Consider the following 48,948-nt stretch of genomic DNA (forward strand, 5'->3'; position numbering starts at 1 on the left):
GGTGATACACCGATCAAAACGCCCATCACGTTCATTCTCAAGGGCCCGACCCTCGTTACGGTGCGATACACAGAGCCGAAGCCCTTCGACATGTTCCTGTCACGGGCCCTGCGCGGAAATGGCGGCGGCGTCTCCTGTGCGAATGGTGAGATACTGATGACCGGCTTGATCGAGGCGCTGATCGACCGGATGGCCGATGCTCTTGAGCGTCTTGGCAACGAGATCGATGGGATTTCACGGGAAGTCTTCCGCAGCAAGATCGACAAGGCCACCAAGAAGACCCGAAATCTGCAGTCGCTCATCGAGCAGATCGGCCGGAAAGGCGACTTCCTGACCGTGGTTCGGGAGAGCCTCGTCAGCATTTCCCGCCTCGTTGCCTACCATGTCGCCGTTGAGAGTGGAGACCGCAAGCTGTTGAAGGAGACACGCCAGCGCATCAAGCTGATCCAACGAGACGCTGCATCGCTTGGCGAACACGCCTCCTTCATGGCCAACAAGATCAACTTTCTGCTCGATGCCACTCTCGGCCTGATCAATCTCGAACAGAACCAGATCATCAAGATATTCTCGGTTGCTGCGGTCGTGTTCCTGCCTCCGACCCTTGTCGCTTCCATCTACGGCATGAACTTCGACTACATGCCCGAACTGCAGCTCACGCTGGGCTACCCGCTGGCGATTGTCCTGATGGTGCTCTCGGCGATTTTGCCGTTCTTTTACTTCAAGAGGCGTGGGTGGCTGTAGCCGCTTGGCGGCAGGACGAATGTTCGACACTGCGGCAAGAAATCAAAGCTCTGACCCGTCGGACGCAGAATCCATCAACCGGTTAATCGCGGCCCTGTCCTGCACATCACGCAGCCCTTGATACGACGCCTTCGTCAAGGGTCAAGCAGTTTTACTTTCGTCGAAAATGCCGCGCCTCTTGAGTAAGCTGATGGCTCCAGTAAGCATGCCGACGACAGCCATCGATGCGACTAAGAGAGACGGATAACCGGTATATTGCGTTGGATCTGGTGTGGCGGTGAGATATTCGCAAGCTTCTACAGCGATCATCGCCAAGAGAGCCGCGGAAACGGTTGAATAATCCTTGGCGATGACGCGTTTGAAATTGAATTCCATGCCTTCGGTGGACTCAGCAAACTTACTGAAGTGGGGGATCCAGCGCGGTACATCCCGACAATAGGCGCGATAGCCTTCGCCAAACTTGTTCTCAAGAAAGGCCTCTTCCGCGTAAATTATGCACTGATAGATGAAGGCGAATAACGCAACACCGGAAGCGATCACCCAAGGGCTGCCATGTTTCAGGAATATGCCGCTGTAGATCAGCATGTTGCCGACATACAGGGGATTGCGGCAGATGCCGAACATCCCTCCTGTTACCAGATCCTTGGCATAGACCTTCTTGTTAAGGCCGCCCCGCCGGATATAGGCATAACCGATGACGGTGGCGCGCAAGGCTAGACCGGAAAGCACCATAAGCAGGGCAACAATATCTGTCGCCTGTTCAGCCAATCTGCTTCCAAATATCTCGGAGGGCGGCAACATTGTAAGCAGCAATCCCACGATCATCACGGGGAATGCCTGATTGCGGAACCGGAAGAAAAAATTCCCGATGCTTATCATCGTCTTCTTCATTTGATGATCCATGCCTATTTGACCGCGATAATTCCGCAGAAATTGTACCAGCGGAAAAAGACCTCGATCTGGCGAAATCCTGTCTCTCTGAGCAGTTGGACATTTTCTTCCAGGCGGTAGGGGATCAGCACATTCTCCAAGGCTTCGCGCTTTTTCGATATCTCGATTTCCGAATAGCCGTTCCGGCGCTTGAAATCGTAATAGTGGTCGATGAAAAGCCGATTGAACATGGTGTCCTCGCTCGTGAGCTTCTCAATGAGAAGCAGACAGCCCTGCTCATTCAATCCGGAGTAGATCTGCTTGATCACGCGCTCACGATAAAGCGGGCGGACGAATTGCAGCGTCAGCAGCATGGTGACGACGCTGGCATCCGTCATCGCAAGGCCCTGGTGAAGATCGCCGACCCTCAGATCAATCTGCCTGCTGGTTTCTGCCTGCTGGATTTTTACTTTGGCTTTCTCCAGCATCTCCGGTGCGTTGTCGATGCCGATGAACTTGACGCCGTCGTCCAAAAAGGCATCGAGCATCAGCAGCGTGGTCGCCGTCGAGCAGCCGATATCATAAAGATTGGTGCCGGGCCGTGCGAAATCCCGCGCCAACTCGCAGACCATGCGCTGCATTTCTTCATAGAAGGGCACTGACCGGCTCACCATGTCATCAAAAACACCGGCAACCGTGGCGTCGAAGGCAAAGTCACCGACCGGCTGGTCCTCCCGGAACACCTCGTCCTTGCGTTCGATGTGAAGCACTTTGCTCAGGTTGTTCTCCGCCATTCTGTTTGATCCTCGATTTAGGTCTACCAACGCTTTCGGGCTTCGGCACCTGGCCCCGCCAACCGCGCGAAATGCGACGGCTACTAGGCGAAGCTGACAGCAACCTGAATGGGTTATCATTCACAGCAGTGATCACCGAATTGCTGGTTTGCGCCTCGTTAGCGGCTGTCGACGGTGACGCGGTCAAGTGCCTGCCGAGCATCCAGAATATGCGATTGCTGGGAGAAGGTGTTGCGTTCGTTTCGGCCATTGATACAACCGGAGATCGGATCGCACGCGAAGGCATCAAGGAACGGAAGCTGGCTTAATCGTGAAGGGAGGGCTGAAAAACTTTTGACTGAAAATTGCTTGCGGATCGAATGGAGCGGCGTGATGGACGCAACACCTTCTCACCGGCCGCTGGTTAATATCTTCCGGGCCAATGGTGAAGAAATCGGCAAGACGCTGCTTAAGGAAGGCTTCGTTAGAGAGTGGCGGCCACGACTGCGAAATAGCTGGTGCGCTTGATCGAGCCTCCAGTTGTTGATCAGGTGGCTTGGGTCGCGGGGCGAGTTTTCATGCCGATGAAGGTTGCGCGTCGGCCATCGTGATAGCGGCTCTCAAGCCCGCTGGCCTTTGGTTTGAGACGTACGATATTGGTGAACCCGGCATATTCCAGAAGGCTTGCGACGGCGGCGGCATTAGGGGAAAACTGACAGAAGTCCGCTGGGCGCCAGCGCGATGTTGTGATGTTCGTTGCATTGGGACCCGGATTAGACACCCGGCGCATATGCCACAAAGGCCAGCGATCCAGAACGCGATTGATGATCGGAACCTTCATGAGCGAAGTGTCGACCACGATGACTTTTCGGGTGACAGCCGAAATGCGCTTTACGGCCAGCACCGGATTTTCCAGGTGGTAGAGAATGCCAAAACATAAAACGAGATCGAACGTGCCGTGTTGTTCCGAATCGAGCTCCATGAGATCGAGTCGTTCAAACCTTAGGTTATCCAGAGATAAGGCGTCTTTTACAAAGTTCGCCTGTTCGATGTAGTGAGGTTCAGTGTCAATCCCGAGGACATGGTCAGCTCCTGCTCTTGCTGCCTGCACAGCAAATCCGCCGCAGTTGCAGGCTATGTCGAGCACACGTTTGCCCTCCAATGTCCCTCCGCACGCTTCCAAGGTGCTTGCCCATGCATGATCAAGAAGCGTTTGCATTCGCGTCCGTTCTCGATCTTGACGAGAAGCAGTCGGTACGAAGGTGCTCAACCCGTAAGGCAAGTCGATGGCGTGGTGGAACGGTGCAAGGCGCTCGATGGACGCTTGAAGCGCCTCTTTGCTCATTCTGGTCCGCTGCTCCATGACATCACCTGTCGTTAAGCTGCTCATAATTCGGGAAAGGATGAGCGTCGCCGAGTTGGTGGCTATAGTGAGGATTATCTAAAACCAGCCCGCGCCCGTAATGTTCCGCATTTGGGCTCCGGGGCGAGGAAGTCAAGCCATATGCTCGACGAGCCTCCCACGAAGGAAACAGCAGCACCACGTCATCTTCGCTTTGCGATTCAACAACTTCCGGTGGAACGCCCGCTCCGGTTCACTGACTCCACAATCCGAAGGGTCTAAACAGCATGAGAACGCCACTATGACGTGGACGATGTTCAGCGCATTGGAGACTCTCAGCGCATCTTCGATCAAATGACAAACGAAATCATCCTGCGTACGGTAGAAGCAGGCTGGCGCGAAATCGAGGCCTCGATAGCGTTCGCAGACGCTGAAGAGCGCTATGTAATGCATGGTCGCAGCCGTGCGGCGCGTCCGTCATGCTGCGAATGGCAACGTGACGCGGGAGACATGATTACTGGGCCCGCTATGGCGATCGCTCGCTCGGCCGGCGCTCCTGTTGGTCGTAGAAGTACCCTTGAAAATTGGCGCGGTGTTCGCCATGCAGAACAGGCAGCTGCAAATGGCGTTTCCTATTTAAGGAGGCCAACTGAGGCTGCTCTTCCGCGTTGTCCGAAGTGGGATGAGAATGATTGTTGCCGAGGGCCATCGCAATATCGGGCTCAGAGAATGCAATCTTCACAACACAATCTCAGCGGCAATACTGAAAATAAAACGAACCTTGTTGTGCGACTTCTACTGCAATAGAAAAATTTCCGCACTCTAATGAAGGACTCGTCCAAGGAGGTTCTCGCGATAGTGGGCGATCCGGCGAGCCTCGGCCCCCAAAAGGGCCGAGGCGTTTGCCTCACTGCTGGGGCAGTAGTATTTTGTTCTGGGTCGTGCTCCTTACGGGCTTTTCACCGGGTACATGCGACATCGACCGGGTGTTGCTTTCCAATTCATCGCCCTTGACGCGGGTTTTCGTTTGGGACTTACTGAATGTTCCCTGATCCATCGCCTGAGCCTTGGACTGAGCTTTAAGCTGGTTCGGATTTTCGTTTACTTTCGTTCGGCTTTGAGCTTTGCCATCGACGGTCGCCCCGCTTCCACCTGAGCCAATGGAGGAGGTGGTACCGTCGTCGGTCGCGCAGGCTCCTGCGGTTCCAAGCGTACTCGCGGAAGTGCCGCCGGCGGCGGCGCTACCTCCGGAACCAACCGTGCCCGTTGCATTGCAGGCTTGCGCCATCGCAGACGTACAGCCGATGGACGCAATGAGCGCAATGGATGCGAGTGTGATTTTCGCTCTCATTATCGGCTCCTCACTTTTTTGGTTTGATGATATCGCACGTACCGTCCGATCGGCGCGTGATGACAGTGCCATCCGGCCGGGTCACGCTCGCAGTCGAGAATGCCTGGCTGCCCGCGGTTCCAGTGGTGACGGACGAACCTGCACTAGACGAGGCGGAGCCGCCACCGGACTGCAAAGTGGTACTCTTGCCGTCTATCGTCGTGGATGACGAGACGGTCCCACCGCCGGCGGTCACTGACGATGAAGTGTCGCTTCCGCCGGAGTTCGTGCTCTCAATGACTGTGCAGGTAGTGCCATCGTCTAGCTTGATCGTTTCGGCTGACAGTGCTGCACCAGCAATACAGACAGCCATGATCGGCGGGAGAGCGAAAGTCGTTTTAAGAATCGATGATATCGGGGTCATGGCCTTTGCTCCTTATGAAAGGCGCTTAGGGGCGCCGGACACGCCCCCGAGCGCCGGTGAGTGGCCTCAGCACTTGCCGCCGCTCTTCTTGGATTGTCCCGGAGGACACTTTTTGTTGCTGACGCCGTCTTGAGCGGCCCCGGCTGCACTGCCGCCTGTTCCAACCGAACTACTCGACTGACCATTGCCGGCAGAGGTTCCACCGGTACCAAGCGTGGAGAAGCCGCTGCCCGAACCCGCAGCGGAACCACCGGTCCCGACAGAGCTGCTCGACTGACCATCGCCAGCTGACGTTCCGCCGGTGCCTAGCGTCGAGGCTGAACCCGAGCCACTACCGGACCCCGCCGCCGACCCGCCCGTGCCGACTGAACTGCTCGAGGTGCCGCCGCCGGCAGACGATCCGCCTGTGCCGAGTGTGGAAGCAGAGCCGGAGCCGCAATTAGTTCCAGGCGCACAATTCGTGCCGCCCGCGGAGCTTCCACCGGTGCCGTTGGTGCTGCTCGAAGTGCCACCCCCAGCACTTGTGCCGCCCGTTCCAACGGTGCTGCTGGATTGGGCGTAGGCAGACAACGTCGTCCCAGCGAGAAGAGCTGCTGCGAGCGCCGCTTGTTTTACGATGTTCATATGTATCTCCTTGGTTTTCCTCATCGCTGCGACATTGTTCGGTTGTCGAAGCTGACGGATTAACAGGTGGAGATTGCGCCGTGTTCCGAGATTGGGCTTCAGTCGGATCATGCATCCGACCTAAGGCTGACGGTAGCGGACCTATGCTTTTTGTCAGACGATTCAGCAGCGTGCCCCCAAAGGCCACTCCATGAGGCGGGCTTCTCTTTCAAACACCCAAAAAATGAACCGTTCAAACTTCTACACGGCGCTTCGCGGCTCCGGCGTCGCGGAGACCCGGCAGAAAGTCCGGGGTGCTACCGGGTCTCCTTTTGCCGCAGGGAGGATGTGCGGCGCGACAAGGTAGATCGGCACACGCAGATTGGAGCCATCGCAATGAACCGGTAGGGATAACAGCCCGTGAATATCCACCGGACGCGTCTCTGTCCGGAACACTCCCAAGGACACGACCATGAATTTTATCCCCGACTTCCGCCGGGTGCTATCGCGTGCCCAAGCGTGTTCACCTTGCGTTAATCGGGCCCGGTCCATCGTCCCGCCCCGATAATAGTGAAGGAAATAAAAATGAATGTAGTGAAAGCATTTTGCACCGGGATCGTCGCGATTTGCCTCGGCGCCACTTCTCTGACGTCTGTCTCTGCCGCTCCATTGCCGTCTATTCGTCCTGCAATCGTTGAAAATGTCGGTGTGGTTCAGGTCCGCGACGACCATCACCGGCGGCCACATCAGGGCTACGTTAGTCGCGATCAGCGTGACCGCTACGCTCACCATGAACACGTTCGCCGCGGCTACTACCACGGATATCGCGGTTATCACGAACACCGCCATGGCTACCGACGCCACAGCGATGGGCTTTGGTACCCAGTAGCAGCTTTCGCGCTCGGCGCAGTTATCGGTGGGGCGATTAACCACCGCTAGGCTGGCTATCTCACGAATAGCATATCTGCTGCCTTGGTTTTATAAGGCTCCCTCGCGGGGCGTTTTTCTTACCCAAAAGGAACCAGACTTGAACCGCCAAAACTTCTACGCGGCTCCGTAAAGGAGACCCCGGCATAGGGTTGGCTGTGGGCTGTTTGCCGGGTCTCCTAGGTGCCGTGTAGGGGTTCGCGGGTCCTTACAAATTGATGGGCGAATGTCGATCGAGCAATAGCAATGAACCGGCAAGGATAGCCTCCGGTAAATATCGACCGGATGTGTTCCCGTCCGAGACGTGCCGGCGTGAAGCTGCCCGCTAAATAAAAGGGCCGCATCACCCCAGCTGCGGCCCCGTCTCTTCAACAATGCGGCGACTGAATACTATAACTGCCGCGCTAGCACGCTAGCATAAGCAATAGCTAAATCTTACTACTTCTTTTGGGGTGATTTTACAATTGGAGCATTCTAATGCAGGTCGTTAACCGAGCAAACGAATTCACACGTTCTCTCGCCAGAGTCCTGACCCAGGAAGGCGGCTATTCCAACAACGCGAAGGACCGGGCGGCTCGACATTGAAGGGCGTCACGCAGCGCGTCTATGACGAGTATCAGCCAAGCTTTCCCTCCAGCCGGAGCCGGCCCTCGATACTTCCGCGTCGGCGAAGCCGATGCAGCCGCCGCCAAGCCTGGACACCGCGGTCTCAAATCTCAGGGGGTACGCGTGCTCGGCTGGAAAAACAGTGTCGCCACGAGCCTGCCGTTCAGTCGTCCTATCAAACTCAGCCTTTCGCGATGCTGCGTCGACCATATGCGAAGCGCAAGAGAGACGAGTTGCAGGATGCCCTCGATCTGAAGGTGGCGGTCAATGCTCAAGCTGCTGCCTGAATGGCTCAAGATCGGCGCGGGAGCGGCGTTGGGCACTCTCGTCGCGGTCTACCCTGCAATCCTCGGCGGGCGCTCTGAGGGACGCCAGCAGGCCGCGACCGTCGCGCTGGAAGCCGCGGTGAAGCGCTTGGCCGAAAAAGGAAAGATCAATGGTCAAGTCTCTTCTCTTGATGCTGCCGCTCTGTGCAATGATTTCGGGCTGCCAGACAGCGACAAAGCCGATTGCATGCGCCGGGTTCGAGAAGCTTCAGCCAAGCCTTGAAACGTCGGTTTTCATCCTCAAGACCGATTAGGTGGCATCACACAATCGCTTCGGCGGCTCGCAGGGCTGCTGGTAGCAAGGGCCTGGCCCCCTCCTTTCGTCTTGTCCTTGGACTCGTCGCCTGCCTTGATCACGATGAAGAGAGGCGCACGCATGTCCCGGTAGCCCGTCGCCCAGGGGCGGCATGCGTTGACAACGGGATCAAAGTAGTTCGGTCAGGTGCGATCAACGACGCCTTTGACTGCGTCCTTAGTTTTGCCCTTGGCGACCTGGGCCTTGCCCTTGCCTTCCTGCGCCGCGCCCTTAGCCTGCATTTCCTTGTTGTCCACGGCTTTGCCAGCAACCTGGCGTGCCTTGCCCGCCAGTTCGTTGGTCTTGCCCGATGCCTTGTCAGATGTGCTTCTCACGTAACTTCTCCTGAACAGCGCCAAACATGATTGTTTGCGTGCCAGTTAACTGCGGGGCAGTCGTTTCGTTCCCTGCACGGTGTCATCTCGGTTTAGGCGATCATCGCAAGGAGCGGCTCGACTACCGGACCATCCGATACCACCGAGATACCTGTCGAAGTTGTCGTCCGAGCGGACATGGAAGTAGAATCGCAGTCCTGGTCGTCGTCTGAATTAGCTTGATCGGACGATGTTGTGGTCAACACCTGAGGATACACCGCAAAGAGTGACGATCTCGCTCTATGCGGCGTTGCGGGGTAATAACGCACCCCTTCGCCGTTGAGTAAATGCTTGCAATTCTGGTCGTATCTGATCAGGTAAAGGGGCACCGGGATTCTCTTCGGAACTTCCCCGACTGTGTTCTGTTCGAACATCGCACTCAGGGGCAGATCGCCATGCTGCGCTTTCTCGTGATTTCCAGTCGTACCACCCCATCGAATGTTTCGAACGCTTGGAGATCATTCGACATTGTTCTCGCAGGCCCGGTGGCGGCAAATGCTCTTTCATCTTTTGACCTTGGCGGCCACGATGGCGCGATCATCGATCTCGAATACGAGGGTGACGAGATGATTGCGTGCGTGGAAATCCTCGAGGTCCGCCAGATCCCTTTCGTGTTCGCCGCCTTTGTTTCGAGTTCATTAAAGCCGCCTGGATGCTTCGTTCTGAGTGAAGCGAAAGGAGACATCTTGACGATTCATCGTCGCCTCTGGGAAATCTTTCGGACGAATTAGGATTCGCTTGAACTCGTCAAACAAAGGGGTGAGGCGGCCGCCGGACGTTTGAGTTCCTTGGAGAGCATGCTCGGGGTGGAGTGCACCTGAATTGCCCGCTTTGGCGGGTTTTTTCTACCGGGTTGCAGCTTCGCTGAAACGGGCCTCATCCAAGGCCACCATCAATGCCCTCCGCGCGCGGCCGACCCGGCTCTTGATGGTACCGATTTCGCACCCGCAATCCTTTGCGGCATCGGCGTACGAGCGCCCGGACACGACGAGCATCAGCGCCTGTCGCATGTGTTTGGGAAGACGGTCGATTGCCTCGGAAACATCTTTCAGCCGCAACGGCCAATCCTGATCCGATGGCACGGAGATTTCGAAGGAGGCTTCGGAAATGTCGGAGGCCAAACGGTAACGCTTCGACCGCTTGTACTGACTACAGTACTGGTTCCGGAGGATGGTGAACATCCAGCTTTTGAGGCTGGTTCCGGGCGTGAAATGATCCAGATGGCGGAGGGCCTTCAAGACGGTTTCCTGTGCCAGATCCTCGGCGTCGGCATCCGATCTGGTAAATCGATGAGCGAAGGCCTGCATTACAGGACGTAGGGCGACGATTTCATTTTCAAGGGAAGGGGAGTGCGGCATGGCGGTTCCTCCGAGCACCAACCGGAATGGATACGCGCCCTAATGGTTCCCGCTCTTTCACCCATCGTCCGCTATCGAACCAAAAAGGTTTCAATCGAGTTTGATGACATCGCTCACGTGAACGACGTCGAAGATCTAGCCATTCTTCGTCGGTGATCTCAAAGCGAAGGCGATCTATTCCTTCGTTCTGAAGAACCCGCTCGGTTACCACGTCGCGGAATGCCTTGTTAGTCGTTCGTGTCACGCTGCGACGACGACGGTCAGATCATGATCTCTCCACCGGTGACCGGAATGACCGCGCCCGTCATGTAGCTGCCAAGATGCGACGCGAGGAGAACATAAGCCCCCGCCAATTCGGCAGGCTGCCCCGCCCGTCCGATCAACGTGTTCTCTCCGAACTTGGCCGCCTTCTCGGCCGGCATCGTCGACGGGATGAGGGGTGTCCAGATCGGCCCGGGCGCGACTGCGTTCACGCGGATCCCTTTCTCCGCCAGCATCTCGGCGAGCCCCGCCGTGAAGTTCGAGATTGCTCCCTTCGTCGACGCGTAGGCAAGAAGCTGTGGCGATGGCTGTCGGGACTGGATCGACGTCGTATTGATGATCGCGCTGCCGGGCTTCATGTGCGGGACGGCTGCCTTGGCTAGGAAGAACGGCGCGTAAATGTTTGTCCGGAAGGTCTCGTCCCATTCCTCGGCGGAGATGTCCGTGACATCGGCATAGGTGCGCTGGAATGCGGCGTTGTTCACCAGGATGTCGATGCCGCCAAGTTCGTCGACGGTGCGCTCAACCAGACCCTGGCAATGCTCCTCCGACTTGATATCGCCAGGGACGACGACAGCCTTGCGTCCTGCTTCTTCCACCCACTTGGCGGTGTCCTTGGCGTCCTCGTCTTCGTTCAGGTAGGAGATGAGGATGTCCGCTCCCTCTCGCGCGAACGCGATCGCCACGGCCTTGCCGATCCCGGAATCCGCGCCCGTTATCAATGCGACCTTGCGTTCCAGCTTGCCATTACCCTTGTAGGAGTGTTCCCCATGATCCGGAACCGGCAGCATCGATGCGGTCTTGCCTGGCGGTTCCTGATGCTGGGCGGGATAGGGCGGCGTCGGTCGGCGAGTGTCATCGGACATGTCGTTCTCTCCAAGGTGGGTTTGTGGACAACTAAACACGCCCGACACGCAACAGTTCCGCGACTCCTTCGCGCAAAGCCTCGTCAGCGCTTCGCGCCGAAGACGAAGATGAAGGGGAGGGCGGCGATGACCGCGGCGAAAGGCTGCTGCCGGATCTTGTCTTCGAGTTCGCGAACGAAGCTCCGAGCCGCCGCCTTCGCGACCCATACCGTTCCCGATGGCGTTGGTGCACGGATCGTTCAGCGGTCTTGATGTAGGCGAACGGCGATCTCAATAGCCGGTCTGTCTCAGTCATGCCTTTCAAACACAATTCCGCCCGCCGTCATCTGATCGGGAAGATGAAATTCAAGGTGACGAACTGGCCGGAATATGAGGCGGGCCTCCGCCGACGTGGCAGCTTGACCCTGTGGCTGGCGCCGGAGGCGGTTGCCATGTGGGTTGCTCCACGACGAACAACGCGTGGTGGCCAGCCTCGCTATTCTGATCTTGCCATCGAGACAGCCTTGTCCCTCGGCATGGTGTCCGGACTGCGGCTACGCCAAGCCGAAGGCTTCCTGGAATCGGTGTTGCAATTGATGGGGTTGGCACTCTCCGTCCCCGATCATACCACGCTCAGCCGTCGGGCACGGACATGGCAATCGCCCAGCAAACGGCGGGATCCTCAGTTCCTCTGGACGGACGGGTGCATGTTCTTGTCGATAGTACAGGCCTTCAAATCTATGGCGCGGGCCAGTGGCTGAAGGAGAAACATGGCGCCAAATCCCGTCGCGGTTGGCGCAAACTGCATCTGGCGCTGGATGCTGATAGCGGCGAGATCATCGCCCACCACAATGACCGACCAGGACACAGGCGATGCCTCGCAGGTGGGGCCACTTCTCAATCAGATCGACGGTCCAATCGGACGGTTAACCGCCGATGGTGCCTATGATGGAAAGCCCATCTACGACGCGATCATCAACCACAGTGCCGATGTTGCCATCATCATTCCGCCACGGGTCAATGCAGTCGAACCGGCCAGGAATCGATCTCCCGGCCAAAGGGATCAGCATATCGCCGCGATAAGCATAGACGGGCGGATGAACTGGCAAGCTTCCACCGGCTACGGCAAGCGTGCGCGGGTCGAGACTGCCATCGGACGATACAAATCCATCATCGGACCGCGTCTGCGGGCTCGGTCGTTTCATGCTCAGCAGACGGAAGTCGCCATCGGCTGCGCCGTCCTCAACCGCATGCTTGCCTGGCGCCCGCCCGAAATCCGCTCGCCGCAAGGCAAAGGTAGCCTAGCCAACGTCATCAAAGATCGAGATCCGTCATGCTCCAGATCCGTGCACCAAGGCCCCCCCCCGCGACAGATGCGCGTCTCAAGCAAACGCCATTCAGTCACGCGGTTTAAGGTGGCCGATATCCGTGAAAATACTTTAAATGCAGGCGTACGTTGGCCATCTTTTGAGAATGCGTCGTGTGGTCCCTCAACGTGTTAAACCGCAAGACGTGTATGTGGCGATTGACAAGCTGTAAGAGGATTGCGCTTGTCCTCCACGAGCCGGCAACAAATGCCGCCAAATATGGAGTTCTCGGGATGAGCGAGGGCCGACGTGTAACATCTTGGGACGTTTCCGACGCTCTTCAAAGTACCTGGTAGGAGTCTGGCGGGACCGGCATCGCCGAGCCCACTCGAACCGGCTTCGGATCAAGGCTGACCAGGCGGACGGTTGAAGGCCAATCCCCTTGGGTGGATAGGGGGGTGCGAAAGAAGGCGGTGGCAGACGAGGTCGATCTGCAAGATTTGCGTGGACTTTATACCCAAGAGCGACGCAACACCGCGGCTACTTTATCGCTGGCTCGAGCGGGCTAGAACATTGGAGGTCCGTCGAAGGCCACCAGCGACCCCGGCGCGCCAATGCTCTTTTACTCCTTGTATAGCAGCATTGTGGCGGCTTCGCGTCTGGAGCTCTCGACGATGCGAACTCCTACGCCATCAAAATTTTGTTTTCCTTCTGACTGCGTCAGTCACGGCGATCGGGAACTATCGCTACACGTCGTTGTTCCCGAAAGCCCGCTGCGTCGCCTGGGGCAGTTACCGATGATGGATGGATGGATGGTATGAACCTTGCAAAAATTGACTGCATCATCATCGGAGGTGGTCCTGCGGGATTGACGGCTGCGATTTATCTGGCGCGCTATCACCTGTCTGTAACAGTCTTTGACGACGGAACTAGCAGGGCAGCCAGCATCCCCATCTCCCATAACCACGCGGGCTTTCCCGGCGGCATCAACGGCGCGGAGCTGCTTACCCGGATGCGCGCTCAGGCCACCATGTATGGCGCGGTGATTCGTGATCAACGCGTGACGGCATTGGGCAGGGCCGCTGAGGACTTCGTTGTTTCCTTCGACGATGGCACCATGTCGGCCCGAACCATTCTCGTCGCCACCGGCGTAATGAACCGGATGCCGTTGATGCCAAAGGACAAGCACGATGAGGCACTGAGACGAGGTCTCATCCGCTACTGTCCGGTTTGCGATGGTTTCGAAGTCACGGACAAGAGCGTGGCGATTATCGGGCATGGCTCGAAAGCGTTCAAGGAGGCACTGTTTCTCAGGAGCTACAGCCAGGATATCACTTTGTTGTCGCCCTCAGGCGAGCATCAACTCGAGCCAAGCGAAGAGGCGCGACTGCACGAACTGGGGATGTTGGTGAAGCCCGGCCCGTTTGAAATTGATGTCGAACAAGACGCAATTGTGATCCGCACAAGCGCCGGCACGCATCGGTTCGACTCCATCTACCCCGCGTTGGGATCGGACATCAGATCGGAGCTCGCCTTGGGGGTCGGCGCGACAGTGTCTGAGGAAGGATGCATTTGCGTCGACAGTCACCAGCGCACGAACGTGCGAGGCCTATATGCCGCTGGAGACGTGGTGATCGGCCTGGATCAGATCAGCCATGCGATGGGACAGGCCGGTGTCGCTGCAACGACAATCAGGAATGATCTGTGCGAGATAACAGCGTTGATCAGATGAGATGAGCAGCCGACGAAAAAGTTCAATCGTTTAGCGACATCGCATTGATGAGAAACAAAGCCGGGAAACCAGCGACGATGACCGCCGCTCCCCAAGCAGCCAGGATCTTCAAGACGTAGGCCAGCACTAGTCGCGTGCGCAGCGGCAACAGTCTGCATTCGTGGCTAACTGCTTACCCCTTTTTTAAGGCCAAAGGTGCGACAGCAGCGATGACGATCGTGAGACGCTCGACGTGGATCTGCTACAGATCAATTATCGTTCGCAGATCTTCAGCGCGCGGACGGCCGGATATGACAGCTCACCCCCGAGGGCTCGTCAATCAGGGGACGATGATCCCTCCACCTCCTAAACCTTGGCTTGCTCTCCAGCCTCCCGAAGCGACAGAAACTTTGTGGTGACCGCAACGATGTGTTCATCGAGCCATGCCGCCATCGCTTTTTCTTCGGCAAGATTTGCCTGTAGCGCCGCGGTCGTAGCCCCGTAGCCACCCGCTTCCGCGACCGTCAGCACCGATTTGTAGGCCGCCATCTCGAAGTTCTCGAAGGCAAAATTGGCAAACGAGTTCTTGAGGATCTCATCACCGGCCATTGTATGACCCATCGCGGCCATCGCGGCCATCGCGCCGGTGAACGACGGGGCGATATCCTTGAGCGAGGAATTGTCCTCGTTCAAACCTGCCAGGACTTCTTCAAGCCGGCCGATCTGGCCCTTTGTCTCGCGGATATGCGGTTCCAGCTTTGCCGCGACCTCCGGATAGTTCTCGATGCGTGAAAGCTGCGGCTTCATGATCGACAACGCCTGGTTCTCCATGGCGTGTGCATTAATCCGGTTACTAAGACGTCGCGGGTTTCGTCGGCTGCCATTGGCTTTCTCCATCGTTTATCTGGAGCGAGAACATCTGAGAAAGAGCAACGTTCTCTCTCCTGAAGAATGCCCCAGGAACTCAAGACAATGGGCCGAGTTCGCTCCTCAGGATGGAGGATAGACGATGGCCGGCAGATGGATCCATTTGTGCATCGACATGCAGCGTATGTTCGCTGAGGACACCCCGTGGCAAGTGCCGTGGATGCGGGAGGTGTCACCAGCGGTGGAGGAGGTGGCAAACCGGCACGCGCAGAGAACGATATTCACCCGCTTCGTCCTGCCCGCCCGAGTCGAGGATACCCCACCTGAAGCAGGCGGGCGGCGGATCGATCATCGTCGTCTCCTCGATCGATGGCACCCGCACCTTCACCACCCCTGGCGCGACTGCTTATACCGCTGCCAAGGCAGGCCAAATGGCGATGGTGGAGCAACAGGCGCTCGAACTGCCCGCCACCACATCCGCATCAATGCCGTCTGCCCCGGAGAGATCGACACCAATATCGAGGCCAATACCAGCCTGCGCAAAGAGGACGAGACCGCGACCCCTGTTATCTGGCGAGAGGGACAAGTCCCAATCACCGGCGGAAAACCCGGGAGCAGCGAGGACGTGGCCGAAGTGATCGTTTTCCTCGCGTCGGAAAAGTCGTGCCACATGACAGGTTCCCCGGTGTGGGTCGATGGCGGCCAAGGGTTGCTTCGATAGTGGTCGTCACGCTGTGTACTTAAGGAGGAGAACGCTATGGCCGAAGACGGTAGATCGGGGCCGGGCACCTCCGGATCCCGAAGGCTCGACAGAAACATAGATGCGCTGCTCCAGCGGCGTAAAGCGGAAGAGAAGCAGTCATCGCTGCAGGAGAAGGTGGCGCATGCAATCACCCGCTTTGCCGGATCGATGACCTTCGTCTATCTGCATATTGTCATCTTCGGTGTCTGGATCTTGGGAAATATTGGTTTCATTCCATTCTTTCCCGTATTCGACCCCTCACTGGTCATATTGGCGATGGGGGCCTCCGTCGAAGCGATCTTCATTTCCACATTCGTGATGATCAGCCAGAACAGGATGGCAGCAGCGGACGACAAGCGCGCCGATCTCAACCTTCAGATTTCATTGCTCGTCGAGCACGAGGTAACGCAGATCCTGACGCTGGTGGCTGCCTTGGCGGAGAAAGACGGAGTGGCCGCCGACGCCGCTGGGGAACTGGAGGAATTAAAGCAGGACGTGGCACCTGAAGAAGTTCTCGACCACATCGAGCGGAAGGAGAACACCCCTGACGAAGGACGCACTCCTTAGCCCCGGCGGCTCGCGCGCTTGCGCTACTTGAACGCGGACTGAACGCGCGACCTTTTAATGCTCGAGAGCAATTCGCTCGCCACCAATCCATTACCACAGCGTCAGGGGCGAGCCCCCATTCTTAGACCCGGCTACTACAGCTGTGGGCGCACATAAGCGAGGTGCACCACATGCACGCATGCTGCGAGATTTCTTCAACATCGAATTGGAATATCATGATCCCGCCAGCTGAGAAAGGTGATGAAGTTCGCGATCAGATCCTTTGCAGAGCGGGCTTATGCCTGTTTTGTGCCTTTGATGGAGCGGTTGCCAGCGCCGCTTACTGCAGATTATGCGGCGCAGATGCGGTAAGTCCGTTCAAATGCATGAACTGCTGTGCTGGTGGCCGAAGCGTCCGTGCATCGGTTCGAAAAGCGCCGCCGACTCCGCCGGCGCGTCCCGTAGTGTACCCATGATTAGCGTTCTTCCGCCAAGCCTTCAGCGCACGCTGGGAGGCATTCTTGCGGCCGACATCAGCGGTTGGGCAACCTGATCCAACAGCTGCCCCGCATTTTGTTCCTCACCCAGCGACAACGTCCGCAACTGGGCGACGGCCGGCTGTGCAAGCTGAAGAGCAAGATTGCGTGCCGTGGTATAGACAGCGACCTCGTAGTGTTCGACCCGCAATGCCGCACCGATGAGAGCCAGATCTGCAGGGGCGTCTTCTTTCTTCTTGCCTTCCGCCATCACCTCCTCGCCTTCCTCGACAAGGCCTGCCATGCCCTTGCGAGGTTTTGCCCTTGCCGCCGACCCTAGGATCTGGAGACATTCGTTCAGCCGTTCGACCTGCACCTCGGTCTCGGTGAGATGTTTCTCCAGCAAGGTCTGAAGCTGTTGCGAACGCGCCGCCTGCTGCATCTTGGGAAGCGCCTTGAGGAGCTGCTTTTCCGCATGCAGCAGGTCACGAAGCTCGTCGACGAGAACCTCCTGAATCCCTTCCGATCCTTCCGGCGGTGCGCTTCGTGCCTGGATGGCCGGTCCTGCATCCTCGAGACCTTTCAGTCCCTGGAAAGCCAGAGCCTCGACGAACTCCCACGGCTCACCTTCGTTGCATGGGCCGCGAGCATCGACCTCGCCAAGATCCCCTTCGCCGGTGGAATCGTTGAAAAACTGGTCGACCAACCCAGGCGTGGGTGCAATCCTGCCGACGCTGAGGGGCGGTTTCCCCATGCTTTCCAGCGCAAGCTGGAACGCGCGCATATGCGTAATCTCTCTCGTCATCAGAAATTGCAGCGCATCCTTGGTGCCAGGATCGCGACAGAAGTCGATCAGGCGCTCGTAGACGATCTTGGCAGGAGCTTCGGCGGCGATGTTGCTCCGCAAATCCACGTCAAGCTCACGCGGAGCGGTCCACGGATTACCATGGAATTGAAGAGGTTTACGCCGCCGCCACCGGCGATAGCGATCACAGGATCAGCTTCCGCCTCCTCGCGGACCGACTTCAGCGGCTTCAGGTGCATCCTGGCTAGCGTGCCGACGATTTCGAGGTGACTGAGCTCCTCAGTGCCGATGTCCATCAACAAATCCTTCCGGCCTGGATCCTCGCAGTTCAGGCCCTGGATGGAATATTGCATCGCCGCCGCAAGTTCGGCCATTGGCGCCGCCGAACTGCTCAAGGAGCATATTCCCGAACCTCGGGTCCGGCTCGTCCACCCGAACGGTATACATGAGCTTCTTGACGTGATGATACATGCGGCGTCCCTCGTTGGATTTGCGCCTAACTTCCTTTCGATTGAAATGTTCCAGGCTGCACCTGGCACATCAGCACGCTCCCGCTCATTCCCTTTAGAACTCAGCGGCGCTCCGAAAAGAGGACAGCGGCTTGTCCAACGGTTCGGCTTCGATGCGCCTCGAACCCTCGTCGGCATCAAACCTTCCGGCGAGAGCCTATGCAGTAACGACGCGGTCGACGGAAGCCGCAGCTCAGGCTCGACCAGTTGCCGCATTGCTCCGAGAACGATTCCGAATGGAATGATCCTGAATTCAGGATACACAGCTGTCGCCTGGCTCCGTCTATTCGAAGGAATCGACGTTCCCGTAGCAGGGTGAAATATCTTGCGCGGCTTGCAAGGTCGTCGTTAGCCGGTGAGGCCTTCACATTTCGCGATATGAACTTCTACCAGATGGCCCACACCGCATAGACGAAACAGGCGGCAGCAACAGCACAGAGAAACGCGATGATCGCGCGTTCTGCACGGGGATTCATAGCCGCCACCACATCGGCAGCGAGCCCGTGACGAAGATCAGCGCTACCAGGGTAAGATAGATTGCCCAGATGAGAGCGTGATGGACACGACTAGGTAGCCGAGCCACAGAGCCTTGCAGCTGGGGTGCAGCGCCTGAGCCGGGGTGAACGTTATCCGCCCTTTTACCTTTGCCTCGTCGATGACCGTATGAAATACCCATTCTGCTAACCCGAGCCATACATTGCCGGTGACGACAACGTGAGCACCTCGAATGACGGAGTGCGCGACGAGATGATAAACGCGCAACGGGCCGGATTGTTTGGCACTGGAGAGCAAATCAACCCTGCAGGGGTGATGGCAGATCCAGTGCACCGGGAGGAGCATCAGCGCGAGCGTCAGAATACTTTTCATGATCTCTCCTGAATGGACCGGCTTGCCACTTCACGCCTTGTATGAAGGTGGCTAACCCCGTAGCGGCGGCGCGGGCTCTTCACCCACGAGTGCGGCCATTGCGCTGTCGCCGGGGACAAGTCGGAGTCTCCGCTCCGTTCAGAAATGGATGTTGATTTTTCCGCCCTCGAATGAGGAATGATCGGGAAGGTGCGGAGCCAGGCCCGAAACAAATGGGCCAGCTTCGCTTTATCCTATAGGCGCTGGTGCTTGAGAGGCACCACACCGTTGCTTCAAGCGAAACCGGACATCATGTCTTCCGACATCCACGACATGCCATACGACCGCGACATGCCATACGACCGCCGCGCAGAAACAAACGGCACATGGACCGCCATCACCGGCCATATCGCTGCGATCGGGTATCGGGGCCATGCCCTTGGGCGTCGCTTCTGCCGATGTTGTCCGGCGGGGTTGGGCACTCGTTCTCGGGCGATAGTATACGATCAGGGCTCGTCTCAAGAGAAAGGCGAGCCCCGTCGCACCACATGCTGCAAGGGAAGTCTTGCGGGAAACCCTGCCGCATGAGATTTGGAACTCCCCACCAACAGAATTGCAACTACCCAGGTGCATAATATGCCTGGCTCTGCAGGGCTTAATGCTTGGGATGCAAGGCCAGAGGGCGCGCTGTGTTGCAAAACTCCCCTACCACTATTTCAACATCGATTGTACCGGAAGGTTCCACGCTTTCGAGCGCACGGTCAAAACCGTGCCCGAAGCAGGGAATCTGATCCAGAAGATCGCGCGCCTTCCAAGAGCAAGGAAGGGCAAGCAGCAAGCCACGCCACGCGATCCCAAACACCTAAATCACCGGATTTTCCTATTGTTCCTTCTGCGGCAGCGTCCGATCATAATCGGCTCAGATGAGGTCGAACAGCGCCGCCAAGCTGCCGATGAGGCCGCCAATCGCTTCAAGCGGCCAATCCCATCGGCACCCCAGATCCCCACTAGGCCGGCGGTTCGCCTGCTCTTCCGCCTCGGTCCTCATCTCCTCTCTTCACCCAAACAAAGCAAGCGGCCGTGCGTCGAGCATTTCGAGACCTGGCCGCTCCGTGGGAACGATGTTGCGCGGGTAACAGTTCTGGCAAACAAAGGATGAGAACGATCATGACCAAGAATAGAGTTCCGGAGGCGATTGCCGGTTACAAGGTCCCGAAATCCATCCGCAAGTCGCCGATGCTCAAAGCTTTGCTTGCAAGCGACATCGGTCGCAACGTCCTGGCGAACGCCCTTACTGCCGGGGCCGGCGCTGCCGCTGCGGTTCTTATTGGCGAGCGCGACGAGATCGCTGGTGCGGCGAAGTCGGTGACCCGCAAGGGCGCACGCGCCATGGGCATCGCTGGCGAAGCCATTTCACGGGCCACTGAAGCGGCAATGTCCTCCGTCAAAGACTCCGCGCGGGATGCTTTGCCAAAAAAGATGCGGCCAAAGAAGAAGAAGGGCAAGGACCCGACGGACCGCCCTCTGAAAGCCGGCGTTCATTAGTACCCTCAGTACCCGCAACGCCGGCCCAGAAACCACAACCAAGGCCCCTCCGCAAGGAAGGCTGTCGGATCGAAGGTTTTCTGATCAACCATTACGGCCGACACCGATGGAACGTGTCCTGATCGCTGCCTTCCTTAAGGCCGCCGGCAAATTGATGCGAAATCATCCATCATTGCCGCCGAGCTGCCGGTCTCCGGAGCAAGTGAAGGTGGAAAGGTTGGATTTGCGGAGCTGAGAAATCTTCTTCAGCAAAGGCGTGAGCGGCGGAGCCGTGTATCAGGGCTGGAGTTGGTCCACCCGCCGGTCAATTCCAAGGACGCGGGCCTCAGCCAAAGGCGCGAACCGTCCAAAGGGCGCCACTGCGCGCGCGTCCGATCGGCGGGCTTTGGGTACTCTTGGAAAGGGGCGATTAGTATCGTATCCATAGCCCAGCTTCTATGGCGGCGGCAATGAAGCAGCTCGTGCCCCTTGTGCGCCATTCGATTGTCGAGCGCCGCGAGGCAGACTTGTTGAGCCCGCCAGAAAGCATTTCCGGACGTCGTGGGCCACCGGCCTGTCAGGAATGTAGAGGCTTCCCTTGTTCCTGTGATTACTCGAAGTCCGGAGGAAGCAAGAGCGCCGCCAATAAGGAACGCTCGGCTTCGAGCGCCAAGCAGGGCGGTTCCCACGACCAGCATGTAAAGGCTGGCAAACAGAGCCACAAGAACTCGAAGTAGAACTGTGAAGAGCCCGATTGAAACGGGCTCTTTAAGCGCCTTGGATCTTCCGTAATCCTTCGAGCGCGGGGCCGACAAGATGAGGCGAACCCAAGTTGCTCACACAGCCACTAACGCATCAGTCCGACCGAACGCAAGGCTCTTTCGATCACCGCTTGGATGTTTCCTGCCGATCTGGCTGTGGTTGGCTGGCTGCACGCTCTGGCCGGGGACAATGAGCCGTGTCCCGCTGACGACGCGACGGGGTCAGACCCCACGAGCGCGCGATATGGAGGGTAGAGGAAATTCCGACGTCCAGCATGTATGGCGCCGCGTTTCCGTAGCCCGAGGGGACGTCGAGCGGTGTCCCATGGTCCATGCCCTCGTTGCCCAGGCAAGTTTATGATTTCCCCGATACATACGAGCGGAAGGGGAACCTTGGTACCCATTTCGAGTTTGAGCTAAACAAGTATGGAGGTAGAAGAGCTTGACGCTATGAGAGGCATCCGATGAGCACGAACGATCAGAACGCCACACCCGAGCAGCGCCGTCCCAAGGACGTCGGCCCGATGACCGGGAAGCCGGAACCCGCTGACAAAGAATCTCTGGCTCCCACCACAGTCCAACCAACCGGCTCGAAGGACGAAAGCGAGAGGCCGGTCGTGAACCCTGTTAGCGGCGTCGCGGTCTGAAAGGATTTCCCGCGTATCGACGCAGGGCGCGCCGGTTCTGAAAAATGAGTCATTCCCCAAGATCATTCCGATACGTCGTAAGATCGATTCGCTTGAGGCCAGTTCGTGGGTACAGGCGGGTGGCGGTACACGATACAGGACCAGCATCTTGTAAAACGGTGTTCGTTTCTTCGTGAAACGGCGCGGGCCGATCAATTCCGACGAAACCGGGTATCTCGGTGGACTAGCGACGGAGCCACCGAATGAGGCAATTCCGCGATTTAGATAATTCGGCGCATCAAGGCGTCCGCCCCACGATCCCGACATTTCTGACGGTCGTCGGTGCCGCCGCCGTGCTGGTGCTCGCTCGGGATGTATTTCTTCCGCTCGCGATAGCGCTCCTTCTCACCTTCGCGTTGGCACCGGTCGTATCGGTATTGCGGAGAATCGGCCTGCCACGCGCTTTTGCCGTCATCACCACCGCGGTGGTCGCCTTCTCCTTGATCGGCATTTTCAGCTTGATCGTCGCTCTGCAGGTGGCCGAATTGACGAAAAACCTCCCAGCCTACCAGTCCAACATCGTCTTGAAGGTAAAGGCGATGCAGGCTGCCAGTGCCGAAAATGGAATCGTAGACCGTATCACCGGCGTCGTTGAGCGGATCAGCCGCGAAATCGGTCGATCGGAGGCCAAGGCACCGGCGGGATCAGGAACCCCGCCGAGAGACCCGCTGCTTGTCGAGATATACTCGCCGGACAATCCAATTCAGGTTTTGACGAATATCATTGCACCGCTCGTTGGCCCGGTAGCGATGGCCGGTCTTGTAGTCGTGGTAGTGATATTCATGTTGCTTGAGCGTGAAGGCCTGCGCGACAGATTTATTCGCCTCGCCGGCTTTGGTGACTTGCACCGGACGACCGAGGCTCTCCAGGATGCCGGTAAACGCGTGGCCCACTACCTTCTGATGCAGTTGATCGTGAACGTCGCATATGGTCTTCCTGTAGCAATCGGACTTGGGATCATCGGCATCCCAAATGCGGTCCTATGGGGTCTCCTGGCAATGGTTCTGCGTTTCGTCCCGTATATCGGGCCGGTGATCGCAATGGCCTTGCCCCTCTTCCTATCCGTGGCGGTCGATTCCGGATGGTCGATGTTACTGTGGACCGCCGGCCTGTTTCTGCTCATGGAGCTCTTGATCAACAATGTTGTGGAGCCGATGCTCTATGGTTCCAGGACGGGCTTGTCGCCGCTGGCGATCGTCGTCTCCGCAATATTTTGGGCATGGATTTGGGGTCCAGTTGGGTTAGTGCTTTCCACACCACTCACCGTCTGTCTTGTCGTGCTTGGGAAACACGTCCCGCAGTTCGGGTTTCTGCAGGTCCTTTTCGGGAGCGATCCGGTCCTTGCGCCGCATGCCCGGCTCTATCAGCGTCTCCTCGCCGGCGATCCGGACGAAGCAACAGATCAAGCGGAGGAGATTCTCGATGATGAGTATCTGGTGAATTACTACGACGCCGTTGCGGTGCCTGCCTTGATATTGGCCGAGCGAGACCGGGCTCGCGGCGTCATGAGTGATGAGCAGCGCTTGCGCGTCGCGGCAAGTGGAATGTCCCTGGTGTCCAGTCTGGAGGATATTGCGGCCCAGGAGAGTGACGACGACGAGATCGAGGATCCTTCCAAGGACCAAGGGAAGCAGGCGGCGGCAGACAGACAGGACATACCCGACGGCCAAGGCATGAATATTCTCTGCGTGGGTGGACGGGGCGAGATTGATGATGTTTCGGCCGCAATGCTGGCCCAGGTATTGCGGGTGGAAGGCGCCACCGCGAACGCAGCAAGCTTCCAGGGAATCAAGCCTGCCAACATTCGAAAGCTACTGACCGGGAAACTTGACACCATCGTGGTGTGTTTTCTCAATCAGAATTCAGCCAGACATGCGAGGTTCCTGGTGCGCCGGCTCAAACGCGCGGATAACACAATCAGGGTCGGCATCGTTTTTTGGACGCAGATACAGGACGAAGCGGATACCAGTGGCTCCCGAGCCGATCAAGGAAAGGATCTGAATGCCGATTTCGTCGCGTTTGACATGACAACTGCAGCCATCGCGTCTCTCGCAAAGGTTCCGTCAGTTCCGCTCGCCTCACCGAGCAAAATGAAGATCCGGCGCAGGCTTGTAGCTCAAACGGCCTCATCTGAATATGACGACCTTCCTTCGGATAGCACCGCGCTGAAAGGGTTGGACTCATGAACTCCGTGTGCTCTGCATTCCATCGATCCGGTTGCTCCCGCTATGAAGCGACCGATGGGGCGATGGGGATGTGTTTCATGGCGATCTCCCGGTTTGGCTGCCGCGAGATTTTTTTAAGGAGGCGGATTCCGACTGGCCTGGGCTTTCGTCAAGCGACTGTCGAGCAGCCGAAAAAGACTCTCGAATTAGTCGCTTCCATGCCGCACCTGTTCGACCGCCAAGCTCCCTGCAGGCAAGGGCCGCAGTAGCTCCTCCTGCGGCTTCGTCAGCTTGTTGATCCAGTGCTGCCAGTCATCGGGCCGCAGGACGACGCCTTGGCGATTGTGGATCGGTTCGACGTCCGGCCCTGGCTTCGTCGTGAGCATAGTCATCGACGCCGGCTGGTTGCCTTGGCCCTCCCGCCATAGTCCCGCGATCGCCATCATCGGCGCACCCTTCAGTGCGAAGCGGTGTTTGGCCTTTGGATACTTTGTGCCCGTGAACTCGAAGAATGCGCTGGCGGGGATCAGACATCGCTTGCTGTCGGCAAAATTCCTGCCGCCGCTTACAAAGTTGAAGACGGGACCGCCTTTGCGGCCCTCAGGCGGTGGGAAACCGAACTTGGCTGGGAACAGCTCTACCTCGTCGCCGTATTGCCTCATCACCGGCGCGGTGTCTCCGATCTTGATGTCGTCGGCTTGCGGCAGATCGAGTTCCACTTGGTTCGCAGGGATGCGCAGCGCAAGCTCCTGCATCATCTTGCAGTATTCGGCCCAGAGGATGTGTTGTTCGTAGTCATTACACATGCCGGGAACACTAGGGCGATTAAGCAGGTCTGCCAGAAGCCGAAAGGCATCTCACCCTCGCTTCCCGGCCTTGGCGTCGCCCTCGACCGATTTTCTCAGAGCATCCATGATGTCACCACGTTCCCCTTGGCCGATGCGGCGAGGAACTGCTTTTCCTGTCGTGCCTGCCAACTTAAAATAGATGCGAGGTTCGGATCGCCCGGTATCGTCCCTATATAAGAACCGGTCGTCTTCAAGAAGAAACGAAGGGATTCAGTGAAAAGCCACGACCCGATCGACAATCCGGAATGGAAACCCGAACAGCTACGCAATGCGATCAAGGCTGCAGGCGTTGCGCTTTGGTCGTGGAACGTCGACGACGACACATTCCTGATGGATGCCAAGGGCTACGAACTCTGGGATGTCTCCAACGACAAGACACCCACATTCGAGTCTCTGTCGGAGAAAATCCATCCAGTGGACCGCGACAGGGTGAGGGCCGCGTTTGTCGCGACGAGAGCCATTGTCGGCCCATACGAGATCGACTTCCGCATTCTGACGGAAGCCTCCGATGTCCGTTGGATCTCCGCTCGGGGCCAGGGTAATGACGTCGACATAGTCGCCCGCAAGATGACGGGCATATTCCTGGATGTCACCGGTCGCAAGCAGGCGGAGGAAGGACATGAGCTGCTCGCGGGCGAGATGAGCCACCGGGTCAAGAACCTTCTGGCGCTTGCAGCCGGACTAACTGCAATCACCTCGCGTGCGGCCGGATCGAAGGAGGAGATGGCGCAGCAACTGACACAGCGGCTGACTGCCCTTGGTCGTGCGCACGACCTTGTCCGTCCGCTTCCTGGCGGCCAGGGAAGCGCGGCCCTTCTTGGGGACCTTTTCACTGTCCTGCTGGCACCGTACGACGACGTGGCGCCTTCGCGGGCCGCATCCGCGTCGCCGTCCCGCGTATGGGCGTAGGCGAGGCCGCGGCGACCAACTTGGCCCTAGTTATTCACGAGCTTGCCACGAACTCGCTGAAGTACGGGGCGCTCTCTGTCGCGACCGGCACTTTGGACGTCTCGGGGAACGTAGCCGGCGGGGAGGTGGAGATAGTGTGGACCGAACAAGGCGGCCCGGAAGTCGACGCGCCGGCAGCATCGGACGGTTACGGAAGCAGACTTCTCCACCGGGTAGTCACCGGGCATCTTGCAGGTTCGATTGTCTACAACTGGACGAGGAGCGGCGTACTTGTAACTCTCCGCATCAACGAGGACCGGCTTGCACGATAAACCGGACTAATGCACTCGCTTCCGCCCGAGTCCCCGTCGACGAATAACGCCCCTTTGTCGAAGAGCCACGCCCGGCTTCGCGCACGCGGCTCATCGTCTGGAAGTACCTTGATCGTCGCTTCCCGCGCCGCCGAGACGAGCGCCTGCCTGGCCTTGGCGGCGTCCTGCCCCGTTCGAGCGACCTCAGCAAACCGCAGCGCTGCCGCCAGGCCGTGTCGTTGACCCGATTCGGCAACTTGTCCGACATCAATATGTCCGTGATGGCTGCAGTCGTGGTGACCTTTGAAGTCTTCATGCCGGGAGGAAGACCGCGACTTCTCTGGTCGGGCTCGCTAGGAGGATCCCGATTCCTACCTCGATGGCATGGATGACTGCCCGGAGGTGGTCGTCGAGCGCAACAAGCTCGGCACGGAAAGCTTCTATTTCCACGAGCGCATCATCAGGCTGGCGCTTTCGGTCTTTCGAACCGTCGGCGCCATCGTCGACGTCTTGAAGACTATGTTCGCGCCGAGCCCAGGGGATCCTACGAATTCGACTGAAGTTCGCGGCGCCGGACGGCGACGGAGCCATGCTTCGTGGGTCCGGCTCCCGGAAAAGGGCCGGACCACGTTAGGGTCAGGCGGCCTTTTCGGCGTTCTGGTTCACGACCTTGGTCGCGATGGAGGTGAGGGCGATGTCGGTCGCCTGCTCTTCGTCGAGCGTGGTTTGCAGGAGCTTGACGGCATCCTTTATGCCTAGTTCGAGCGCCCAGGTTCTGAGCGTTCCGTAGCGCGACATCTCGTAGTGCTCGACCGCCTGGGCGGCGGCGAGAAGACCGGCGTCGAGGGCTGGCATGCCCTGATACTCCTCCATGATCTCGGCGCCTTCCTTGACTATGCCCATCATGGCCTCGCAGGTCTTCTGCTCAGGCTTCTTGCCGATGATCTTGAATACCTCCACGAACTCACAGTCAACGCTGCTGTCCACGCGCCCTCTCGACATCGGGAGGCCGAATTCGGTTGTCGTGGGCAAAGAGAAAAGAGAGCGACGACGGCTTTCGCCTTTCATGGACGGAGCGCGGCGGCCAGGCCGCCTTGCCAGTCCTTCATCGTTTGCCACCATGATGGTGAGGCCATGGTTGAGAAGCAGTTGTCCGGCAAGGTGGAACCCGAATGGCAGGAAGAAGACGGTGTTTGCGTCGTCCTCGACATTCCGGGATGCGGTCCGAGACTATCTGACAGCATGCGGGTAACACAAAGGAACCGCATGACGGGTCGGGAGTTCTAGGGCCGAGTGAACAGGAGATACGAAATGCAGCTTACCGAAAAACGCGTAACGTTTGAACCGGGTTCGGCGACCGTGGTATTCGTCGGCGAGGGAGCCGACAACGTCTCCGTCACTTTCAGCAATTCCAACGACACCCTCACCGAACCGGACGCCATCACCCATGCAAAGGCCATGATGGTGCAGCTCACGGCTTTCGATGAGGAGCCGAGTAAAGTCGACGGCACGTCAACCGATACGACGCTTTGAGCAATGGCAGTTTCGATGGATGAAGCAAGGGTCTGGAGTCGGTTCCCAGCGCTCGATCCAGCAGGGACGGCGATGTTCTGGACAGGACGGGAAGAGGGGTTGGACGATAGCTTCTGGCAGGCCCTGTCTCCGCCACCGCTACCAAAGACTCGAGAGTGCGCCTGGCAAAGGAACCTTCGCCACGTCACCGAGTTCGCTGAGGTACTCATGGAGGAACCGCAATGGCCGACGACCGCGAAGAGGCAATCAGGCGACTGGCGTATTGGCAATGGGAAAGCGAAGGCCGGCCGGAGGGCCAGCACGAGCGGCACTGGCAGGAATCCGAAGCAGGAATTCCACGGAGGATTCATCCAAGCCTCAGACATCTCAGCCGGGGGAGGACGTCATGTGGGATCTTCCGGAGCCGGATACGACGAGAATGCACCGGATGCCCAGGATGGCCTCAATGAAGACGGCGAAGGATCATCCCTCGTCGAAGAACCCACAGCAGTGCCGCCCGGCGTCGTTCAGACGCCGGAACGGTAGTATAATCCTACCCAGGTAGCGCCACTGCGGACAACAAGTCGAGGCAGACGATGGCTGACGACAAGCTCTCAAAATATCGCTCGAAGCGCGACTTCAAGCTGACGCAGGAGCCGAGTGGCGCGACCCGGCTCAAGCCTTCGAACCGGCTGCGGTTCGTCATTCAAAAGCATGACGCCAGCCGCCTTCACTACGACCTTCGACTTGAACTCGACGGCGTCTTCAAATCCTGGGCGGTGACCAGAGGCCCCTCGCTCGACCCACATGACAAGCGTCTCGCGGTCGAGGTCGAAGATCATCCGCTAGACTATGGAGACTTCGAGGGGACCATACCGAAGGGGCAATATGGCGGCGGCACTGTCATGCTTTGGGATCGCGGTTACTGGGAGCCGGAGGGAAAGAAGACGCCCCAGCAGGCGTTCGCAGACGGCGATTTCAAATTCACGCTCGAGGGAAAGCGCCTTCAAGGCAGCTTTGTGCTTGTTCGCATGAAGCACGATCGCACGGGAGGTAAGCGCACGAAGCTGCTCCTCAAGCATTACGACGACTTCTCCGTCCATTCAAACGGCGGCACGGTTCTCGATGATGCCACGCAGGCCGAAACCGTTCATGGTTTCTGGCGGTGCCGTCGGGGCCGATGCGGTGTGTGATAGCAACGAAGGACTTGTTGCGGATCGACGTAAGACCAACGAACGCGAGAAAAAAACTCCGGTGAGCTCGAAACGGCCGAAGGCGTCGGGCAAACTCCCTGAATTCATACCGCCGCAACTATGCGAAAGCCGGGAACGGCCCCCGTCCGGAGAGGGCTGGATCCATGAGATCAAGTTCGACGGGTACCGCATTCAAATGCGAGTGTCGGAGTGCAAGGTCACGTTGAAAACCAGGAAGGGACTGGATTGGACGGCCCGATACCCTGGCATCGAGCAGGCGGCCTCTGGACTTCCGGACGCCATCATCGATGGCGAGATCTGCGCGCTAGACGAAAACGGCGCTCCAGACTTCGCTGCGGACGAGGCCGAGCTGCCTGAACCGGAAAGTGAGGTTCCAAAGGCGAGCCGCCGAAATTCGTCGGGGAAGGCCAACGTCATGGGCGTTCTCATTTCTCATCCCGACAAGACGCTTTGGCCCCACGCAGGCGACCGGAAGCCGGTGACGAAGCTCGACCTCGCAACCTACTTCGAAGCCATCGGTCCTTGGATGCTTGAACATCTCAAAGGCAGACCGTGCTCCCTCATCCGTGCACCCGATGGTTTGGGCAGCGAGCAGTTCTTCCAGCGCCACGCCGGGCTCGGCACCTCAAACCTCCTGGAGCTTGTGGAGGTCTTCGGCGATCGCAAGCCCCTACCTTCAGATCGACCGTATCGAGGGACTGGCGGCGGTCGCCCAGGTTTCAGGTCTCGAGCTCCGTGGAATTGCGAGCCGATCAGCCGGAGGTTCCGGGCCGCCTCGTGTTCGACCTCGATCCGGGACCCGACGTTCCGTTTTCTTCCGTCGTGGACGCAGCCAACGAGATGCGCGAACGTCTCGAGGCTTTGGGGCTTGTCAGCTTCTGCAAGACGACAGGTGGCAAAGGACTGCACGTTGTCACACCGCTGGCAGTCCGGAAAAAAGGCAAGATGACGTGGCCCGTCGCGAAATCGTTCGCGCACGATGTCTGCCTGCAGATGGCCAAGGACGCACCCGACCGGTATCTCGTCAACATGGCCAAGAAGCTTCGCAACGGCCGCATCTTCCTCGACTATCTGCGTAACGACAGGATGGCCACGGCCGTCGCTCCGCTGTCACCGCGGGCGCGTCCGGGTGCGACGGTGTCGATGCCTCTCACCTGGGCGCAGGTGACGTCCAGCCTTGATCCAAAGCGATTTACCGTCCGGACTGTACCTGCTCTTCTTGGAAAGACCGGCGCCTGGAAGGACTATTGCGACGGCGAGCGTTCGCTGGAAAAGGCGATCGAGCTGCTTGCCAAGTCCTCGAAACTTTCAGCGGCATAGGGGAGCTCCATGGAGAAGTGTGGCGGCGCTCAGGAATTCGGACTGCCGCTCGACATCGAGCCGATGGAGGCAAGATCGGCCGATGGACTCCCGGCGGAGGAGGGCTGGCAGTACGAACCGAAGTGGGATGGATTTAGGTGCCTGGCGTTCAAGGAGAGCGGCGCAGCCGATATCCGGGCCAAGTCCGGAAAGCCGCTCGGGCGCTACTTTCCGGAGATCATGTCGTTGCTGAAGGGCCTGCCGATCGAGAGGTTCGTCGTCGATGGGGAACTCATCATCGAACTTGACGGGAAGCTGTCGTTCGAAGCGATGCAGATGCGGCTGCATCCTGCCGCGAGCCGGATACGCAAGTTGTCCGCCTCGACGCCAGCCAAACTTGTCCTGTTCGATATCCTCTTCGCGCCGGACGGGGGCTCGCTATTAGAGGAGCCGTTGAAAACGCGACGAGCCGTCCTGGAAACCCTAATGACGCCGTTCGTAAAAACGAAGGAACTCGTACTGTCACCCTTCACCACAGACTTCAAGAAGGCCCACGAGTGGCTGTCGCAGGCAGGCAACGGCGGGACCGACGGTGTTGTCAGCAAGCGTCTTGACGGGGCCTATGAAGTTGGTGCCCGCGCCATGATCAAGGTCAAGCGTCTCCGCACCGCCGACTGCGTCGTCGGAGGCTTTCGCTATCAAAGCAGATCGAAGGAAGTCGGTTCCCTGCTGCTGGGTCTATACAACGACGACGGGGAACTGGACCACGTCGGTTTCACCTCGACCATAGCCGACGCCGATCGTGCCGAACTCACGAGAAAGCTTGAAGCGCTACGGCACCCTCCGGGGTTCACCGGGAAAGCGCCTGGCGGTCCTAGCCGGTGGAGTACCGAACGAAGCGGGGAGTGGGAGCCTTTGAAGCCTGAACTCGTCGTTGAGGTTCGGTTCGACCATGTGACCGGCCGCCGGTTCCGGCACGGCACGAAGCTGATGCGCTGGCGGCTCGACAAGAAGCCGTCGCAGTGTACCTACGAACAGATCGAGAGAGCGGCCATGGGCGATCCAACGGCTTGACAGCGGACGCCGGTCACACCTCACAAAGGCGTATCCGTTGCCCCTAGTCTCGGTTGAGAAGCGGCAAGTCCTTCGGATGGATACGGTTTTGGAGCATGGCGGCCTCTCAGGGATTGGAGGTCCGCAGGTGCAGGTTGGCCGCTAGGACGACCAACCGCCGTATCGCTCGCGCGTTGCCCGGAATCAGGCGGCCCGCGCGTTGACGGTCGCTTTGGCGATCTCGGTAAGCCGCTCGTCTGTCGTTTCCTCTTCGTCAAGAGTCTCCGCGAGGAGGTCAGCTACGTCATCTAAACCGAGCGTCTCGGCCCAGGTGACCATCGTGCCGTAGCGGCTGATCTCGTAATGTTCCACAGCCTGTGCGGCGGCGAGAAGGCCCGGATCAAGCGCTGCCGTGCCCTTGAACGCCTCCATGACTTCCTTGCCTTCCTCGATGATGCCGAGGATGGCATTGCAGGTCTTCGGCTGCGCCGGCTTGCCCATCAGTTCGAAGGCCTGTTCCAGCCGCGTTACGTGATCTTCGGTCTGACCGCGATGGGTCTCGAATGCCTTCTTGAGATCAGGCGATTGCGCGGCTTCGGCCATCTTGGGCAGGGCCGTCAGTATCTGCTTTTCCGCGAAGTAGATGTCCTTGAGGGTCTCATAAAGGAGATCGTTGAGGTTTTTTGATTCTGCCATGTCGATGTTCCTTGTGTTGAGATGATTATGGGTTCCGGTCGCGTGTATATTCTTCAAGGATGGGGTCTGGCTTCGTGCCAGCCACACCGCCGAACCAAGCTGCAATCACGCCGAGAACGAGTGCGAGGAAGCCGAGCAGAGCGCCGCTGGAAACGACGTCCGTCGTGGCCTGTGCCGCCTCCAAAGCCTGCTGCTTTGCCTGATCGATGGATGCCCTGTAGTTTGCCTCGTATTCATCGATCTTCGCACGCGCCTGGTCGACAGGGATATTCTGAGCCTTCGCCAGAGCGTCGGCGGCACGGGCAGGAGGCAAAGGACGTGTCGAATGCCCGGGCGTGATCGCGAGGGATTCAATGGTGACGCTGGAAACACGTATGTCCGCATAGTTTGCTGCGACTAGGGCGACCGACATTGTGCCTGACCGCAATCGAATCCCGGAGAAAGACAGTGAGAGGCCTGCTGCCGTTTAGGCGACCGACTCCGCACATGGTGTCCAACTCGGATAGGAGGGCGACCGCCCTCAATTCCGCGGATATGCGTTCGATGTAGGCGGTCGCGAAATCTCGAATTTTGTCATTCTGGAAATTTGAAATCACTCGAACGCCCCTAGAAGGCGCCCCAGCGTGATGTGTCGCTTGAAGGAACGCCACAAAGACCCCGCAGAATAGACCGCGGGGTGTCTTCGTTGAGCCAGATTTTACTGGCAATTGCCGGCGGCATCTTTGACTTGGCCCTGAACGCAGTCGGAAGAATCTTGCGTGCCCTGGGAGTCCATGTCTTTCTCGGTGCTCGTGCCGGAGGAGGTGCCGGAGCCGCTACCGGACATGCTGCCAGATCCGCTACCGGAACCTGACGCGCCGCCGGACTGGCCAGAACCACTTGTCCCACCAGAACCACCAGTTCCACCAGAGCCGCCGCTGGCCTGAGCCATGGCCGAAGTTGCAAGACCGATCCAAAGCGCCGAGGCGTTGACGGACCTTCTCAAAAAAGCTCGCCCCCGGTGATCGCCACATGAATAACCTTGAACATCAACTTTGGGGTTTGCCGTAGTCAAACTCTCTTCTCAACCAGTCGAACATGGGTACGGGGTCGGCAAATCTCCCCGCGCCGCGGCCTCTGCTTCTATCGTCTCACCGGAAAGCGTCATTTCTCGTTGCCGCTTGGGGTCGTGACCTGTGTCGATCCGCCACCGTTTCCTGTAGGGGTCGGGTCGCGGGCGGTCGCAGTCGGAGGGGGCGACGTTCCGATTGCTGGATTATTGTCAAACGTTCCACTTCCTGCCGGGGTGTTAGGGACCGGATCAGCGCTTGTAGAAGCCGTTGGCTTCGCGTCGCGATCGATGCTTTCCCCCCATATTTCGGCACCTATCCACGCCACCGCAGCCAACGCGAGTGCGCAGACGAGCACCACAAGAACCGGCCTTCCGATAAGCCCCTGTCTCGTTCGCGCGGCGGTACTCCGCGTACGTTTTACCTGCGAAGGAGAATTGTCTTCAAGCTGATTTGTCATGGCGTCCTCGTTGAAACTGTGAGCTGGGTTGGTAATCCTCACGCCTCAACACGAGCGACGTCCGGTTGTTCCTGGGAGATGGCAAAAACACCACCGTAGACCGCTTGTGTTCCTAAATTCCCAGCGCGGACGACTTTCGACAGATGCCGCCAATTCCGGACCAGCATCGGCCTGTGAGCGGCGTGCAAAAGGTCATCGAAGATGCTCTTCGTTCGGCCGGTCTTATGGCCTGACCAACCTTCGTCGTTTGACTGGGAAGCGACCGGCTACGAGGCTACATCGCCTTCGGCTTCCTGCTCCGAGTAGCGCTCGGAGAGGAACTTTCCCAGACCGCTGAGACCGTCGATATGATCGCAGAACGTGTTGATGGCGACGAGAAGAGGGACCGCCACCGACGAGGGATCTTGTGGCGGCGAAAGACGATCTCGACCGGATGTCAAGGAATCTCCCTTTGCTGCGGGAGGCGATCGCCGTGTCGTGGGGCATCGCCGGAGATGTTGTTGATTTCTCCGCATGCCTTGCAGTGGAAGGCGTTGCCTGGGGGCGTCCGGAGCCCAGGCACTGTACGAGCTTTCATCCTTCTTGTCCGCCCCGCTGCGCCCATTCGGGCGTCTGCTGACGCGTCAAGCGGCCTTCCTGAGATGCGGCTCCATGACAGTGCATACGCAGCAGCGGGAAAGCCCCCATCTTGTGAGGTCGCTACCTCCTTGATGGCGGCTATTCCCTCATGATCTGCCCACAAAAAAATCGCAGGCGAGAGGTTTCCACGAACCATCTCACCGGAGAGGAACAAATCTTCCGATCGATAGTTCGCGGGATATGGCAGCGCCGTTAACCATGCATGGGAGGATTCAATGTCAAACGAGTTTTCGGAAGGCGAAGTGGCGCCCTTGCGTCAGTCGCCACTACAAAGCGGAGAGCCCAATCCATCGACGACGAGCCCAGCACAGTTGGGCGATCTTAAAGACAAGGTCGCTGAAGACCTGAGTGCTGCGCGCGACACCATCAAGGAAGGCGCCGAGGCCGCGGTCGTCAAGGCGAAGGACGCCGTCTCCGAACAGACAAATTTCGCTGCCCGCCAGGTCGGCGGCATTGCAACTGCCCTTCAGAAAGTTGGCTCGGAGCTCGAAAAATCCGATCAATCCGAGGTCGGTCGATACGCCAGGCAGATCGGGACTAGCGTGCAAAGTTTTGCAAAGCAGATGGAGGGACGCGATCTCGGCGAAGTGTAACCGCTGTTCCACTCCCACGTTGTCCTCGCCGCCCTGATCTGTGATCGCCTATCCATGGACGAGCAACGGGAGTTTCTCCATGGAGAGTACATTGGAGGTTCTCACGACCAGGAACCCTGGACGTGAGGTTCACCGGCACTGGCCGGACGAGTTGAAGGCGCGGATCGTTTCGGAAAGCCTTCGGCCCGGCGCGATGGTCAATGAAGTCGCTGAGCGACACGGGCTGAAGCCGAACCACCTGTCGACTTGGAGAACGATGGCCCGGCAGGGCAAGCTGGTTCTGCCTGCACCCGAGGATGCGGTTGAGTTCGCATCGGTGATCGTTGATCCACCCGCTTCGGAGCTGCCGATCAAAAAAGTCAGCCGTCCCGAGATCATCGTCGGCGCTGTCACGATACGGCTGGAAGAAGGCGCGTCTGCCGCCCGGATCGCCGCTGTCGCGCGTGCTTGCGCGGTTCCAGCATGATCCTTCCCTCGAACCGCGTCCGGATTATGGTGGCAACAAAGCCCGTCGACTTCCGCAAAGGCCATGATGGATTGGCGGCGCTGGTAAAGAACGAGCTGCATAAAGACCCGTTCACAGGGACAGTCTTTATATTCCGGTCACGCAAAGCTGACCGGTTGAAGCTGATCTACTGGGATGGGAGCGGTCTGGTGATGGCCTACAAGCGGCTGGAGGAACATACGTTCACCTGGCCGGGCATCAAGGATGGTCTGATGACGTTGGGACATGCCCAGTTCGAGGCGCTGTTTGCAGGCCTTGACTGGCGTCGGGTTCGTGCCGTTGAGGCAAGAGCGCCGACCACCATCGAATAGGTGTGACACGATGACTCGGGCGACAAATCCGAGCGGTGAGACGAGGCAGAATTTGATAAAACTGCCACCATGTTGGACGCTGCCAATTTGCCGGACGATATTACTGCCTTGAAGGCGATGCTGCTCGCAGCGCAAGCGAGTGAAGTCCGCAAGGATGATCGGATCGAACGGCTGGAGAAGCTGGTCGCCGCTTTCAAGCAGGCTGCCTTCGGCCGCAAGTCCGAGAAGGCTGATCCCGAGCAATTCGACCTCGCATTGGAGGACCTGGAAACAGCCATAGCGGCCATCCATGCCGAAGATGAAGCCGATAGCCCCTCGGGCAAACCGAGCCCCAAATCTCGCGCTGCCAATCGTGGCTCTCTTCCCGCCCACCTTCCTCGTGTCGAAGAGACCATCGAGCCGGAGAGCTTGAGCTGCACCTGTGGCGGCGGATTGCATTGCATCGGTGAGGACGTGTCCGAGCGGCTGGATGTCATTCCTGCACAGTTCCGTGTCATCGTTACTCGTCGCCCCAAATACGCCTGCCGTGCCTGCACCGATGGCATATCTCAGGCTGCAGCACCTGCACGACTGATCCAGGCCGGATTGCCCACTGAGGCAACCATCGCGCATGTGCTGGTCTCCAAATATGCCGATCATCTGCCGCTCTACCGCCAGGCCCAGATCATGAGCCGCCAAGGGATTGATCTTGACCGCTCAACACTCGCCGACTGGGTCGGTCGGGCTGCTTTCGAACTGCGTCCGGTCTTCGACGCCTTGGTTGCCGACCTGAAGGGGTCAACGAAGCTCTTCATGGACGAGACCCGTGCTCCGGTGCTCGATCCCGGTTCCCGCAAAACCAAGACCGGATACTTCTGGGCGCTGGCCCGTGATGACCGACCGTGGGGCGGAGGTGCGCCGCCGGGGGTAGCCTTCACCTATGCCCCCGGTCGCGGCGGGTTACATGCCGAGCGGATATTGCAAGGATTCACGGGCATCCTTCAGGTGGATGGCTACGCCGGATATAATCGGCTGATCGCACCCGACCGAGCCGGTCGGGACGTCGCAAGCTGGTCGAGGTCACCCGGAACGGATCAGCGCCGATTGCGGAGGAAGGCGTGCGGCGGATCGGTGAACTCTATCGGATCGAGACGGAGCTGCGCGGCCTTCCCGCAGACGCTCGCCTAGCTGGGAGGCAGGCACGGTCAGCTCTGTTGATCGAAGACATGCGAGTCTGGCTCGGCCATCATCGCACCCGCGTTGCTGGCAAGTCGCCTCTCGGCGAAGCGCTTACCTACATCGCCAAATACTGGGATGGTCTTTGCGTCTTCCTGACCGACGGCCGCATCGAGATCGACAACAATACCGTTGAGCGGACCATCAGGCCAATAGCGCTAAACCGAAAGAACGCTCTCTTCGCCGGTCATGACTCTGGAGCGGAGAATTGGGCGACCATCGCATCGCTCGTCGAGACGTGTAAACTCAACGCCGTTGATCCATTTGGCTATCTGACCAGCACGCTAACGGCCCTCGTTAATGGCCATAAGCAGAGCCAAATTGCGCATCTCCTGCCTTGGAACTACCGGGTTGGTTAGACGATCGGCCCGAGGTTGTTGTCCAGTGGCGAGGTAAAGCTTGCCTCCGTTTTACCTTTTTCCAGAGTGAGTCCGAGACAATGCGAAGCGTCGGAACCTCGTGAATGATATGTTGCTCTGGGGAGTTGAGCCGAGACACCCGGCGTTCGCTCACTGGGTTCTTTCGGTATACGAGCCTGTTGAACACCAGGCGACCGATGTACATCTGATTATTTAGAATTCCGCTACCTCTTCGCCGGTGCCCCCGGATCGCCGTTCCTCTCCAAGCCTGCCCGCGAGGGCCTGGTATACCCTGCCCATTGAGGGTTTCTGCGATGGCGTCAGGACTTAGGCCTTTCACATATTGCTTAAATATCCACACGATGACGGCCGCCTCGGCGGCAATGATCTCCCTCAGGCCACGGATCAGTTCGCCGTCCGCTCCAATCATCTTTTTGATCGAGTAGCCGTAACAAATGCCGCCGGGAACTCGGCCCGTCTTCGCTACTGTCTTCATGCCTTCCCTGGTTCGATATCGAACCTGCTCTAGCATCTCGCTATTCAGGACCGCCCTCAGGCCAAGCTCCATGGCTGACACTTGAGAACCGCCATGTACGGTCCAAAGTTCAATGTCGTGGAACTGGAGCAGCTTCAACACTTTAGCGCTGTGTTCTAGGTCTCGCGAGAGCCGGTCAAGCGTAAGGCAAAGTAGGACATCGTAGGCACCCACTCGCGCCCCTGTCAGCGCAGCCTGAAGGCCTGGCCGTGTTTCGAAATTAGCGCCGCTAACGCCAGCATCAACATATGTCCCGCACAGCTTCCAACCGCGCTCCGCAACAAATGAAGCCCCCAGATCAAGCTGGGTTTCGATTGAAGCTGGGTTCTGTTGATCTGTTGAATACCGCGCGTAAATGACCACTCTCTTGCACATATTGGCCTCCCGATAACAATGGTAGGCCAAGGTATCACGACGCAGATGTGCTCAAGTGTTTGTCGATTTCTGCAGTCTTCAAAAGTTCGTCAAGGTGTGAACGGAGCTGCGCTTACGGCGAAGTAGCAACCATCGCCGAAGACTTCGGACGCAAGCAGCCACTAGCATTTCTTGGAATCGCGGCGTTGGCAGGGCTGGCGGCCAGCCGCTTTCTAACCGCCTCGGCAAGTCGATCGGCGAGGGCAAGCTCGCGACAGGAGAATACGGATATCCAATCCGATTTTTCCACGAAGAGCGGAGGGCCCGCAAATGGTTAAACCCACCGAAAACATCCCGCTCTCCGAACTCGTGAGCGGACTCGTGGCCGATCTGACGGGACTCCTACGCAAAGAAATCGACCTCGCCAAGACCGAAGCTTCTGAAAAACTCACACAGGCGCTGAGCGGCATCGAAGTTCTAATCGCTGGCGTGGTGCTCGCGATCGGCGCCGTCGGCGTCCTACTGAGCGCGCTTGTCGGCGGCCTTGCATCCTTTTTGGTCGGCCAAGGCATGACGCAGCCAAACGCCAGCGCGCTTGCCGCACTCGTTGTCGGCCTCATCATTGCTCTGATCGCCTGGGCGATGGTGTCACGAGGCTTGAGCGCACTGCGCGGGAGCAACTTGAAGCTTGATCGCACGACGACATCGCTGCGCCGCGACGTCGATGCCGTGAAGGAGAAGATCTGATGGCCAACGCAATTGAAAAGACATCCTCCGAGCTTCAGCGGGAGATCGACGCTGATCGCCTGCGTATTGGAGATCGCATAGACGCCATTCAGGAGCGAATGTCGCCGGGCCAGCTCATCGACGAGGTCCTGGCTTACGCGAAGGGCAGCGGGGGCGGCGAGTATGTCAGAAATCTCGGTCAGGCTTTGAAGGACAATCCGGTACCGGTCGCGTTGATGGGCGTCAGCCTCGCCTGGCTTATGGCAAAGCAACAATATCCGTCTTCGTCTGCCGCCCCATCGAGCGCTGGTTTGGATGATGACTATCCCCTTTATCAGGTCGAGGGACCTGTGCGGCGCATCGGTCCTCCGGAGAAAAACGGTGTCCGCTACAGCCATTTCGCCGACACCTCAGGGAAGCGGTTGAAAGCCCTTACCGACGATGCCGGACGCCGCGCCGGGCATTTCATGGACGACGCGGGAAAGACGTATCGGGGCTTTGCGGATGCCACCGGAAGGCAGATCGAGCAGATCGCCGACGAGACAGGAGCGATGTTTGACGCAGCGTCGGGATGGGCCTCAAAGACATGGGCTCAGGTCAAGGGCACCGCAAGCAATATCGGCACGCGTGCGTCGGATGCTGCCAGCGCGATCTCGGAGCGCTCCACGTCGGCAGGAACAAGCATGCAACAGCAGGCGAGCAAATTGAACGATGCCATTCTAACCCACTTCCGCGACCAACCGCTCGTCGGCGGCGCTCTCGCATTTGCGGTGGGCGCGGCGATCGGAGCGGCCTTGCCGCATACCGAAACCGAAGACGACTATCTCGGCGAAGCCGCCGACGCGGCGAAAGACACGGTTGCCGCCAAGGCGTCCTCGATGATGGATCAAGGAACGGAGATTGCATCTGACGTCTATAGCAAGACCGTTTCAGTCGCGTCCGACGTTCATGATGCTGCCAAGGCTCGGGTGGTCGAGGAGGCCGACGCGTTCAAATCAGGGGTGCGCAAGGGGGAACCGTAATCCCAGTAAGAAGCGTTGCCTACCGCAATTACACCCTGCCGAAAAGGAACTGCCAGTGCCCATTGGTCCCCACATCAAGCTGTCGAGCGTCGCCACCCTCCTTGTCGCGGTGGGGGGCGCACTCGTCGCACTGACGGGGACGCGTAGAGACACGCCAGACGGATCAGGGGAGAACGAACTTGAGGCTGGCCGCGGAAGGGACGCAAGCGTCCCCGAGGCGATCCCTGTGAAAGGGCTGCGCGATGTCTTTTGGCGGGTGATCCACGAAGTCAGCGATGATCGTGTGACACTCATCGCCGCTGGAGTGACGTTCTATCTGTTGTTGGGTCTCTTCCCATCGCTGTCGGCACTCGTCGCGCTCTACGGGCTGATCGCCGATCCGGCCACCATCGGCGACCACCTCCGGGAGCTGTCAGGATTGCTTCCGCCGGGCGCTTTCGATCTCATCGCCGATCGCATCAAGAGCCTCGCCGAAAGCCGCAGCTCGACGCTTGGCATCACTTTCTTCGGGGGCCTTGCCATCGCCCTTTGGAGCACGCACAGCGGCACGCTCGCGATCTTCGATGCGATGAACGTGGCCTACGAGGAGAAGGAAAAACGGGGACTGATAACGCTGAACCTCGTCGGTCTGTGCTTTACACTTGCAGCGATGCTTTCTGCCGCCACGATGATCGGGCTGGTCGCCGTCATGCCTGTGATACTTTCCTTTCTTTGGCTCGACCAATTCAAGGAGCACATGGCCCTGCTTCTGAGATGGCCTTTGTTGCTTTTGATCGTCGCCGCAGCGGTCACCGCCGTCTACCGCTTCGCCCCAAGCCGGCAACCCGCCAAGCTCCGTTGGATGACTTGGGGTGCCGGTCTCGTGACAGTATCATGGTTTGCAATGTCGCTCGGGTTTTCGTTCTATCTAAACCACTTCGCCAACTACAACGCGACGTACGGCGCCCTCGGGGCGCTGATCGGCTTCCTGGTCTGGATATGGATTTCCATCGTCATCCTGATCGTGGGAGGCGAGCTGAACGCGGAGCTGGAACACCAGACGGCGAGGGACACCACCACGGGAGCGCCGTTGCCGATGGGATCACGCGGGGCCCATGTGGCGGACACCCTTGGCGAGACCGCCGACCGAATGCGCTGATCGGCCCGACGCCGCCTTCGCAGCCAGTTAGTCCGGAAGTGCAAGTTCGCCCGTCTCCTACGTGCCGCGCCTTCGACCCGCCTGGCCCGTGGTCGCGTTCGTTTGGTCTCGAGTCCTCTCCAGGAATGAAGGCGAGGATCAGAAGCGCCCCGTTAAGAGTTCCACGCTGTTCGCATTGATGAAAGGAACGAACTGCGAAGTCGCGCCTTTCCTTCGAGCCGAACAAAGGAGTTTGGATCATGGGAAGCACCTCAGACAAGATCAAAGGCAAGACTAACGAAGTCGCTGGCAAGGCACGTCAGGCGGTCGGCAAGGCCGCGGATCATCACGAAGAGCAGGCAAAGGGCAGCGTTCAGGAAGCCAAGGGCAAGGCCCAGGTTGCCAAGGGCGAGGCCAAGGATGCTGTCAAGAAGGTCGTCGACAAGGCGTAGCCGCAAGATCCAGCACAGTCCAAATTCAGCCCGCGCTCGTCGTGGGCTCTTTCCACGAAAAAGAGGGCCACATGAAAGTCATCACTTTGGCCGCTACGGTCGTCACGCTCGGCCTTCTCACAGGAAACGCATTCGCTCAGGCTGCCGAGGATCCGGCCGTGAATGCATGCAAGTCCACCGGCCTTCTCGCTCTTCAGGAAAGCTCGCCGGACATCACCGATCTGGTCATGGACATGGAGAGCCTGGCGATCAGCAAGGCCGACACGAAGGTCGAGGACGTGGCCGTCAAGACCGTCATTCTGGGCGAAGCATACATCGCCCGCAAGGAAAAGACCGGCAAGCCAGACAGGTTCGTCTGTCTGCTTGGCGACAAGGGCAAGGTCCTGCTGACCTTCTTCACCGCCCAGTAGACCATGAGAGAGCCGGACAAATTAGCAGGGCCGGGTCGCCAGCTTATCTGAGCGGGAAACGCCGGCGTTGGGCGGACATACCGCCAATCCGCTTATGCTGCCCGGTATCGGCTCGACCACGCTGGAGGAATTACCGCCGGAAAGGGTCAATAGGGCAGGCGCAGTCCTGATGTTTCGAACTTTGCAGGAACATTCGCGGGCGGTCCCAGTTCGCTTCTAACAACTTCGGAGGAGAAGTCATGGAAGATGACCGCGAAGAAGCAATTAAAAGACTCGCACGCGAAAAATGGGAGAGCGAGGGCCGCCCCCAAGGATAGCACGAGCGTCACTGGCGAGAAGCCGCGGCTGAACTGGAAGGCAAGGATCCGGAGCTTCCGCAGACCTCGATCCCCGGCGAAGACGGCCACGCCGCCGCGACGTCCGGTGGGGACGGCTTCACCGAAGACGGCGAGGCCTCGTCACCAACTGAAGAGCCAACCGCCGTCTCACCAGGGGTCGTTCGAAAGTCCAAACGGTAGCCCGGCCTCGGTCCGCTCTCGTACCGGTCCTCGTAAATGAAACCGAGCAGACCTGGACGTTGGAAGCCTCGACACAGGAGAACGTCGATGGACGGAACGCACTGGGCAATACTCTTTGGAACGCTGACGCTCATCTGCTGGATGGGGGCGGGGCTAATCGCTGTGCTTGGCATCGGCGAGGAGATTCGTCATGGCGAGTCCAGCATCAAGACTGAAGTCGCGACTGTGGGTCTCGCCGTCGCGGGAGTGCCGTCCGAGCTTGCAATGGCGGCGGCGATGGTGTTGGCATGACAGGCGCGGACACCGTCCACAGTTCCCCGTGCCGCCGGCTGCTTTTCACCAGCGCCCATCCCTACGAAGCCGCCCGACGCGGAGTGTGATGCCGAACCGTCAACGTCGATTTTTACCCCGTGTCGCAACAGCCTCCGCTGCATGATCCGGCCACCGCTTCGAGGAAGGCCGCTAGCCGAACAACCCTCCGCCAGCGAGGTTTTTTGCAATACAGGAGCATGAGATAACGGGACACGTGGGTCCTCCTTCGACCGCACGGCGCGACCGATCCAGCGCCCGGAGGCTCTGCAGGCAACGGCTTCGCTACGCAGCGCGGCCTAGCGTCAGATGGTAAATAGCCCCCAGGAACCACGGCCGGCGGCTGATGTTCGGAGAGAGGAGATCCACATCATGTCACAACGAAATCTCACCGGGAGGAGAGTACTTGTCGTCGCTTCATGCAGCGAAAACTATCGCCGAAGCTCTGGTGGAGCAGGGGGGCGAAGACGTCGGACAGTTTTCCAAGCCCGAGGAATGCCTGCCTTATTGCGGCGGCAACCTGATCGACGCCACGATTGTCGACGTCAAATCAGCTACGTGGACTCGTTCCCTATTGCTGACCGGCTGGTGCATGAAGGTATTCCTTTCATAGCGCCGAGGGAGGAACAAGGTTGCATTTCAATCCGATAGCACCATTTGCTCGTCCACTCGGCGGACAGCGGCTGGTGGACCTATGCTGCGGGTCACGTTTGTCAGAGCGGAAACTCTCGCCGGCGAGCCGACCGCGGAGCAGATGCCTCAGAGCCGCGGGTCGACGCGAGCTATGGCAGGGAGGTCTGCTCTCGCGCACCCCACGCCCGCACGTCATCATGAAGCTCGTTGTGCTGCCGTCTCTCCTCGAGGGCCACGTCAATGTCCTGACTTTAACCGTCCCCGAGCGAGGCTTGTCTCTTGACGTCGACTTGTGGGTCGCCGGCTTCTAGGACGTCACGCGGCACGCGCAGCAGTTGCCATCCAGTCATACGCCGGGGAGGTCCATGCCTTGCGTGCCGCGCCGTTCGAGTAATCAACGGGACTAGCGCCCTTAGGTTCCTCGTCTGCCGAAACTATTCGAACTGTCCACGCGGCTCACGGCAGTGGGCTACGAAAGACGCATTGTGCGCTCGGCCATTCTCCTGAATTGAGAAGCAGTCGCTCAAGGTCCGGCTCTTCTACACGTCGGGCCGCATCCGCCCCGTCAACCAGGCGGCCTCATCATAGACGAAATCGCCAAGGGGTTTCTTCTTCGCCCTGCCGAACACCAGCTTCCTCCCAAGCTTCACGCTCCGCCACCTTCCTGGCCTTGAGGCCCGAGAGCGGCCGCCGTTTCGGTATCATCCAGCGTCGTGCTGAGAAGTACCTCGGGGCCATCAAGTGTGGTGCGGAAGCAGAGCGCCATACTGCTGGATCGGTCGGATGGAGGCAGTTTCGTTCATGTCATTGCTCGAATTTCAACTTCCCTCGAACCGTGTTGCCGGCGCGAGGTTCCCCTGCCGTCAGCGCCAGAAGCGCTTCGTGTCCAACCACCTCGTCCACCTACGCCTGCGCCTTTGATGAGGGCGTCCTTGTCACGATGCGACACGTCCCGTATCTCGGGTGCCCCCAAAATTGGAGAGAAGGAAATGCGAACACTAAACCTCATCACGTTGCTGCTTGTTATCGTCGGCGGCATCAACTGGTTGTTTGTCGGCATTGCGAATGTCGATCTGGTCGCCGCGCTGTTCGGCGGCGATAGCGCGCTGTCGACAATTGTCTAGATCCTCGTCGGCCTTTCCGCCCTGTGGCAGCTCGTGCCGCTTATCATGGTCTTCTCGATCGGGGAAACGGCAGCCGAGGCAAATAAGGGCCGCTTTGATTAGCGCCCGAGAACGATAGCGCCTTCCTGCCTGACAACATCGGCAAAGGTAATACCCAAGACCAGGGCTTCGATACCCGTGAGGCGAGCGCGGCCACGTCCATCCGGTACCTTCTTCATTTCTGGTAAGTCTTCTTGAATGGCCAACACACTGCTCGACCTTTCCTAGCCGGGTTCCATGACGCACAGCATTTGTGCGCTATCCGGTAGCTGGTTCGTCGTAAGCGAAGTGGCCCGCGTGCCTCGCCATGTGTTCGCAAGCCGGTACACGACTAGCTCAGGAACAGGGCCAGCCAATCGTCGCCCAAATGGAGACGCCGCGGCTCGTCCTTCACATTTGCCGCTCACAATCGCTGTCGAAACGGTTCGGCTCTCTCATGGTGGGCCGTGAAGGCCTGGCCACCGTCGAGGCCAGCTCGTTGCGCCGTACTTCGTCGGCCGGAGCCTGCGCCTGAACACGGTGGGCGTCTTCATCGCGGTATCGTTCTGGGCATGGCTCTGGTCGGCGGTCGGCATGCTGGTGGCCGTCCCTCTTCTCGTCGCCATCAACACGTTCTGCGAACATATCGACGGTCTCAGCGGTCTTAAAAAGTTCCTCTTAGGAGCCGAAGGCGATGCCGCCTCGTAGCCGTCGCTTCCTCCTCAAAACTAAACGAAGGCTGTCAGGCCATAAGACCAGCCGAACGAAGAGCATCTTCGATGACTTTTTGCACGCCACTCACAGGCCGATGCTCGTCCGGAATTGGCGGCATCTGTCGAAAGTCGTCCGCGCGGGCTTCGCCGATCTCGTCCAGCCTTTCAAAGGAGGTGATCAGGTCCCAGGAGCGCGCGATCATCTGAGTGGAGGAGACTCCATGGTCCAGCATGAACAGCGCCGCCCGCCCGTAGCCGCTGGCCAGGTCGATCGGGGTTCCGTGCGCCATGCCGATTCAATCGCCGGTCTTCCCAGGCCATCCGTCCAGGTCTGCAGCGAATACCCTTTGCCATCTCCGAGCATTGAATCCCCGCTGTCCAGTTCGTGGACCCCCATCCACTGTTGCGCGATCGCTCGCGCATTCGCATCGACGACCGTCGCGTCGCTGGATCCATGCCAGAGGGAGATGGACGGCCATCTTCCTTGATGAGACGACGCTGCGCGCAGGAGCGACTGCAAATGCGCGGCATCGGGAATTCCATGCCCTCGCATGCGGTCGAATGCCTGCCGCATGGAGGCCGCCGTGCCGTACGGAGTCCTGCGATCATTGCGCCGGCGGCGAAGACTTCGGGATAGGTGGCCAGCATGACGTTCGCCATCGCGCCGCCCGCCGAAAGACCAGTGATGAATATCCTCTCCTCGTCGACCCTGTATCGCTCGACGACGGTATGGATCATCGAACGGATCGAAAGGGCCTCGCCATGGCCGCGGGTGATATCGCCCGTTTGGAACCAGTTGAAACAGAGATTGGCGTTGTTCTCATGACGCTGTTGCGGGAAAAGGACCACAAAGCCGTGATCATCAGCAAGGCGCGACCAGCCGGAGCCGGCATCAGCAGGTGGGAATAACCTTCGTCCCATTCCTTGCCCTCCCGCCCGGCGCGACTATAGCGGAAACGCGGCTAAGGAAAATGTCGCTTTTGAACAGCGGATTGGCGCACGGGTTCGGATGCGCGGGGGCGCCGCTTGGCGGAACCCCGCGAGAAAGCCCAAAGCTAAGCGCAACGCCGCAATGCGCGGACTGGCCATCGATTTGAATGCCCGAATTCCGAGGTCCAACGCCGCGAGCCGTCAGTCCGCAATCGGCCCCAAGTTGGACGTCCCTCGTGGGAGAACCCACCACGTCTGTTGCGCAACGCAGGCATCCGAGCCTGCCAATCGGGCATCCGGAACCCCTCGCAAATACTAACGTATCAGAGTCATCCTGCCTTTAGTCAGAGCGACTTTTGGAAAAGTAAGTATTCCACATTTTGGTTAGGGGCTGGCTGCCGAAGCAGGGCAGTTTTCATCAGCATTCAGGGATCGCGCAACCGGTCCCGACGCAGGAAACGAATAAGGAGGCCTCAGGTTCCAGCCCGACTATTCGATCGAAAAGAAGCCCCGCCGAAACGGGGCAGTTTGACGAAGAAGGACCGCGCGGCCTTCCAAGGGCAAGGAAGGGGCAAACAGTAACCCGTGCCACACGATCCCAATTAAATAAACGATCTATAAGCCGGTGAGTTCCGGGTTTTAGGCGCATCAAGCCCTGAACCGTTCACGTCCTTCATTTCGTGGAAGCTGCTGTTCGATCAGGTAGCGCGCAAGTGCAGTGATGCCGCCGTCGTCGGCTGGATCGGTCTCCAGCAACTCCAGAGCGCGCTCGAAGATTGGTCCTTGCTCCTCGGCGGTAATGAGGCCCTTTTTCTCAAGATGCTCCATCAGTGCCGCATGAAGTGCTGAGGTCGAAAGGGAAACGGCGGATGAGGAGATAAGGGCGTGGTCTGCCAGGACGGACGCCTGAATGCTCCGCGATGAGCGGCGGTTCCTAGCAGCTCGCAACACACGGCGGCATCTTTCAATCACTGGCATTATTCTCCCGGCAGCTAAAACGCACGGTGGCGTAACGTAACTCAGGAAGCGCGGGAAGACGGCCTTAAGTCCGAGTGATGATTGGGCTGGTGATCAGATCACCAGCCGCTTCAAGGAAGGCTCATCCTTAACGCCGTGCTGGTAGAAATGGATGATAATCGTCGCGAGCTCCTCGCGGGCTTCGTCACTTGTGACATGCTTGGCTTCACAAACCTGATCAAAGACGCGCTGACACATGGCCACCTCCTCGTCCTGCATCGGAATCTGGTCTGAAAGTATTCGCGCTTGGATCATCGAAGGCGCACCGACCTCGCTATTTTGAATTGTAGGGCGCAGAGGGGCAAATGGAAGGGGTTACGACCAGGGCTCGTCCAAACGTGTCAGAAATGGCGAGCCCTGTCGCATACCACGGCGCTGGTTGGAGAGCGGATGCCGCGGCTAGGTGCTGTGCTTGGCGGCTACAGCGCTTAAAAATAAAGCTCCAGCGGGCCTGCCCGTCAATCATCAATTCGGATTAGGACAGGCCGGCTAAAGCAAGGGCCCGCCCCTAGGAAGGCGAGCCCGAGCCGCGTTAGATGGTTCCGCCGAACCTCCGCTGAAATTGTCCAAGGGTCCAGCTCTGACAATTTCCCGTTCAGAGTGTCAGATAGAACCTATCGGTCATAGTAGCTAAATGGGATTAGGATGATAGCGGACGCAACCCCAGCCGATTGCGTTGGACAGCGCGGCCAAGCGACCAAACAAAGCTGGTTCCGTAATGTTCCAAAAAAACACTGGAAAAGGTGGCCGCGCGGCACCCGGATGAGAGCTGCAATCCGACATCACTAACGACTGAGGTAAGGAAGACTACCGCGCGGCCGTCATCCAAACGCTCGAGATACGCAACCCTTCCCGTCCGGTAGCGTACGGACCAGCCCCGCCAGACCGGGGAAGGGAGGCTGGATGAACTCAATCCAGCACCACGGACCTGAACGGGAGAACCGCGACGAGATCTCCGTTTTCATCAACGATCTCGAATTGCATCGAGGGTATCCGCTCTCCCCTATGGACCAAACCCGCGACGAGCTCGCGGGCGGAGTTGACTGCCTCTTCATGAACTGCCGCAAGATTTAGCAGATCGAGACCTTCGTCGTCTTCGACGAATTCATCGCCTGCACGGATATGGAAGTAATATTTCGCCATCTACCAACAACCGAAAGGGGCGGTCTCCTAGTTCGCAGACAATCAAAACTTCACATTGTTCCTGTCCGGTTAGCGCGCCCGCCCAGGATGACCGAGCGGTGCCAGGACGAAGGGTCGGGTCATCGCTGGCCTTTAACAGGACGGCTGCCGCGCGGCCATATCGATAACTAACCGGCACCAGCGACGTTCCAGTCCGCTACCGTACGGTCAAAAAGAAGATCGGATGATTGGGGCTCCGGCTGCCTCCCTGCGTGAGAGTAGCGGGAGATCGATCTTCCGGGCAGGCTCCAATGGTTCAACCGGTCAGGAGATCTGCCATGGAACTGTTCGTCGGTCTTGATGTTTCCGTTCGCACCACCAGCGTCTGCGTGATGGACACGAGTGGTAAACTCATCAAAGAGGGCAAGGTTGAGACCGAGCCGGATGCGATCGGCGCCTTGCTTCATGCAATTGGCGGCCCCTATAAGCGTGTCGGCCTTGAGGCCGGTCCGCTGTCGCAATGGCTCTACAGCGGCCTGGCAGCCGCAGGCTATCCGGTGATCTGCGTCGAAACACGGCACATGAAGGCTGCGCTCTCGGCTCAGATCAACAAGACCGATCGCAACGACGCCCGCGGCATTGCGCAGATGATGCGTGTGGGGCTTTACAAGCCAGTCCATGTCAAGACCGTCGGAAGCCAAGAGATCCGGATGCTGCTGACCGCGCGCAAGTTCGTGCAGACGAAGATTCTCGATGTGGAGAATAACTTGCGCGGCCTACTACGCAACTTCGGACTCAAGGTGGGAGCCGTGACCAAACTGCAGTTCGAGCGGCGTATTATCGAGTTGCTCAAACAATCCCCGCATCTACGCTTGGTAATCGACCCTCTCCTGAAAGTCCGCCGCGTGCTGAGAGAGCAGTTTCGGCACCTGCAAAGGGCCATGGAACGGCTGGCCGAGAGCGACGACACCTGCAA

General features: G+C 58.7%; 47 protein-coding genes and 12 pseudogenes. 34 read left to right on the top strand and 25 right to left on the bottom strand.

What is annotated here, in order from left to right:
• Nucleotides 1–741, top strand: a 741-nt coding sequence (locus tag ACPYOJ_RS20460; protein ID WP_481417883.1) for a magnesium transporter CorA family protein, incomplete at its 5' end; no start/stop codon positions are given.
• Nucleotides 742–882: 141 nt separating this feature from the next.
• Here ACPYOJ_RS20460 and ACPYOJ_RS20465 read toward each other — a convergent pair.
• From ACPYOJ_RS20465 to ACPYOJ_RS20490, 6 genes are all read right to left on the bottom strand, one after another.
• On the bottom strand, nt 883–1,632 hold the full coding sequence (locus tag ACPYOJ_RS20465; protein WP_481417884.1) for a methyltransferase family protein: 750 nt from the start codon (nt 1,630–1,632) through the stop codon (nt 883–885).
• A gap of 14 nt (nt 1,633–1,646) precedes the next feature.
• Nucleotides 1,647–2,405, bottom strand: a complete 759-nt coding sequence (cmoA, locus tag ACPYOJ_RS20470; RefSeq protein WP_481417885.1) for a carboxy-S-adenosyl-L-methionine synthase CmoA — start codon at nt 2,403–2,405, stop codon at nt 1,647–1,649.
• Nucleotides 2,406–2,931: 526 nt separating this feature from the next.
• Nucleotides 2,932–3,747, bottom strand: coding sequence for a class I SAM-dependent methyltransferase (locus ACPYOJ_RS20475; RefSeq protein WP_481417886.1), 816 nt, complete (start codon nt 3,745–3,747; stop codon nt 2,932–2,934).
• 886 nt (nt 3,748–4,633) lie between these two features.
• Nucleotides 4,634–5,077: a hypothetical protein gene (locus tag ACPYOJ_RS20480; RefSeq protein WP_481417887.1), complete on the bottom strand. Its 444-nt coding sequence runs from the start codon at nt 5,075–5,077 to the stop codon at nt 4,634–4,636.
• A gap of 10 nt (nt 5,078–5,087) precedes the next feature.
• The gene (locus ACPYOJ_RS20485; protein WP_481417888.1) at nt 5,088–5,480 is read right to left on the bottom strand and encodes a hypothetical protein; all 393 of its coding nucleotides are present in this window, start codon (nt 5,478–5,480) and stop codon (nt 5,088–5,090) included.
• Nucleotides 5,481–5,546: 66 nt separating this feature from the next.
• Nucleotides 5,547–6,104 (bottom strand): hypothetical protein, encoded by a 558-nt coding sequence (locus ACPYOJ_RS20490; protein WP_481417889.1) that lies wholly within the window; start codon nt 6,102–6,104, stop codon nt 5,547–5,549.
• A 685-nt stretch (nt 6,105–6,789) separates the two neighbouring features.
• Here ACPYOJ_RS20490 and ACPYOJ_RS20495 point away from each other — a divergent pair.
• Both ACPYOJ_RS20495 and ACPYOJ_RS20500 read left to right on the top strand, forming a co-directional pair.
• A complete protein-coding gene (locus tag ACPYOJ_RS20495; RefSeq protein WP_481417890.1) occupies nt 6,790–6,972 on the top strand; it encodes a hypothetical protein in 183 nt (60 codons plus the stop codon).
• 911 nt (nt 6,973–7,883) lie between these two features.
• Nucleotides 7,884–8,165, top strand: coding sequence for a hypothetical protein (locus ACPYOJ_RS20500; RefSeq protein WP_481417891.1), 282 nt, complete (start codon nt 7,884–7,886; stop codon nt 8,163–8,165).
• A 215-nt stretch (nt 8,166–8,380) separates the two neighbouring features.
• Here the strand turns inward: ACPYOJ_RS20500 and ACPYOJ_RS20505 are convergent, their stop codons facing one another.
• On the bottom strand, nt 8,381–8,572 hold the full coding sequence (locus ACPYOJ_RS20505; protein ID WP_481417892.1) for a CsbD family protein: 192 nt from the start codon (nt 8,570–8,572) through the stop codon (nt 8,381–8,383).
• A gap of 326 nt (nt 8,573–8,898) precedes the next feature.
• Between ACPYOJ_RS20505 and ACPYOJ_RS20510 the strand changes: the two genes are divergently transcribed.
• A complete protein-coding gene (locus ACPYOJ_RS20510) occupies nt 8,899–9,342 on the top strand; it encodes a response regulator (RefSeq protein WP_481417893.1) in 444 nt (147 codons plus the stop codon).
• A gap of 114 nt (nt 9,343–9,456) precedes the next feature.
• Here ACPYOJ_RS20510 and ACPYOJ_RS20515 read toward each other — a convergent pair whose 3' ends face one another.
• Nucleotides 9,457–9,969, bottom strand: coding sequence for a sigma-70 family RNA polymerase sigma factor (locus tag ACPYOJ_RS20515; RefSeq protein WP_481417894.1), 513 nt, complete (start codon nt 9,967–9,969; stop codon nt 9,457–9,459).
• A 260-nt stretch (nt 9,970–10,229) separates the two neighbouring features.
• Nucleotides 10,230–11,096, bottom strand: a complete 867-nt coding sequence (locus tag ACPYOJ_RS20520; protein ID WP_481417895.1) for an SDR family oxidoreductase — start codon at nt 11,094–11,096, stop codon at nt 10,230–10,232.
• A 293-nt stretch (nt 11,097–11,389) separates the two neighbouring features.
• Between ACPYOJ_RS20520 and ACPYOJ_RS20525 the strand changes: the two are divergent.
• Nucleotides 11,390–12,380: pseudogene (locus ACPYOJ_RS20525) on the top strand (IS5 family transposase).
• A gap of 819 nt (nt 12,381–13,199) precedes the next feature.
• The gene (locus ACPYOJ_RS20530; RefSeq protein WP_481417896.1) at nt 13,200–14,114 is read left to right on the top strand and encodes an NAD(P)/FAD-dependent oxidoreductase; all 915 of its coding nucleotides are present in this window, start codon (nt 13,200–13,202) and stop codon (nt 14,112–14,114) included.
• A gap of 345 nt (nt 14,115–14,459) precedes the next feature.
• Here the strand turns inward: ACPYOJ_RS20530 and ACPYOJ_RS20535 are convergent.
• Nucleotides 14,460–14,977, bottom strand: a pseudogene (locus ACPYOJ_RS20535) (DUF892 family protein).
• 297 nt (nt 14,978–15,274) lie between these two features.
• Here ACPYOJ_RS20535 and ACPYOJ_RS20540 point away from each other — a divergent pair.
• Nucleotides 15,275–15,681 (top strand): annotated as a pseudogene (locus ACPYOJ_RS20540) (SDR family oxidoreductase); the annotation flags it as partial.
• A gap of 36 nt (nt 15,682–15,717) precedes the next feature.
• A complete protein-coding gene (locus ACPYOJ_RS20545; RefSeq protein ID WP_481417897.1) occupies nt 15,718–16,269 on the top strand; it encodes a DUF1003 domain-containing protein in 552 nt (183 codons plus the stop codon).
• A gap of 477 nt (nt 16,270–16,746) precedes the next feature.
• Here the strand turns inward: ACPYOJ_RS20545 and ACPYOJ_RS20550 are convergent.
• Both ACPYOJ_RS20550 and ACPYOJ_RS20555 read right to left on the bottom strand, forming a co-directional pair.
• Nucleotides 16,747–18,000, bottom strand: a pseudogene (locus tag ACPYOJ_RS20550) (DUF892 family protein).
• Between the two features lie 557 nt (nt 18,001–18,557).
• A complete protein-coding gene (locus ACPYOJ_RS20555) occupies nt 18,558–18,905 on the bottom strand; it encodes a hypothetical protein (protein WP_481417898.1) in 348 nt (115 codons plus the stop codon).
• 637 nt (nt 18,906–19,542) lie between these two features.
• Between ACPYOJ_RS20555 and ACPYOJ_RS20560 the strand changes: the two genes are divergently transcribed.
• Nucleotides 19,543–20,043 carry a hypothetical protein gene (locus tag ACPYOJ_RS20560; RefSeq protein WP_481417899.1) on the top strand — a complete coding sequence of 167 codons (501 nt, stop codon included), beginning with the start codon at nt 19,543–19,545 and terminating at the stop codon, nt 20,041–20,043.
• Nucleotides 20,044–20,051: 8 nt separating this feature from the next.
• The gene (locus ACPYOJ_RS20565; protein WP_481417900.1) at nt 20,052–20,429 is read left to right on the top strand and encodes a hypothetical protein; all 378 of its coding nucleotides are present in this window, start codon (nt 20,052–20,054) and stop codon (nt 20,427–20,429) included.
• A gap of 245 nt (nt 20,430–20,674) precedes the next feature.
• On the opposite strand, the gene ACPYOJ_RS20570 is transcribed toward ACPYOJ_RS20565, so the two are convergent.
• Together ACPYOJ_RS20570 and ACPYOJ_RS20575 are read right to left on the bottom strand one after the other, a co-directional pair.
• Nucleotides 20,675–21,106 (bottom strand): DUF982 domain-containing protein, encoded by a 432-nt coding sequence (locus ACPYOJ_RS20570; RefSeq protein ID WP_481417926.1) that lies wholly within the window; start codon nt 21,104–21,106, stop codon nt 20,675–20,677.
• A 149-nt stretch (nt 21,107–21,255) separates the two neighbouring features.
• Nucleotides 21,256–21,509 (bottom strand): annotated as a pseudogene (locus ACPYOJ_RS20575) (extracellular catalytic domain type 1 short-chain-length polyhydroxyalkanoate depolymerase); the annotation flags it as partial.
• A 124-nt stretch (nt 21,510–21,633) separates the two neighbouring features.
• Here ACPYOJ_RS20575 and ACPYOJ_RS20580 point away from each other — a divergent pair.
• Together ACPYOJ_RS20580 and ACPYOJ_RS20585 are read left to right on the top strand one after the other, a co-directional pair.
• A complete protein-coding gene (locus tag ACPYOJ_RS20580; RefSeq protein WP_481417901.1) occupies nt 21,634–21,816 on the top strand; it encodes a hypothetical protein in 183 nt (60 codons plus the stop codon).
• A 242-nt stretch (nt 21,817–22,058) separates the two neighbouring features.
• Nucleotides 22,059–24,041, top strand: a complete 1,983-nt coding sequence (locus ACPYOJ_RS20585; RefSeq protein ID WP_481417902.1) for an AI-2E family transporter — start codon at nt 22,059–22,061, stop codon at nt 24,039–24,041.
• A 185-nt stretch (nt 24,042–24,226) separates the two neighbouring features.
• On the opposite strand, the gene ACPYOJ_RS20590 is transcribed toward ACPYOJ_RS20585, so the two are convergent.
• Nucleotides 24,227–24,826, bottom strand: coding sequence for an SOS response-associated peptidase (locus tag ACPYOJ_RS20590; RefSeq protein WP_481417903.1), 600 nt, complete (start codon nt 24,824–24,826; stop codon nt 24,227–24,229).
• Between the two features lie 255 nt (nt 24,827–25,081).
• Here ACPYOJ_RS20590 and ACPYOJ_RS20595 point away from each other — a divergent pair.
• Nucleotides 25,082–26,088 (top strand): annotated as a pseudogene (locus ACPYOJ_RS20595) (sensor histidine kinase).
• Nucleotides 26,089–26,703: 615 nt separating this feature from the next.
• Here ACPYOJ_RS20595 and ACPYOJ_RS20600 read toward each other — a convergent pair.
• Nucleotides 26,704–27,069: a YciE/YciF ferroxidase family protein gene (locus ACPYOJ_RS20600; protein ID WP_481417904.1), complete on the bottom strand. Its 366-nt coding sequence runs from the start codon at nt 27,067–27,069 to the stop codon at nt 26,704–26,706.
• Nucleotides 27,070–27,378: 309 nt separating this feature from the next.
• Here ACPYOJ_RS20600 and ACPYOJ_RS20605 point away from each other — a divergent pair, with 309 nt between their 5' ends.
• From ACPYOJ_RS20605 to ACPYOJ_RS20625, 5 genes and pseudogenes are all read left to right on the top strand, one after another.
• Nucleotides 27,379–27,600, top strand: a complete 222-nt coding sequence (locus ACPYOJ_RS20605; RefSeq protein ID WP_481417905.1) for a hypothetical protein — start codon at nt 27,379–27,381, stop codon at nt 27,598–27,600.
• 221 nt (nt 27,601–27,821) lie between these two features.
• Nucleotides 27,822–27,918 (top strand): annotated as a pseudogene (locus ACPYOJ_RS20610) (DUF2934 domain-containing protein); the annotation flags it as partial.
• A gap of 69 nt (nt 27,919–27,987) precedes the next feature.
• A complete protein-coding gene (locus ACPYOJ_RS20615; protein ID WP_481417928.1) occupies nt 27,988–28,125 on the top strand; it encodes a hypothetical protein in 138 nt (45 codons plus the stop codon).
• A gap of 50 nt (nt 28,126–28,175) precedes the next feature.
• Nucleotides 28,176–30,113: pseudogene (ligD, locus tag ACPYOJ_RS20620) on the top strand (non-homologous end-joining DNA ligase).
• A 9-nt stretch (nt 30,114–30,122) separates the two neighbouring features.
• Complete coding sequence (locus tag ACPYOJ_RS20625) at nt 30,123–31,166, top strand: ATP-dependent DNA ligase (RefSeq protein ID WP_481417906.1); 1,044 nt, start codon at nt 30,123–30,125, stop codon at nt 31,164–31,166.
• Between the two features lie 183 nt (nt 31,167–31,349).
• Here ACPYOJ_RS20625 and ACPYOJ_RS20630 read toward each other — a convergent pair whose 3' ends face one another.
• The 3 genes from ACPYOJ_RS20630 to ACPYOJ_RS20640 all read right to left on the bottom strand — a co-directional run bounded on the left by ACPYOJ_RS20630 (nt 31,350) and on the right by ACPYOJ_RS20640 (nt 33,790).
• Nucleotides 31,350–31,841, bottom strand: a complete 492-nt coding sequence (locus ACPYOJ_RS20630) for a YciE/YciF ferroxidase family protein (protein WP_481417907.1) — start codon at nt 31,839–31,841, stop codon at nt 31,350–31,352.
• A 25-nt stretch (nt 31,842–31,866) separates the two neighbouring features.
• On the bottom strand, nt 31,867–32,253 hold the full coding sequence (locus ACPYOJ_RS20635) for a hypothetical protein (protein ID WP_481417908.1): 387 nt from the start codon (nt 32,251–32,253) through the stop codon (nt 31,867–31,869).
• Between the two features lie 1,363 nt (nt 32,254–33,616).
• Entirely contained in the window at nt 33,617–33,790 is a 174-nt protein-coding gene (locus ACPYOJ_RS20640) for a hypothetical protein (protein WP_481417909.1), read from the bottom strand.
• Nucleotides 33,791–34,204: 414 nt separating this feature from the next.
• Between ACPYOJ_RS20640 and ACPYOJ_RS20645 the strand changes: the two genes are divergently transcribed.
• From ACPYOJ_RS20645 to tnpC, 4 genes and pseudogenes are all read left to right on the top strand, one after another.
• A complete protein-coding gene (locus ACPYOJ_RS20645) occupies nt 34,205–34,582 on the top strand; it encodes a hypothetical protein (RefSeq protein WP_481417910.1) in 378 nt (125 codons plus the stop codon).
• Nucleotides 34,583–34,661: 79 nt separating this feature from the next.
• Complete coding sequence (gene tnpA, locus ACPYOJ_RS20650) at nt 34,662–35,048, top strand: IS66-like element accessory protein TnpA (protein WP_481417911.1); 387 nt, start codon at nt 34,662–34,664, stop codon at nt 35,046–35,048.
• Complete coding sequence (gene tnpB / locus ACPYOJ_RS20655) at nt 35,045–35,398, top strand: IS66 family insertion sequence element accessory protein TnpB (protein ID WP_481417912.1); 354 nt, start codon at nt 35,045–35,047, stop codon at nt 35,396–35,398. Before tnpA ends, tnpB begins: the two co-directional genes overlap by 4 nt.
• A gap of 69 nt (nt 35,399–35,467) precedes the next feature.
• Nucleotides 35,468–36,972 (top strand): annotated as a pseudogene (tnpC, locus tag ACPYOJ_RS20660) (IS66 family transposase).
• On the opposite strand, the gene ACPYOJ_RS20665 reads toward tnpC, so the two are convergent.
• Nucleotides 36,911–37,882, bottom strand: coding sequence for a recombinase family protein (locus ACPYOJ_RS20665; RefSeq protein WP_481417913.1), 972 nt, complete (start codon nt 37,880–37,882; stop codon nt 36,911–36,913). The pseudogene tnpC and the gene ACPYOJ_RS20665 overlap by 62 nt on opposite strands.
• Before the next feature lie 116 nt (nt 37,883–37,998).
• Here ACPYOJ_RS20665 and ACPYOJ_RS20670 point away from each other — a divergent pair.
• From ACPYOJ_RS20670 to ACPYOJ_RS20720, 11 genes and pseudogenes are all read left to right on the top strand, one after another.
• Nucleotides 37,999–38,199, top strand: a pseudogene (locus ACPYOJ_RS20670) (nutrient deprivation-induced protein); the annotation flags it as partial.
• A complete protein-coding gene (locus tag ACPYOJ_RS20675; RefSeq protein WP_481417914.1) occupies nt 38,192–38,608 on the top strand; it encodes a phage holin family protein in 417 nt (138 codons plus the stop codon). The pseudogene ACPYOJ_RS20670 and the gene ACPYOJ_RS20675, both read left to right, overlap by 8 nt.
• Nucleotides 38,608–39,609, top strand: coding sequence for a DUF3618 domain-containing protein (locus ACPYOJ_RS20680; RefSeq protein ID WP_481417915.1), 1,002 nt, complete (start codon nt 38,608–38,610; stop codon nt 39,607–39,609). Before ACPYOJ_RS20675 ends, ACPYOJ_RS20680 begins: the two co-directional genes overlap by 1 nt.
• 55 nt (nt 39,610–39,664) lie before the next feature.
• A complete protein-coding gene (locus ACPYOJ_RS20685) occupies nt 39,665–40,747 on the top strand; it encodes a YihY/virulence factor BrkB family protein (RefSeq protein ID WP_481417916.1) in 1,083 nt (360 codons plus the stop codon).
• 239 nt (nt 40,748–40,986) lie between these two features.
• Entirely contained in the window at nt 40,987–41,178 is a 192-nt protein-coding gene (locus ACPYOJ_RS20690) for a CsbD family protein (protein ID WP_481417917.1), read from the top strand.
• Nucleotides 41,179–41,249: 71 nt separating this feature from the next.
• Nucleotides 41,250–41,588 carry a hypothetical protein gene (locus tag ACPYOJ_RS20695; protein ID WP_481417918.1) on the top strand — a complete coding sequence of 113 codons (339 nt, stop codon included), beginning with the start codon at nt 41,250–41,252 and terminating at the stop codon, nt 41,586–41,588.
• Nucleotides 41,589–41,827: 239 nt separating this feature from the next.
• Nucleotides 41,828–41,905: a DUF2934 domain-containing protein gene (locus tag ACPYOJ_RS20700; protein WP_481417927.1), complete on the top strand. Its 78-nt coding sequence runs from the start codon at nt 41,828–41,830 to the stop codon at nt 41,903–41,905.
• 288 nt (nt 41,906–42,193) lie between these two features.
• Nucleotides 42,194–42,397 carry a hypothetical protein gene (locus ACPYOJ_RS20705; RefSeq protein WP_481417919.1) on the top strand — a complete coding sequence of 68 codons (204 nt, stop codon included), beginning with the start codon at nt 42,194–42,196 and terminating at the stop codon, nt 42,395–42,397.
• Between the two features lie 424 nt (nt 42,398–42,821).
• Nucleotides 42,822–43,028 (top strand): hypothetical protein, encoded by a 207-nt coding sequence (locus ACPYOJ_RS20710; RefSeq protein ID WP_481417920.1) that lies wholly within the window; start codon nt 42,822–42,824, stop codon nt 43,026–43,028.
• A 1,009-nt stretch (nt 43,029–44,037) separates the two neighbouring features.
• Complete coding sequence (locus ACPYOJ_RS20715) at nt 44,038–44,172, top strand: DUF378 domain-containing protein (protein WP_481417921.1); 135 nt, start codon at nt 44,038–44,040, stop codon at nt 44,170–44,172.
• A 519-nt stretch (nt 44,173–44,691) separates the two neighbouring features.
• Nucleotides 44,692–44,898, top strand: a pseudogene (locus ACPYOJ_RS20720) (AI-2E family transporter); the annotation flags it as partial.
• 34 nt (nt 44,899–44,932) lie between these two features.
• Here ACPYOJ_RS20720 and ACPYOJ_RS20725 read toward each other — a convergent pair.
• The 5 genes and pseudogenes from ACPYOJ_RS20725 to ACPYOJ_RS20745 all read right to left on the bottom strand — a co-directional run bounded on the left by ACPYOJ_RS20725 (nt 44,933) and on the right by ACPYOJ_RS20745 (nt 47,993).
• On the bottom strand, nt 44,933–45,193 hold the full coding sequence (locus ACPYOJ_RS20725; RefSeq protein ID WP_481417929.1) for a hypothetical protein: 261 nt from the start codon (nt 45,191–45,193) through the stop codon (nt 44,933–44,935).
• Nucleotides 45,194–45,548: 355 nt separating this feature from the next.
• Nucleotides 45,549–45,824 (bottom strand): annotated as a pseudogene (locus ACPYOJ_RS20730) (CE1 family esterase); the annotation flags it as partial.
• Nucleotides 45,825–46,481: 657 nt separating this feature from the next.
• Entirely contained in the window at nt 46,482–46,661 is a 180-nt protein-coding gene (locus ACPYOJ_RS20735; RefSeq protein WP_481417922.1) for a hypothetical protein, read from the bottom strand.
• 243 nt (nt 46,662–46,904) lie between these two features.
• A complete protein-coding gene (locus tag ACPYOJ_RS20740; RefSeq protein WP_481417923.1) occupies nt 46,905–47,048 on the bottom strand; it encodes a hypothetical protein in 144 nt (47 codons plus the stop codon).
• 711 nt (nt 47,049–47,759) lie between these two features.
• Nucleotides 47,760–47,993, bottom strand: coding sequence for a DUF6894 family protein (locus tag ACPYOJ_RS20745; RefSeq protein ID WP_481417924.1), 234 nt, complete (start codon nt 47,991–47,993; stop codon nt 47,760–47,762).
• Nucleotides 47,994–48,310: 317 nt separating this feature from the next.
• Here ACPYOJ_RS20745 and ACPYOJ_RS20750 point away from each other — a divergent pair.
• Nucleotides 48,311–48,948 (top strand): IS110 family transposase (locus ACPYOJ_RS20750; protein ID WP_481417925.1); only part of this gene is annotated, 638 nt, incomplete at its 3' end.

The organism is Rhizobium sp. SVR5-9E (assembly GCF_056755095.1).

What these genes read in the sequence shown, in the direction of transcription:
- ACPYOJ_RS20695 (WP_481417918.1), top strand. Translation starts at nt 41,250, where the DNA reads ATGAAAGTCATCACTTTGGCCGCTACGGTCGTCACGCTCGGCCTTCTC.
- ACPYOJ_RS20515 (WP_481417894.1), bottom strand. Translation starts at nt 9,969, where the DNA reads ATGCCGCACTCCCCTTCCCTTGAAAATGAAATCGTCGCCCTACGTCCT.
- ACPYOJ_RS20560 (WP_481417899.1), top strand. Translation starts at nt 19,543, where the DNA reads ATGCTTGGGATGCAAGGCCAGAGGGCGCGCTGTGTTGCAAAACTCCCC.
- ACPYOJ_RS20740 (WP_481417923.1), bottom strand. Translation starts at nt 47,048, where the DNA reads ATGTGTCAGCGCGTCTTTGATCAGGTTTGTGAAGCCAAGCATGTCACA.
- ACPYOJ_RS20480 (WP_481417887.1), bottom strand. Translation starts at nt 5,077, where the DNA reads ATGAGAGCGAAAATCACACTCGCATCCATTGCGCTCATTGCGTCCATC.
- ACPYOJ_RS20665 (WP_481417913.1), bottom strand. Translation starts at nt 37,882, where the DNA reads ATGTGCAAGAGAGTGGTCATTTACGCGCGGTATTCAACAGATCAACAG.
- ACPYOJ_RS20675 (WP_481417914.1), top strand. Translation starts at nt 38,192, where the DNA reads ATGGTTAAACCCACCGAAAACATCCCGCTCTCCGAACTCGTGAGCGGA.
- ACPYOJ_RS20690 (WP_481417917.1), top strand. Translation starts at nt 40,987, where the DNA reads ATGGGAAGCACCTCAGACAAGATCAAAGGCAAGACTAACGAAGTCGCT.
- ACPYOJ_RS20585 (WP_481417902.1), top strand. Translation starts at nt 22,059, where the DNA reads ATGAGGCAATTCCGCGATTTAGATAATTCGGCGCATCAAGGCGTCCGC.
- ACPYOJ_RS20510 (WP_481417893.1), top strand. Translation starts at nt 8,899, where the DNA reads ATGCTTGCAATTCTGGTCGTATCTGATCAGGTAAAGGGGCACCGGGAT.
- ACPYOJ_RS20635 (WP_481417908.1), bottom strand. Translation starts at nt 32,253, where the DNA reads ATGTCGGTCGCCCTAGTCGCAGCAAACTATGCGGACATACGTGTTTCC.
- tnpB (WP_481417912.1), top strand. Translation starts at nt 35,045, where the DNA reads ATGATCCTTCCCTCGAACCGCGTCCGGATTATGGTGGCAACAAAGCCC.
- ACPYOJ_RS20645 (WP_481417910.1), top strand. Translation starts at nt 34,205, where the DNA reads ATGTCAAACGAGTTTTCGGAAGGCGAAGTGGCGCCCTTGCGTCAGTCG.
- ACPYOJ_RS20570 (WP_481417926.1), bottom strand. Translation starts at nt 21,106, where the DNA reads ATGCTGGTCGTGGGAACCGCCCTGCTTGGCGCTCGAAGCCGAGCGTTC.
- ACPYOJ_RS20745 (WP_481417924.1), bottom strand. Translation starts at nt 47,993, where the DNA reads ATGGCGAAATATTACTTCCATATCCGTGCAGGCGATGAATTCGTCGAA.
- ACPYOJ_RS20555 (WP_481417898.1), bottom strand. Translation starts at nt 18,905, where the DNA reads ATGAAAAGTATTCTGACGCTCGCGCTGATGCTCCTCCCGGTGCACTGG.
- ACPYOJ_RS20725 (WP_481417929.1), bottom strand. Translation starts at nt 45,193, where the DNA reads ATGGCGCACGGAACCCCGATCGACCTGGCCAGCGGCTACGGGCGGGCG.
- ACPYOJ_RS20600 (WP_481417904.1), bottom strand. Translation starts at nt 27,069, where the DNA reads ATGTCGAGAGGGCGCGTGGACAGCAGCGTTGACTGTGAGTTCGTGGAG.
- tnpA (WP_481417911.1), top strand. Translation starts at nt 34,662, where the DNA reads ATGGAGAGTACATTGGAGGTTCTCACGACCAGGAACCCTGGACGTGAG.
- ACPYOJ_RS20465 (WP_481417884.1), bottom strand. Translation starts at nt 1,632, where the DNA reads ATGAAGAAGACGATGATAAGCATCGGGAATTTTTTCTTCCGGTTCCGC.
- ACPYOJ_RS20500 (WP_481417891.1), top strand. Translation starts at nt 7,884, where the DNA reads ATGCTCAAGCTGCTGCCTGAATGGCTCAAGATCGGCGCGGGAGCGGCG.
- ACPYOJ_RS20520 (WP_481417895.1), bottom strand. Translation starts at nt 11,096, where the DNA reads ATGTCCGATGACACTCGCCGACCGACGCCGCCCTATCCCGCCCAGCAT.
- ACPYOJ_RS20590 (WP_481417903.1), bottom strand. Translation starts at nt 24,826, where the DNA reads ATGTGTAATGACTACGAACAACACATCCTCTGGGCCGAATACTGCAAG.
- ACPYOJ_RS20680 (WP_481417915.1), top strand. Translation starts at nt 38,608, where the DNA reads ATGGCCAACGCAATTGAAAAGACATCCTCCGAGCTTCAGCGGGAGATC.
- cmoA (WP_481417885.1), bottom strand. Translation starts at nt 2,405, where the DNA reads ATGGCGGAGAACAACCTGAGCAAAGTGCTTCACATCGAACGCAAGGAC.
- ACPYOJ_RS20530 (WP_481417896.1), top strand. Translation starts at nt 13,200, where the DNA reads ATGAACCTTGCAAAAATTGACTGCATCATCATCGGAGGTGGTCCTGCG.
- ACPYOJ_RS20605 (WP_481417905.1), top strand. Translation starts at nt 27,379, where the DNA reads ATGCAGCTTACCGAAAAACGCGTAACGTTTGAACCGGGTTCGGCGACC.
- ACPYOJ_RS20580 (WP_481417901.1), top strand. Translation starts at nt 21,634, where the DNA reads ATGAGCACGAACGATCAGAACGCCACACCCGAGCAGCGCCGTCCCAAG.
- ACPYOJ_RS20475 (WP_481417886.1), bottom strand. Translation starts at nt 3,747, where the DNA reads ATGGAGCAGCGGACCAGAATGAGCAAAGAGGCGCTTCAAGCGTCCATC.
- ACPYOJ_RS20630 (WP_481417907.1), bottom strand. Translation starts at nt 31,841, where the DNA reads ATGGCAGAATCAAAAAACCTCAACGATCTCCTTTATGAGACCCTCAAG.
- ACPYOJ_RS20700 (WP_481417927.1), top strand. Translation starts at nt 41,828, where the DNA reads ATGGAAGATGACCGCGAAGAAGCAATTAAAAGACTCGCACGCGAAAAA.
- ACPYOJ_RS20490 (WP_481417889.1), bottom strand. Translation starts at nt 6,104, where the DNA reads ATGAACATCGTAAAACAAGCGGCGCTCGCAGCAGCTCTTCTCGCTGGG.
- ACPYOJ_RS20735 (WP_481417922.1), bottom strand. Translation starts at nt 46,661, where the DNA reads ATGGAGCATCTTGAGAAAAAGGGCCTCATTACCGCCGAGGAGCAAGGA.
- ACPYOJ_RS20485 (WP_481417888.1), bottom strand. Translation starts at nt 5,480, where the DNA reads ATGACCCCGATATCATCGATTCTTAAAACGACTTTCGCTCTCCCGCCG.
- ACPYOJ_RS20545 (WP_481417897.1), top strand. Translation starts at nt 15,718, where the DNA reads ATGGCCGAAGACGGTAGATCGGGGCCGGGCACCTCCGGATCCCGAAGG.
- ACPYOJ_RS20705 (WP_481417919.1), top strand. Translation starts at nt 42,194, where the DNA reads ATGGACGGAACGCACTGGGCAATACTCTTTGGAACGCTGACGCTCATC.
- ACPYOJ_RS20625 (WP_481417906.1), top strand. Translation starts at nt 30,123, where the DNA reads ATGGAGAAGTGTGGCGGCGCTCAGGAATTCGGACTGCCGCTCGACATC.
- ACPYOJ_RS20565 (WP_481417900.1), top strand. Translation starts at nt 20,052, where the DNA reads ATGACCAAGAATAGAGTTCCGGAGGCGATTGCCGGTTACAAGGTCCCG.
- ACPYOJ_RS20715 (WP_481417921.1), top strand. Translation starts at nt 44,038, where the DNA reads ATGCGAACACTAAACCTCATCACGTTGCTGCTTGTTATCGTCGGCGGC.